At 40.9% G+C, this 54055-nt stretch carries 64 protein-coding genes and 1 pseudogene (1 of these 65 cut by a window edge); 15 read left to right on the top strand and 50 right to left on the bottom strand.

What is annotated here, in order from left to right; translation table 11 throughout:
* Positions 1 to 771 carry the 5' portion of an efflux RND transporter periplasmic adaptor subunit gene (locus DBR43_RS12250; protein WP_124581236.1) on the bottom strand. It extends 576 nt beyond the left edge of the window, so 771 of the gene's 1347 nt are visible here — the first part of the coding sequence; it begins with the start codon at positions 769 to 771; its stop codon lies off the left edge, out of view.
* 46 nt (positions 772 to 817) lie between these two features.
* The gene (locus tag DBR43_RS12255) at positions 818 to 2191 is read right to left on the bottom strand and encodes a TolC family protein (protein ID WP_124581238.1); all 1374 of its coding nucleotides are present in this window, start codon (positions 2189 to 2191) and stop codon (positions 818 to 820) included.
* Between the two features lie 85 nt (positions 2192 to 2276).
* Here DBR43_RS12255 and DBR43_RS12260 point away from each other — a divergent pair, with 85 nt between their 5' ends.
* Together DBR43_RS12260 and DBR43_RS12265 are read left to right on the top strand one after the other, a co-directional pair.
* Positions 2277 to 2894 carry a polysaccharide deacetylase family protein gene (locus DBR43_RS12260; RefSeq protein ID WP_124581240.1) on the top strand — a complete coding sequence of 206 codons (618 nt, stop codon included), beginning with the start codon at positions 2277 to 2279 and terminating at the stop codon, positions 2892 to 2894.
* Positions 2895 to 3186: 292 nt separating this feature from the next.
* The gene (locus tag DBR43_RS12265; protein WP_124581242.1) at positions 3187 to 5463 is read left to right on the top strand and encodes an aconitate hydratase; all 2277 of its coding nucleotides are present in this window, start codon (positions 3187 to 3189) and stop codon (positions 5461 to 5463) included.
* A gap of 76 nt (positions 5464 to 5539) precedes the next feature.
* Here the strand turns inward: DBR43_RS12265 and DBR43_RS12270 are convergent, their stop codons facing one another.
* From DBR43_RS12270 to DBR43_RS12280, 3 genes are read right to left on the bottom strand one after another with little or no spacing between them, the layout of a single operon-like run.
* A complete protein-coding gene (locus DBR43_RS12270) occupies positions 5540 to 6004 on the bottom strand; it encodes a DUF2007 domain-containing protein (RefSeq protein ID WP_124581244.1) in 465 nt (154 codons plus the stop codon).
* Positions 6005 to 6032: 28 nt separating this feature from the next.
* Positions 6033 to 7370: a GH1 family beta-glucosidase gene (locus tag DBR43_RS12275; protein ID WP_124581246.1), complete on the bottom strand. Its 1338-nt coding sequence runs from the start codon at positions 7368 to 7370 to the stop codon at positions 6033 to 6035.
* A 37-nt stretch (positions 7371 to 7407) separates the two neighbouring features.
* Positions 7408 to 9222 (bottom strand): MutS-related protein, encoded by a 1815-nt coding sequence (locus DBR43_RS12280; RefSeq protein WP_124581248.1) that lies wholly within the window; start codon positions 9220 to 9222, stop codon positions 7408 to 7410.
* Between the two features lie 138 nt (positions 9223 to 9360).
* Here DBR43_RS12280 and rlmH point away from each other — a divergent pair, with 138 nt between their 5' ends.
* On the top strand, positions 9361 to 9834 hold the full coding sequence (gene rlmH, locus DBR43_RS12285; protein ID WP_124581250.1) for a 23S rRNA (pseudouridine(1915)-N(3))-methyltransferase RlmH: 474 nt from the start codon (positions 9361 to 9363) through the stop codon (positions 9832 to 9834).
* A 59-nt stretch (positions 9835 to 9893) separates the two neighbouring features.
* Positions 9894 to 10022: a hypothetical protein gene (locus tag DBR43_RS33425; protein WP_255420965.1), complete on the top strand. Its 129-nt coding sequence runs from the start codon at positions 9894 to 9896 to the stop codon at positions 10020 to 10022.
* 55 nt (positions 10023 to 10077) lie between these two features.
* Here the strand turns inward: DBR43_RS33425 and DBR43_RS12290 are convergent, their stop codons facing one another.
* Both DBR43_RS12290 and DBR43_RS12295 read right to left on the bottom strand, forming a co-directional pair.
* Positions 10078 to 10617 carry a DUF5606 domain-containing protein gene (locus DBR43_RS12290; RefSeq protein ID WP_124581252.1) on the bottom strand — a complete coding sequence of 180 codons (540 nt, stop codon included), beginning with the start codon at positions 10615 to 10617 and terminating at the stop codon, positions 10078 to 10080.
* A gap of 29 nt (positions 10618 to 10646) precedes the next feature.
* Positions 10647 to 11108: a peptidylprolyl isomerase gene (locus DBR43_RS12295; RefSeq protein ID WP_124581254.1), complete on the bottom strand. Its 462-nt coding sequence runs from the start codon at positions 11106 to 11108 to the stop codon at positions 10647 to 10649.
* 166 nt (positions 11109 to 11274) lie between these two features.
* Between DBR43_RS12295 and DBR43_RS12300 the strand changes: the two genes are divergently transcribed.
* Positions 11275 to 12537 (top strand): asparagine synthetase B, encoded by a 1263-nt coding sequence (locus DBR43_RS12300; protein WP_124581256.1) that lies wholly within the window; start codon positions 11275 to 11277, stop codon positions 12535 to 12537.
* On the opposite strand, the gene DBR43_RS12305 is transcribed toward DBR43_RS12300, so the two are convergent.
* The 3 genes from DBR43_RS12305 to lpxK are packed head-to-tail and all read right to left on the bottom strand — an operon-like array spanning position 12534 to position 16439.
* Positions 12534 to 14591 (bottom strand): putative porin, encoded by a 2058-nt coding sequence (locus DBR43_RS12305; RefSeq protein ID WP_124581258.1) that lies wholly within the window; start codon positions 14589 to 14591, stop codon positions 12534 to 12536. The two genes, DBR43_RS12300 and DBR43_RS12305, sit on opposite strands and share 4 nt — an antisense overlap.
* The gene (locus DBR43_RS12310) at positions 14591 to 15406 is read right to left on the bottom strand and encodes a purine-nucleoside phosphorylase (protein WP_124581260.1); all 816 of its coding nucleotides are present in this window, start codon (positions 15404 to 15406) and stop codon (positions 14591 to 14593) included. The genes DBR43_RS12305 and DBR43_RS12310 overlap by 1 nt, the downstream gene beginning before the upstream one ends.
* Positions 15378 to 16439: a tetraacyldisaccharide 4'-kinase gene (gene lpxK / locus DBR43_RS12315; protein WP_124581262.1), complete on the bottom strand. Its 1062-nt coding sequence runs from the start codon at positions 16437 to 16439 to the stop codon at positions 15378 to 15380. Before lpxK ends, DBR43_RS12310 begins: the two co-directional genes overlap by 29 nt.
* A 112-nt stretch (positions 16440 to 16551) precedes the next feature.
* Here lpxK and pruA point away from each other — a divergent pair, with 112 nt between their 5' ends.
* A complete protein-coding gene (pruA, locus tag DBR43_RS12320) occupies positions 16552 to 18186 on the top strand; it encodes an L-glutamate gamma-semialdehyde dehydrogenase (RefSeq protein WP_124581264.1) in 1635 nt (544 codons plus the stop codon).
* Positions 18187 to 18274: 88 nt separating this feature from the next.
* Here pruA and can read toward each other — a convergent pair whose 3' ends face one another.
* The 3 genes from can to DBR43_RS12335 all read right to left on the bottom strand — a co-directional run bounded on the left by can (position 18275) and on the right by DBR43_RS12335 (position 20986).
* Complete coding sequence (can, locus tag DBR43_RS12325) at positions 18275 to 18955, bottom strand: carbonate dehydratase (RefSeq protein WP_124581266.1); 681 nt, start codon at positions 18953 to 18955, stop codon at positions 18275 to 18277.
* Between the two features lie 7 nt (positions 18956 to 18962).
* On the bottom strand, positions 18963 to 20567 hold the full coding sequence (locus DBR43_RS12330; RefSeq protein ID WP_124581268.1) for a SulP family inorganic anion transporter: 1605 nt from the start codon (positions 20565 to 20567) through the stop codon (positions 18963 to 18965).
* A 77-nt stretch (positions 20568 to 20644) separates the two neighbouring features.
* Positions 20645 to 20986 (bottom strand): hypothetical protein, encoded by a 342-nt coding sequence (locus DBR43_RS12335; RefSeq protein WP_074612125.1) that lies wholly within the window; start codon positions 20984 to 20986, stop codon positions 20645 to 20647.
* 198 nt (positions 20987 to 21184) lie between these two features.
* On the opposite strand from DBR43_RS12335, the gene DBR43_RS12340 reads away from it, so the two are divergent.
* The 7 genes from DBR43_RS12340 to DBR43_RS12370 all read left to right on the top strand — a co-directional run bounded on the left by DBR43_RS12340 (position 21185) and on the right by DBR43_RS12370 (position 29576).
* Complete coding sequence (locus tag DBR43_RS12340) at positions 21185 to 22423, top strand: porin (protein WP_124581270.1); 1239 nt, start codon at positions 21185 to 21187, stop codon at positions 22421 to 22423.
* A gap of 171 nt (positions 22424 to 22594) precedes the next feature.
* Positions 22595 to 24136: an acyl-CoA carboxylase subunit beta gene (locus DBR43_RS12345; protein ID WP_124581272.1), complete on the top strand. Its 1542-nt coding sequence runs from the start codon at positions 22595 to 22597 to the stop codon at positions 24134 to 24136.
* Positions 24137 to 24143: 7 nt separating this feature from the next.
* Positions 24144 to 25307 carry an MFS transporter gene (locus tag DBR43_RS12350; RefSeq protein ID WP_124581274.1) on the top strand — a complete coding sequence of 388 codons (1164 nt, stop codon included), beginning with the start codon at positions 24144 to 24146 and terminating at the stop codon, positions 25305 to 25307.
* A gap of 11 nt (positions 25308 to 25318) precedes the next feature.
* Positions 25319 to 25738 carry a GNAT family N-acetyltransferase gene (locus DBR43_RS12355; protein WP_124581276.1) on the top strand — a complete coding sequence of 140 codons (420 nt, stop codon included), beginning with the start codon at positions 25319 to 25321 and terminating at the stop codon, positions 25736 to 25738.
* An 83-nt stretch (positions 25739 to 25821) separates the two neighbouring features.
* Complete coding sequence (locus DBR43_RS12360) at positions 25822 to 26934, top strand: M42 family metallopeptidase (RefSeq protein WP_124581278.1); 1113 nt, start codon at positions 25822 to 25824, stop codon at positions 26932 to 26934.
* A gap of 111 nt (positions 26935 to 27045) precedes the next feature.
* Positions 27046 to 28587 (top strand): helicase HerA-like domain-containing protein, encoded by a 1542-nt coding sequence (locus DBR43_RS12365; protein WP_124581280.1) that lies wholly within the window; start codon positions 27046 to 27048, stop codon positions 28585 to 28587.
* Positions 28588 to 28676: 89 nt separating this feature from the next.
* Entirely contained in the window at positions 28677 to 29576 is a 900-nt protein-coding gene (locus DBR43_RS12370) for an NDP-sugar synthase (protein WP_124581282.1), read from the top strand.
* Between the two features lie 128 nt (positions 29577 to 29704).
* Here the strand turns inward: DBR43_RS12370 and dnaK are convergent, their stop codons facing one another.
* Both dnaK and DBR43_RS12380 read right to left on the bottom strand, forming a co-directional pair.
* On the bottom strand, positions 29705 to 31618 hold the full coding sequence (dnaK, locus tag DBR43_RS12375) for a molecular chaperone DnaK (RefSeq protein ID WP_124581284.1): 1914 nt from the start codon (positions 31616 to 31618) through the stop codon (positions 29705 to 29707).
* A 162-nt stretch (positions 31619 to 31780) separates the two neighbouring features.
* Positions 31781 to 32998 (bottom strand): class I SAM-dependent methyltransferase, encoded by a 1218-nt coding sequence (locus tag DBR43_RS12380; RefSeq protein ID WP_124581286.1) that lies wholly within the window; start codon positions 32996 to 32998, stop codon positions 31781 to 31783.
* A gap of 112 nt (positions 32999 to 33110) precedes the next feature.
* Between DBR43_RS12380 and DBR43_RS12385 the strand changes: the two genes are divergently transcribed.
* Positions 33111 to 33662 (top strand): 2'-5' RNA ligase family protein, encoded by a 552-nt coding sequence (locus tag DBR43_RS12385; protein ID WP_124581288.1) that lies wholly within the window; start codon positions 33111 to 33113, stop codon positions 33660 to 33662.
* Positions 33663 to 33746: 84 nt separating this feature from the next.
* Here the strand turns inward: DBR43_RS12385 and rplQ are convergent, their stop codons facing one another.
* The 31 genes from rplQ to DBR43_RS12540 form a co-directional block, all read right to left on the bottom strand.
* Positions 33747 to 34292: a 50S ribosomal protein L17 gene (rplQ, locus tag DBR43_RS12390; protein ID WP_073232287.1), complete on the bottom strand. Its 546-nt coding sequence runs from the start codon at positions 34290 to 34292 to the stop codon at positions 33747 to 33749.
* A gap of 92 nt (positions 34293 to 34384) precedes the next feature.
* Positions 34385 to 35377, bottom strand: coding sequence for a DNA-directed RNA polymerase subunit alpha (locus DBR43_RS12395; protein WP_062550419.1), 993 nt, complete (start codon positions 35375 to 35377; stop codon positions 34385 to 34387).
* 79 nt (positions 35378 to 35456) lie between these two features.
* Positions 35457 to 36065: a 30S ribosomal protein S4 gene (gene rpsD, locus DBR43_RS12400; RefSeq protein WP_069379645.1), complete on the bottom strand. Its 609-nt coding sequence runs from the start codon at positions 36063 to 36065 to the stop codon at positions 35457 to 35459.
* A 64-nt stretch (positions 36066 to 36129) separates the two neighbouring features.
* Positions 36130 to 36519 (bottom strand): 30S ribosomal protein S11, encoded by a 390-nt coding sequence (gene rpsK, locus DBR43_RS12405; RefSeq protein WP_041878538.1) that lies wholly within the window; start codon positions 36517 to 36519, stop codon positions 36130 to 36132.
* 21 nt (positions 36520 to 36540) lie between these two features.
* The gene (gene rpsM, locus DBR43_RS12410) at positions 36541 to 36918 is read right to left on the bottom strand and encodes a 30S ribosomal protein S13 (protein WP_062550421.1); all 378 of its coding nucleotides are present in this window, start codon (positions 36916 to 36918) and stop codon (positions 36541 to 36543) included.
* An 80-nt stretch (positions 36919 to 36998) separates the two neighbouring features.
* Positions 36999 to 37115 carry a 50S ribosomal protein L36 gene (rpmJ, locus tag DBR43_RS12415; RefSeq protein WP_073232286.1) on the bottom strand — a complete coding sequence of 39 codons (117 nt, stop codon included), beginning with the start codon at positions 37113 to 37115 and terminating at the stop codon, positions 36999 to 37001.
* A gap of 1 nt (position 37116) precedes the next feature.
* Positions 37117 to 37335 (bottom strand): translation initiation factor IF-1, encoded by a 219-nt coding sequence (gene infA, locus DBR43_RS12420; RefSeq protein ID WP_008244555.1) that lies wholly within the window; start codon positions 37333 to 37335, stop codon positions 37117 to 37119.
* Between the two features lie 71 nt (positions 37336 to 37406).
* A complete protein-coding gene (gene map / locus DBR43_RS12425; RefSeq protein ID WP_124581290.1) occupies positions 37407 to 38192 on the bottom strand; it encodes a type I methionyl aminopeptidase in 786 nt (261 codons plus the stop codon).
* An 8-nt stretch (positions 38193 to 38200) separates the two neighbouring features.
* Positions 38201 to 39535 carry a preprotein translocase subunit SecY gene (secY, locus tag DBR43_RS12430; protein ID WP_074612113.1) on the bottom strand — a complete coding sequence of 445 codons (1335 nt, stop codon included), beginning with the start codon at positions 39533 to 39535 and terminating at the stop codon, positions 38201 to 38203.
* A 3-nt stretch (positions 39536 to 39538) separates the two neighbouring features.
* Entirely contained in the window at positions 39539 to 39985 is a 447-nt protein-coding gene (gene rplO, locus DBR43_RS12435; RefSeq protein WP_073232283.1) for a 50S ribosomal protein L15, read from the bottom strand.
* Between the two features lie 108 nt (positions 39986 to 40093).
* The gene (gene rpmD / locus DBR43_RS12440) at positions 40094 to 40273 is read right to left on the bottom strand and encodes a 50S ribosomal protein L30 (protein ID WP_062550424.1); all 180 of its coding nucleotides are present in this window, start codon (positions 40271 to 40273) and stop codon (positions 40094 to 40096) included.
* Between the two features lie 4 nt (positions 40274 to 40277).
* The gene (gene rpsE / locus DBR43_RS12445) at positions 40278 to 40796 is read right to left on the bottom strand and encodes a 30S ribosomal protein S5 (protein WP_008244566.1); all 519 of its coding nucleotides are present in this window, start codon (positions 40794 to 40796) and stop codon (positions 40278 to 40280) included.
* A gap of 18 nt (positions 40797 to 40814) precedes the next feature.
* The gene (rplR, locus tag DBR43_RS12450; RefSeq protein WP_073232282.1) at positions 40815 to 41168 is read right to left on the bottom strand and encodes a 50S ribosomal protein L18; all 354 of its coding nucleotides are present in this window, start codon (positions 41166 to 41168) and stop codon (positions 40815 to 40817) included.
* Between the two features lie 5 nt (positions 41169 to 41173).
* Positions 41174 to 41731: a 50S ribosomal protein L6 gene (rplF, locus tag DBR43_RS12455; RefSeq protein ID WP_124581292.1), complete on the bottom strand. Its 558-nt coding sequence runs from the start codon at positions 41729 to 41731 to the stop codon at positions 41174 to 41176.
* An 18-nt stretch (positions 41732 to 41749) separates the two neighbouring features.
* On the bottom strand, positions 41750 to 42148 hold the full coding sequence (gene rpsH / locus DBR43_RS12460) for a 30S ribosomal protein S8 (protein WP_069379639.1): 399 nt from the start codon (positions 42146 to 42148) through the stop codon (positions 41750 to 41752).
* A gap of 114 nt (positions 42149 to 42262) precedes the next feature.
* Complete coding sequence (rpsN, locus tag DBR43_RS12465) at positions 42263 to 42532, bottom strand: 30S ribosomal protein S14 (RefSeq protein WP_055130472.1); 270 nt, start codon at positions 42530 to 42532, stop codon at positions 42263 to 42265.
* Positions 42532 to 43101, bottom strand: coding sequence for a 50S ribosomal protein L5 (rplE, locus tag DBR43_RS12470; protein ID WP_073232280.1), 570 nt, complete (start codon positions 43099 to 43101; stop codon positions 42532 to 42534). The genes rpsN and rplE overlap by 1 nt, the downstream gene beginning before the upstream one ends.
* The gene (gene rplX, locus DBR43_RS12475; RefSeq protein ID WP_074612110.1) at positions 43101 to 43439 is read right to left on the bottom strand and encodes a 50S ribosomal protein L24; all 339 of its coding nucleotides are present in this window, start codon (positions 43437 to 43439) and stop codon (positions 43101 to 43103) included. The genes rplE and rplX overlap by 1 nt, the downstream gene beginning before the upstream one ends.
* A 1-nt stretch (position 43440) precedes the next feature.
* On the bottom strand, positions 43441 to 43809 hold the full coding sequence (gene rplN, locus DBR43_RS12480) for a 50S ribosomal protein L14 (RefSeq protein WP_062550431.1): 369 nt from the start codon (positions 43807 to 43809) through the stop codon (positions 43441 to 43443).
* 1 nt (position 43810) lies between these two features.
* Positions 43811 to 44065 (bottom strand): 30S ribosomal protein S17, encoded by a 255-nt coding sequence (gene rpsQ, locus DBR43_RS12485; RefSeq protein WP_037442595.1) that lies wholly within the window; start codon positions 44063 to 44065, stop codon positions 43811 to 43813.
* Positions 44066 to 44078: 13 nt separating this feature from the next.
* Positions 44079 to 44288 carry a 50S ribosomal protein L29 gene (rpmC, locus tag DBR43_RS12490; RefSeq protein WP_069379636.1) on the bottom strand — a complete coding sequence of 70 codons (210 nt, stop codon included), beginning with the start codon at positions 44286 to 44288 and terminating at the stop codon, positions 44079 to 44081.
* A gap of 75 nt (positions 44289 to 44363) precedes the next feature.
* Positions 44364 to 44786 carry a 50S ribosomal protein L16 gene (gene rplP, locus DBR43_RS12495; protein ID WP_048907441.1) on the bottom strand — a complete coding sequence of 141 codons (423 nt, stop codon included), beginning with the start codon at positions 44784 to 44786 and terminating at the stop codon, positions 44364 to 44366.
* Positions 44787 to 44824: 38 nt separating this feature from the next.
* Positions 44825 to 45673: a 30S ribosomal protein S3 gene (rpsC, locus tag DBR43_RS12500; protein ID WP_069379635.1), complete on the bottom strand. Its 849-nt coding sequence runs from the start codon at positions 45671 to 45673 to the stop codon at positions 44825 to 44827.
* Positions 45674 to 45678: 5 nt separating this feature from the next.
* Complete coding sequence (gene rplV, locus DBR43_RS12505) at positions 45679 to 46041, bottom strand: 50S ribosomal protein L22 (RefSeq protein ID WP_055130479.1); 363 nt, start codon at positions 46039 to 46041, stop codon at positions 45679 to 45681.
* A gap of 7 nt (positions 46042 to 46048) precedes the next feature.
* Positions 46049 to 46315, bottom strand: coding sequence for a 30S ribosomal protein S19 (gene rpsS, locus DBR43_RS12510; RefSeq protein ID WP_069379634.1), 267 nt, complete (start codon positions 46313 to 46315; stop codon positions 46049 to 46051).
* Positions 46315 to 47139: a 50S ribosomal protein L2 gene (rplB, locus tag DBR43_RS12515; protein ID WP_074612108.1), complete on the bottom strand. Its 825-nt coding sequence runs from the start codon at positions 47137 to 47139 to the stop codon at positions 46315 to 46317. The genes rpsS and rplB overlap by 1 nt, the downstream gene beginning before the upstream one ends.
* A gap of 23 nt (positions 47140 to 47162) precedes the next feature.
* Positions 47163 to 47453 carry a 50S ribosomal protein L23 gene (gene rplW / locus DBR43_RS12520; RefSeq protein WP_073232278.1) on the bottom strand — a complete coding sequence of 97 codons (291 nt, stop codon included), beginning with the start codon at positions 47451 to 47453 and terminating at the stop codon, positions 47163 to 47165.
* 1 nt (position 47454) lies between these two features.
* The gene (gene rplD, locus DBR43_RS12525) at positions 47455 to 48084 is read right to left on the bottom strand and encodes a 50S ribosomal protein L4 (RefSeq protein ID WP_073232277.1); all 630 of its coding nucleotides are present in this window, start codon (positions 48082 to 48084) and stop codon (positions 47455 to 47457) included.
* Between the two features lie 4 nt (positions 48085 to 48088).
* Complete coding sequence (rplC, locus tag DBR43_RS12530) at positions 48089 to 48706, bottom strand: 50S ribosomal protein L3 (RefSeq protein WP_074612107.1); 618 nt, start codon at positions 48704 to 48706, stop codon at positions 48089 to 48091.
* Between the two features lie 181 nt (positions 48707 to 48887).
* Positions 48888 to 49283 (bottom strand): DUF1634 domain-containing protein, encoded by a 396-nt coding sequence (locus DBR43_RS12535; RefSeq protein ID WP_124581294.1) that lies wholly within the window; start codon positions 49281 to 49283, stop codon positions 48888 to 48890.
* The gene (locus tag DBR43_RS12540; RefSeq protein ID WP_124581296.1) at positions 49280 to 50116 is read right to left on the bottom strand and encodes a sulfite exporter TauE/SafE family protein; all 837 of its coding nucleotides are present in this window, start codon (positions 50114 to 50116) and stop codon (positions 49280 to 49282) included. Before DBR43_RS12540 ends, DBR43_RS12535 begins: the two co-directional genes overlap by 4 nt.
* A 154-nt stretch (positions 50117 to 50270) precedes the next feature.
* On the opposite strand from DBR43_RS12540, the gene DBR43_RS12545 reads away from it, so the two are divergent.
* Positions 50271 to 50882, top strand: a complete 612-nt coding sequence (locus DBR43_RS12545; protein ID WP_124581298.1) for a hypothetical protein — start codon at positions 50271 to 50273, stop codon at positions 50880 to 50882.
* Positions 50883 to 50949: 67 nt separating this feature from the next.
* Here the strand turns inward: DBR43_RS12545 and rpsJ are convergent, their stop codons facing one another.
* From rpsJ to DBR43_RS12565, 4 genes and pseudogenes are all read right to left on the bottom strand, one after another.
* Positions 50950 to 51255, bottom strand: a complete 306-nt coding sequence (gene rpsJ / locus DBR43_RS12550; protein ID WP_008244591.1) for a 30S ribosomal protein S10 — start codon at positions 51253 to 51255, stop codon at positions 50950 to 50952.
* A 59-nt stretch (positions 51256 to 51314) separates the two neighbouring features.
* Positions 51315 to 53429 carry an elongation factor G gene (gene fusA, locus DBR43_RS12555; RefSeq protein WP_124581300.1) on the bottom strand — a complete coding sequence of 705 codons (2115 nt, stop codon included), beginning with the start codon at positions 53427 to 53429 and terminating at the stop codon, positions 51315 to 51317.
* Between the two features lie 17 nt (positions 53430 to 53446).
* On the bottom strand, positions 53447 to 53914 hold the full coding sequence (gene rpsG / locus DBR43_RS12560; RefSeq protein WP_008244596.1) for a 30S ribosomal protein S7: 468 nt from the start codon (positions 53912 to 53914) through the stop codon (positions 53447 to 53449).
* Positions 53915 to 53930: 16 nt separating this feature from the next.
* Positions 53931 to 54055 (bottom strand): annotated as a pseudogene (locus tag DBR43_RS12565) (30S ribosomal protein S12); the annotation flags it as partial.

The following is a 54055-nucleotide window of genomic DNA, read 5'->3' on the forward strand; positions in this document are numbered from 1 at the left end:
TGCACTATCACCAACATTTACCCTGTTGATGTCATTCTCGTTTACGTCTACGTTTACTTCCATCGTCTTCAGGTTGGAAATTCTCATGATCTCGGTTCCTGCCATTTGTGCAGTACCCAGGATACGGTCACCCAGTTCAACAGACAATTTAGAGATCACACCGTCTACCGGCGCATAGATTGTTGCTTTAGCCAGATTCGCATTTGCTTCCTGAACATTCGCACCAGATTGCTCCAGCTGGAATTTTGCAGAGATGTAATCTTCTTTAGATTTAGCAACATTGGTTTTCGCCGTTAAAAAAGCAGCCTTTGCCGCATCAAACTCTGAGGCAGATATGACCTTTTTACCGAACAACTCCACATTACGTTTGTAAGTTGCTTCTGCGTTTACGAAGTTACCTTCACTTTGTTTCATCATTTGCAAAGCAGAAGCTACTCCTGCTTTCTGAGAGCTATAGGAGGCTACCGCCCTGTCATAACCCGACTTTAATACATCAGGACGAACTTTGATCAGCAACTGGCCTTTTTTAACCACATCGCCTTCTTTCACTAAAAGTTCAGTCACCTCTCCGGAAACCTCAGAGCTTAATTTCACTTCTGTTTCCGGTTGTACCTTTCCACTGGCAGTAACCGTTTCTATTACTTTTCTGTCTGCAGCTTTATCAATGGTTACTTTTTCAATTTTTTCACCACCAATAAGGCCCGTAAGCTTTGCTACAACCAGTAAAGCAATGACTACGCCTAATGTTATTAATATGGGTTTTAGTTTCATTTGTTGTTGTTTATTTATTTTATATCAAATCGAGCCTTATAATGCTTTAGAAGATGATTTGCTTGCCCAGGTAATAGTCAATGACTTTTGCCCTGAAGAGTAAATCGTATTTGGCCTGAATCATATCGACTTCAGCTTTATTCATGTTGGATTGGGAAGTACTGTAATCCAGGGAGTTTACCAATCCTACTGCATAACGTTGTTCAATCACGTTGAATGCATCTTTTTGCGCCTGAAAGGTATTTGTTGTAGATCTGTAACGGCTTTCTGCAGCTTTAAGATCGGCTACCGCCTGATAGATCACTTTATTCAGGTTATTCTTTGCCAGTTGTTCATCAGTTTGTGTTTGTAGCAGACTGATTTTAGCTTTTCTAACCCCACTTCTGGCCTGAAGTCCATTAAAGATCGGAATGCTCAGACTCAAACCAATGTTCTGACCAAAACGGTCGTTGAGCTGCTCTGAGAAAGTACGCTGAGGAATATTCGCATCATTATATCCGAAAATATAAGAATAAGAAGATCCTAATCCCGCATTAAAGCCCAATCTTGGATACAAAGCACCTTTAGCCACATCCACGCCTTTTTTTGCAGCTTCCGTACGAAGAGCTGCCAGCTTAATGTCTGGGAAAAGACCGATCGCATCCGCATAAACTTCATCAGGATTGTATCTTGTTTTTGGTGCACTAAAGCTTTCCAGTAAAGGGGCCTTAACTTCATATTTTGTAGAAGAAGGCACATCCATAAGCTGCGCAAGTGTCAGGTAAGAAATTGTAAGCGCATTGTCGGCATTGGTCACATTTAATTCTGCAGTAGCTAACTGTGATTTTGCCTGCGACAGATCTGCCAATGTTTTATTACCTACATCCAGCAATTGCTGCTCTCTGTTCAATTGCTGCTTAGCAACACCCAGCTGAACATTCGCTGCTTTCAAAAGGTCTATATTATACAGGATCTGCAGGTAGGAAGTCACCACCTGTAAGATCAGGTCATTTTTAACTTTATCAGTATTTGCCTTTCCTGCATCCAATAGTAATTTATTCTGTTTGATCTGGTTGATCTTGGACCATCCTTCGAAAACGGTAACTCCCGATGACAGTGATCCGGAAGATGTTAACAATTTCTGGGTAATGATCTTATAAGTGTTCTGATCCTGACTACGTCCAAAACTGATACCACTGCTGATGGATCCACTCAAAGTAGGTACCAATGCAAGTTTTGACTGTTTTAGGTTTTCGTCTGCCAAACTTTCACTAAACTGTGATTGTTTGATAGTGAGGTTATTATTTAGAGTCTTATCTATCGCATCCTGAATGGTGATTACTTCCTGTGCCGCGGAGTTCTGCACAAACCCTGTAATCAATGCTAATGACAAAACTAAGCTGAGCTTGGGTAACGCATTAAAACTGGTAAACTTTCTCATAATTTTAATTTCACAATAATAATATAAACAACTAACTGATTTTGTAAATTTTCAGGTACAACAAAGTATTTTATTACTTTTGGACATGTACCTGGTTAAATCTCCGCTTTTACTGAAATGGTATTATCCATCTCTCATCTGGAACAAAACCCGAGCTCAAAGAGTCATTTATTTAACCTTTGACGACGGACCCATACCGGATGTTACAGACTTCGTACTAAAAACTTTAAAAAGCTTTAATGCGAAAGCCACCTTTTTTTGCATTGGCGATAATATACAAAAGCATCCCGATATTTTCGGGAGGCTCAAAGCCGAAGGACACCGGATCGGAAACCATACTTTTAATCACTTAAAAGGCTGGAAAACGGAAGACCAGGTTTACCTTCAAAATTTCCGGCAATGCCAGGAACTGACCAACACTAATTTATTTCGTCCGCCTTACGGCAGAATTAAAAAATCACAGATTTCGAGTCTGCGCACTGAATTTCCTGACCTACAAATTGTCATGTGGGATGTGCTTAGCGGCGATTTTGACCTCAAACTCGCCCCACAAAAGTGCTATGATCAGGTGGTTAAACATGTCGAAAACGGTTCAATCATCGTTTTCCATGACAGCATTAAAGCTTTCGACAGGCTAAAATATACTTTACCAAGGGCTTTACAATATTTCAGTGAACAAGGATTCCGATTCGAAACCCTTTAACGTTCAGACCGGATTTAAGCGAAGCTCAGGCCAAGAATAGAAAAACACCACAAAAAACTATCTGTCAGCATTTTACAATTGAACAATCTTTTACAACTGTTCATAAACGAACAGCAATGTTCGCAAACGACCAGTGTTATTCTTTTCATTCAGTTTCCAGATCTCTTGCTTATATTATTTAGAATATTTATAAATAATATAATGATCTGCAGATGATGTCCTGTGCCTGTTTTTTTTCGTAAATTCGCTACAAATAATTAAGAATAACTTACCCTTTTAACACATATTATCAATGGCTTTTGATATAGAAATGATCAAAAAGGTGTATGCAAACTTTGGCCCCCGTGTAGAGGCGGCCCGTAAATTAGTAGGCAGACCTTTAACACTTTCAGAAAAAATTCTTTACACCCACCTTTGGGATGGAAATACAAATACTTCTTATGTAAGAGGTACTGATTACGTAGATTTTGCTCCTGACCGTGTGGCCATGCAAGATGCAACTGCACAAATGGCGCTCCTGCAATTTATGCAGGCCGGAAGACCTCAGGCAGCTGTTCCTTCAACGGTTCATTGTGATCACCTGATCACTGCAAAATATGGTGCTGAGATTGATTTACCGGCAGCAAACACCGAAAGTAAAGAAGTTTTCGACTTCCTTGCTTCAGTTTCAAACAAATATGGCATTGGTTTCTGGAAACCAGGTGCAGGTATCATTCACCAGGTAGTATTGGAAAACTATGCTTTCCCTGGTGGTATGATGATCGGAACCGATTCTCACACTGTAAACGCAGGTGGTTTAGGTATGGTTGCCATTGGAGTTGGTGGTGCTGATGCCTGTGATGTAATGGCAGGTTTGCCATGGGAGCTTAAATTCCCTAAACTGATCGGGATCAAATTAACCGGAAAATTAAACGGATGGACTTCTGCTAAAGACGTAATTCTTAAAGTTGCCGGTATCCTGACTGTAAAAGGTGGTACTGGTGCGATTGTGGAATACTTCGGTGAGGGTGCCAACAATATGAGCTGTACTGGTAAAGGAACCATTTGTAATATGGGTGCTGAAATCGGTGCAACTACTTCAACCTTCGGTTATGATGAGAGCATGGAGCGTTATTTACGTGCAACCAACAGAGCTGATGTGGCTGATGCAGCAAATGCAATTAAAGAACACTTAACAGGTGATGCAGAAGTATATGCAGAACCGGAAAAATATTTTGATCAGATCATTGAAATCAATCTTTCAGAGCTTGAGCCTTATTTGAACGGTCCTTTCACACCGGATTTGGCTACGCCAATCTCTAAAATGAAAGAAGTTGCCGCAGCAAACGGATGGCCAATGAAAATTGATGTTGGTTTGATCGGTTCATGTACCAACTCTTCTTATGAAGACATCTCCCGTGCGGTAAGTATCGCCAAACAGGTTTCGGAAAAAGGCTTAACAGCAAAATCTGAATACTGTATCAACCCGGGATCTGAGCAGATCCGTTTCACGATTCAACGTGATGGCTTCTTAGATGTATTCGAGAAAATTGGCGCTAAAGTATTCACCAATGCCTGCGGACCATGTATTGGTATGTGGGACAGGGTAGGTTCTGAAAAACAAGAGAAAAACACCATCGTTCACTCTTTCAACAGAAACTTCGCGAAACGTGCAGATGGAAACCCGAACACCTTTGCTTTTGTAGGTTCTCCGGAACTGGTAACTGCATTGGCAATCGCTGGTGACCTCAGCTTTAACCCACTTACAGATACACTGACAAATGCAAATGGCGAACAGGTAAAACTGGATGCACCATCAGGATTTGAATTGCCTCCAAAAGGTTTTGATGTAGATGATGCAGGATATCAGCAACCGGCTGCCGATGGTAGTGCTGTACAGGTATTGGTATCTCCTACCTCACACAGGCTGCAATTGCTGGATCCGTTTACACCTTGGGAAGGTACAGACCTTAAAGGTTTAAAATTACTGATCAAAGCAAAAGGAAAATGTACTACGGATCACATCTCTATGGCTGGTCCATGGTTGAAATTCCGTGGTCACCTGGACAACATCTCTAACAATATGTTGATTGGTGCAGTAAACTATTTCAATGATAAAACTGATAACGTTAAGAATGAATTAACAGGCGAATATGGTCCTGTTCCTGCAACTCAACGTGCTTATAAAGCAGAAGGAATCGGTTCTATTGTAGTTGGTGATGAAAACTATGGTGAAGGATCAAGTCGTGAGCATGCTGCGATGGAACCTCGTCACTTAGGTGTTCGCGCGGTGTTAGTAAAATCTTTTGCCCGTATCCACGAAACCAACCTGAAAAAACAAGGAATGCTTGGTTTAACATTTGTCAACAAAGATGACTATGAGAAAATCCAGGAAGACGATAACATCGACATCATTGGTTTAACTACCTTCACTCCTGATGTTCCATTGACATTGGTGTTAAACCACAAAGATGGCACTAAAGAAGAGATTTCTGTTAACCATAGCTACAATGCGCAGCAGATTGAATGGTTCAAAGCAGGTGGTGCACTAAACATCATCCGCAGAGAAGCAGCATTGAAAAACGCATAGTTCAGGCTAAAAATATAATGACCAAAAGCTGTTCCTTTCCGGAGCAGCTTTTTTTATGCATTATGTGCTGCAAGAATTATACATCAAACTCATGCCCGCAGTCGAAACAATGATGTGTCTGTCTGGCTTTAAAAGGATAAACCATTAACAGCAATGAAACGACCGTTGTCAAGATGTTGAACCGGTTTTTCGTAGCCTGGACATAGCCAACGTGACTGGAGCCACAGCTTGAACAAATAAAATCTGAGGCTGCCTGTTCAGTTACCGGGAACTCCCTTTCCACCTCAGCCAGCAATCCCTCTGTTCCTTCCTCAAAAGAATTTTCAAGTCCCCCTTCCCGGAGAATACTTTGCGCCAGGGGCACATCGCCCTCAAACACATGCAGTTTAACTCCTCCAAGAGCCTGTGTGTATAGTGGATTAATGGTCACTGAATTTTCATCAGACAGAAAACACTGTATGTCACTATCCAGCAATCTTGCTTTTACAATATTTGCTTCAATGGGGTTATAAAAAGTTTCCAGTACTACGATCTTATCCATACCTATAATATAGCAAAAATAGTTCCGTTTAACAAGTCAAAAATTGCTGCCACCAGTACCCTGAATCTTTGATCGTCCGTTTCTGGGTTTTAAAATCATTATGTACAAGGCCAAAGCGGGCATTAAATCCTTCTGCCCATTCAAAGTTATCCATCAGCGTCCAGGCCATGTATCCGGTGATGTTTAAACCTTCATTTTTCGCCTTTAACACAGCCGCAAGGTATTCTTCAAAGTAAGCAATTCTTTCTGCATCATGAACCTTTCCATCGCTCAGTTTATCATGGTAAGCCGCACCGTTCTCCGTGATCATTAAACTTTTGATCTTAGGGTAAGCGGCAAACTGTTTGATCACATTGTAAAAACTGTTCCCGTTGATTTCCCAACCCATGCTGGTATGTGGAACCTTCCGGCTTTTAGCTTTCACTTCCCATGCCTGAATCACGGGGATAAAGGCATTGTATTTAATCGTGAGCGGGAAATAGTTCTGAATCCCTATAAAGTCGAAATCAAAGGTTAAGCGTTCAGTATGGCGCCAGGTAGAATGTTGAATAGAGAACTTCTCCATCACTTCCCAATCCGTCCCCGGATAGCCCATTCCTAAGGTGGGTTCTATAAACAACCTGTTCATCAGGCAATCTACGCGTTGTGCCGCCAGCAAGTCGGATTCACTCTGTGTATAGGGAATGATTTCCGAGCAGGAAAAGCTGGTACCGATATTTGCCTGGCTGACTTCAGACCTCAAAATACGGCCACCATCTGCCTGTGCAATCGCCGCGTGATGCACTGCCGAAAAGAAATTTGTCAAACCCGTATTTCCCGGCGCATGGATGCCCAGCATATACCCCAGAGAGGTAAAGCCAAAAGGTTCATTCAGGACAATCCAGTTTTTTACTTTATCACCATAGGTTTTGGCACAGATCAAAACGAAAGCATTAAAGGCACTGTTAATGCCAAAAGCTGTCCAGCCTCCCTCCTGCTCCAATGCTTCGGGCAGGTCCCAATGGTATAAGGTAATGTAGGGAACCAATCCATTCTCCAGACATTCATCAATCACCTGATGGTAAAAGCGAATGCCCTCTTCATTTACCGTTCCCTCTCCATAAGGCATGATCCTTGGCCAGGAAATGGAAAAACGAAATACAGAAAAACCAAGCAGTCTGACTAAAGCAATATCTTCTTTATACTTATGATAAAAATCACAGGCGATGGTCGGATGGTGTCCTTTTTTAATCTTGCCCGATCTGTTGGCATAGGTATCCCAAATAGAAGGCCCCTTTCCGTAAAGATCTGCTGCCCCTTCAATCTGGGCTGCAGCAGTAGCCACTCCCCAGGAAAAATCAGGCCCAAAATCTGATGCTTTAATCATATCTGTTGAATATAACAGCCAAGATGGGAATAAGGTGTTAATTTAACGTTAAGCCAATCTCCTTTAAAAGTAAAGCGGCGTTAAAGGTGGTACAAGGGCCATGTTTCAATTTATAATCGAAGTTCATTTCTCCTTCATTGATCTGAATGTCAAAATGATAGTTCCTGACCTGCTCCGGATAATCGGCGATCATTTCAGATAACTGCAAATCGTGGGTAGCAAATAAAGCAGGAGTCTGCTGCTCGATCAGTTTCTCGATAAAGACTTTTGAGCCCAGGTATTTATCCCGGCTGTTGGTTCCCCTTAACATCTCGTCAATAAGGACAAGAGAATTAGAAGAGGTCCTGATCGCATCCAGGATCATTTTCAACCGGTTTAATTCGGCTTTAAAGGTCGAAGTCTGGTCGTTCAAAGAATCCTTGATCCGCATATAGGAAAGTACTTTAAAGATCGAAACAGACATTTCTTTGGCACAAACAGGAGCACCTGAAAAAGCCAGGACCATATTGATCCCCACAGTTCGCAGAAAAGTACTTTTTCCTGCCATATTAGAGCCTGTTACAATATCTACTGTAGGATGTGGGTTTAAAGTAAAATCGTTCAGCACACGCGTTCCCTGAGGAATCAGCGGATGTCCGAGTTCGGATGTCCGGAGATGGAATGCATCTTCAATGGATGGCAGATTCCAATCCGGCTGGTTATAGGTCAGGGTGGCGAAAGAAATCAGCTCTTCAAATTTGCAGATCCGGTCTAAGCCTTCCAGCACCTCATTTGCATATTTACTGTGCCAACCGGCAAGATTTACGGAACATTTCAGGTCCCACAATAAAAACAGGTTTAGGAAAGCACTCAGGATGATGTTTAGTCTGGCATCAAAGGCCTGAATGATCTTTGTCAGCTGTCTGATCTGATTGCTCACCTGAAGCCCTTCCTGTTGCGCAGGAAAGAGGTTTTTAATATAAGGGCTGCTCCATTTCACTTCTTCCGTCCAATTGATGGTGCCGGAGAAGGCATTTAAAAGATTGGAGCTGCCCGAAAAACCGTAATAAACCTGATTGATGTCCTTCAGGTTAAAAAAGGTAAACCCCATATTGAATACTGCCGCCAGGCCAAAGAGCTGCCATGCCACACCGCCAAAGATACTGGCCGCTGCCAGCAAAGCCAGCATCAAAAATGGCACTGCCTTTATATATAATTTCAAAAAACGTTTATTGGTAAACAACAGCTGTTCCGGCAACTGATATTTCAGTTTATTCTGAATAACTCTCAATTGTTCCGGTTTATGGTTTTGCAGCTCTGCACGGAAATGAAAGGTTTGGTCAATATGGGTATGCAGTTCCTGGATTGCTTCCTGTCTGTCCAGAATGGTCTTCTTATCGTTCGGCCGACTAAAATTATCAGCAAGTAAATCCATTCCTTTTTGTGTATTACAGCGGTTGGTAAAGGCATATAGAGAACCCGCACCAAAGATATCCAGGTCTGAAGTATAAGGATGCTGCTCATCCTGATAAGCCTCGCCATTGTGATAGCCGTTTTTACCAAAAAGCACCTGATCGGCTTCATTCTGATAAATCCACAATAACTGTCCGGTATAGGTCAATTCATTCTGCACCGCACTTTGTTTTTTTACCAGCAGCATGAACAGGAACAGAGGAACAACCAGTAAACCTGTAAGGATAGGATTAAAGCCAATATTGATGATGAGGGCAACGATCAGTATTTCAGCGATGAATAGCCCTAAACGCGAAAAGGAGATCTTGTTCAACTTCTTTTTAAGATCTATAATGCGGCTTTCCTGCGTTTTAATGTTATTTTGGTAGTCGTTTAAAATACTATCTCTTGTTTTTACCATTATCTTTGGATGTTCTCTAAATGGCTAAATATAGAAATTAGAATACATACTTAATGAAACCATCGTAAGCATATCGCTTAAAAACAATAATGATACACCTATGATCGCTTCATAACCATAATAAACGATATACACTTAATGAAAATTACATTACTGGTTGTTGGAAAAACCGAAGATAAATACCTGATTGAGGGGATTGATAAATATTTAAAACGGCTGAAGCATTATATCGGGTTTAACCTGCTGGTCATTCCGGATGTAAAGAACACCAAGAACCTGACGGAAGCCCAGCAGAAAACAAAGGAAGCGGAGCTAATTTTAAAGCAACTGAGCAACCTGGATACGGTTATCCTTATGGATGAAAAAGGAAAGAAATATACCTCCATCTTATTTTCCAATTACCTGAATAAACAAATGATCGGTAGTGTACAACACCTCGTCTTTATCATTGGTGGTCCTTATGGCTTTGATGAAACGGTATACCAAAGGGCTAATGGGAGCATGTCTTTGTCTGACATGACCTTTTCTCACCAAATGGTACGTTTATTCTTTGTAGAGCAGCTTTACCGGGCATTCAGTATTTTAAAAGGTGAGCCTTACCACCACGAATAAAATTTATTGGGTTTGTGGAAAACCAATACAAACATCATCATCAATAAAAAGGAGTTATTATGCAATTGCCAAGTGATTTTAAAAGAGAGTACAAATTCAAAAGCGACAAGAAACGGGACCGCCTGAGCTATATTATTGCCATAGTAGTATCCGTCATTGCCTTTATTCTGATCTGGTTTTTTCTCTAAATAAAAAGCCGGATCTCCTGAGATCCGGCTTTTATATACCTTGATGGAGTTTGTTCTAAACTCCTTTTTTGCTGGTCATATTGGCTTTCTTAGCCGGCTGAGCAGTTTTGCTTGGCGCTTTTGCATTAGATGGCTTTGGAGTAGCTTTAGGCTTCTTCTCTACCTTATCTTCTGTTTTCACACCTTCGTGGTCTACCGCTTCTTTAGGAGCCTCTTCACTGAAAAGTGGCATATCCTTTAACAAGTGGTACCATGAAACGATTTTCTTCATATCCGAAGTGTATACTTTCTCCTGGTCGTGACCCGGAGCAACTTCAAGGAAAAAAGCTTTCAATTCTTTTACATCAGCTTTTGCATCAGGAACGTTTCCTTTAGCCGCAACGATATTAGCTAAAACATCCAATAGCTTCAAATCGTCGTCCTCGCCATATACGGTAATATCTTCTAATGACGCAAGTTTAGTTGTAGTAATATTAGCTACAATTTTAACCTTTTGAGCATCCAGACTTTCTAAAACGTATCCGCCTTTGTTTTGCCCTACAAGCTTAAATAGACCTGGTCTTCCAGATACTGCAACGATTCCTCTTAAATTCATATAAATTGTCTTTTTTTGAGAAGTAAGAACTAGTCTTCAATTACTTCTATCCCTATAATCTTATCTCCTTGTTTGATATCGTCAACAATATCAACATTTTCTATTACTTTTCCGAAACAAGTATGATTCCTGTCTAAATGAGCAGTATTGTCTCTGCTGTGGCATACAAAGAATTGTGAACCACCAGTATTTCTGCCAGCATGTGCCATAGACAATACACCACGATCATGGTATTGGTTTTCACCGCTCAATTCGCAATCAATTTTGTATCCCGGACCACCGGTACCTGCCAAATGTGCTTTAGACGGATCTTTAGAGTTCGGACATCCACCCTGAATAACGAAGTTAGGAATTACCCTGTGGAAAGTAATGCCATCATAAAATCCTTCTGAAGCTAATTTCTTAAAGTTAGCAACGGTATTTGGCGCATCCTGATCATAGAACTGAACGGTCATATTGCCTTTATCTGTTTTTATTATTGCTTTGCTCATGATAATTTTTTGTAAATGCCAAATTTAGTAAATTGAAATGATTACTGAATAGTAAATTAATAGTAAAAAAACATAGATACTGAATATCGTGTATAAACGTTTATTAAGCACAATAATTTTATTATAGGTTTATAAAAAATTACATTCGCATATACCCGATTAAAGTATGGCCCTTAAAAAAACCTACCTCCTGTTTTTTCTGTTGATTTTCAGCCTTGGCCTGAAGGCCTCTTCCATCCTGATTTTTATGGATGAAAGCCAGAAGAACCACTTAAAAGCATATGGCATCGCCTATTGGAGCATCAAGCAAAAGGCCGATGTAAGCTGGCTTTTAAACTATAGAGGCGGCAGTTTTTTAATCCAGTACAACAAGGGTATTGAAGAAGAATGTAAAACCAGGGGTGTTTCTTATCAGGTCCTGGCGGATGGAAAGGTCACAGCCATATTAAATGAGATCAGTGATCCGGAAGTGAATATGGAAGTGGTGAAACTGGAAAAATCGCCCAAAATTGCCGTCTACTCTCCAAAAAGCAAACTCCCATGGGATGATGCTGTAACCATGGTGCTGACCTATGCGGAGATTCCTTACGATGTGGTTTATGACGATGAGGTCCTGAAAGACAAACTTTCCGGTTACGACTGGCTGCACCTGCACCATGAGGATTTTACCGGACAATACGGACGTTTCTGGAGTGCTTTCAGAAATGCGACCTGGTATCGGGAAGATGTAAAAAATCAGGAAGCAACGGCAAAGAGAAACGGATTTAATAAAGTCTCTGAGATGAAACTCGCGGTAGCGAAAAGAATCAAAGAATTCTGTGCCGGTGGAGGCTTCCTCTTCGCCATGTGCTCCGGAACAGATAGTTTTGACATCGCCCTGAGTGCCGATGGCGTAGACATCTGCGAAAGCATGTTCGATGGAGACAGTGCTGATCCGCAGGCACAGGCGAAACTGAATTTCAATAAAACCTTTGCATTCAAAGATTTCAGGCTTGATGTAAATCCTAATAACTATGAATTTTCTGATATCGATGTGACCCAGACCAGGTCATTAACACAGGCCAATGATTACTTTACGCTGTTTGATTTCTCTGCAAAATGGGACCTTGTACCTACCATGCTTACCCAAAACCATGAGAAAGTGATCAAAGGTTTTATGGGACAGACTACTGCTTTTAAGAAGTCGCTGGTAAAACCAAACATTACCGTATTGGGAGAAAATAAAGGGGCTGAAGAAGTGCGGTACCTGAACGGAGAAATCGGAAAGGGACAGTTTACCTTTTATGGTGGTCATGATCCGGAAGATTATCAGCATGCTGTAGGGGATCCGCCAACGGACCTGAACCTGCATCCCAACTCTCCCGGCTACAGGCTCATCTTAAATAATGTGTTATTTCCTGCGGCCAAAAAGAAACCGCAGAAAACTTAATCGTAGAAACTCCAGCTCACACCGAACTTAAACAGCACACGGTCCATCATTGGATAACGGTTCACAGAATAATAACCTTTGGACAGCAATCCCTGGTTGGCATAATCTGTTTTCACAAACAGATTCGCTTTTCTCAGGCTTGCTTTCACCCAAACATCCACAATTGGATAAGAATCAAAGGTCCTTCCCTCCCCAACATAAAACTGTCCTGCCGGAGCAGAATAAGAATAGTTTTTATAAGGGGTATTGTACCTGACGTCAAGCCCCACATTTGTTTTCAGGGTCTTGAAGAAAGTATGATCCAGATAAATGCTGGCAAAAGCATACACTTCAGGAGTTCTCAGGATATTTGGATTGTCTGTTTTTTGATAAACCAGGTAACTGTCTACATTAAACTTACCAAAGTTGAGTTTCTTACCCAGTGTGATTTTTAACAGGTTTAAACTTCCCAGTTGTGCAGGAACAATATTATTTGCATTCTTTTTATAAAAATCTTCTTCCGACATCGTTGGAACACCATCCTTAACCGGAATTGCAGGCATGGTAAAATACAGATAATCGTTGATCAGGTAATATTCAGCAGCAGCTTCAAACTTCAGCTTATCATGGTAATATTTAAAAGACAGATTAATGGTCTTTGTTCTGTTAAAAGTGGCCTCCCAATCATAATGATTTCCAAAATACCGGGTAAAAACTTCTTCAGGAGATTTATTCTGAAAATATCCACCCAGCACAATACGGCCAACTGACTTACTGAGCATCACATTACTGCGGCCCTCATAAAGAAAATCACCGCTATTTCTTCCCTGAAAGATCTGCTGTACATCTACGTTCAGGTCAATACGGCTGCTAAACCTGTAACCTGCCGAGCCCAATAAGGTAACATTCTGAAAAGTGGACCTGAAGTCGTAATAAGGACTTTTCCTGTCAGAATAATATACCCCCTGGTTATACTTATAAAAATCATGTCTAATCCCGGCATCCAGTTTCAGCTCATTCTTAATGATTGAATTTCCCTTTGCCCGCAGAAAAAAGCTATACATAAATTCATTCTGTACGTTCATATAACGGGTACTGTCGTAGGTAAAAGAGACATTTGCAATACCTGCAGGAATTGCCGTACCATTATCTGCATTCCCTTTATGGAAAGTATAGGAGTTTTGACTGTATTTAAAAGTATAGGCAATTTTATTGGTGGGCAGGATCTTCTGGCTGATTTCCTGTGCAAGGCTATCAATACGCCCCACAAAATAAGTTTGCTTGATTAAGAAACTGTTTTCCCTGTAAATGTGCCCTGCATCCGACAAACGGACACTCTCAGACATGTGGTCCAGGCCTAAAGTCTGCGATTTATTGGTATAAATCTCATCATTGAATACAGAACCATTTTCACGCGCTTTGAGGGTATTAAAAATGGCACTCACCCATAGATTATACCGCTTATTTGGACTTTGATACCAGTTAAAAAGATCCGCATTTAAGTGATCTCCACGCTGGCGGGTATAGTATCCGTTCGCACCGATTCGATTGAAATTTGCACCAATGTTCCAGTTCGGTTTAATGTTTTGGGAGTGCGTCACCTTAAACACTGCTTCAGTTTCTCCCGCCGAAACGAAATACAGATTAGTAAAGGGGGTCCTTGCCTTGTAATATTTAATATCGTCGTGTCCGATGGCATAAAAATCCAGGGAGTGGAAGCCGGCATCAAACCCAATGGTTTTCGAAGGTTCGAAAAGCATAGGCCTTGCTGCCAGTCCGAGGTTACCCGTTCCAATAGTAGGCCTTCTTGGCTGTGCTATCATACTGAAATTCTGAAAACCGTTTAAACTGGTATCCAGTGCCAAAGTCTGAATGCTGTCTTTGGTCAGCTTCAGTGTCGTGTAACGAATAAAACGGGAAGTAAAAATAACAGAGTCTAATCCATTTTCTTCTTTCTTTCTCAAAGAGTCCAATAGTTTATTATCGTTCACCTTGGTCTTTAGATCCTGTGCAAACAAAGCCCCTGTCCCCAAAAGGAGAAAGCAAAAAACAAATAAAGCAATGCTTTTATACATTATAAAGTTGAGATTAATTGGCTCAGTATTTTAGTCATTTTAGGTTCCGCGATTCTTGCGGTTTCAATAATCTCTTCCAGGCTTACCGGTTGTAATACTTCAGTAAATCCTTCATCAGTCAGCACAGAAATGGCAAACACAGGAATTCCCATATGGTTGGCTACAATAACTTCCGGAACAGTGCTCATACCTACCGCATCGCCACCTATGATTCTCAGGTAATTGTATTCTGCTTTAGTTTCCAGGTTTGGCCCGGTCACCGCAATGTATACGCCCTGGTGACAGGTAATCTCATTTTCTTTAGCAATTTCCAATGCCTGTTTCACCAAAGAGCGCTGATAAGGCTGACTCATATCCGGAAAACGTGGTCCCATATCGGCATCATTTCTGCCACGTAATGGACTTTCCGGCTGCAGATTGATGTGGTCATTGATCACCATCAGGTCGCCTTTTTTAAAATCTTTATTCAGGGAACCCGCAGCATTGGACACAAAGAGATGGGCGATTCCCAAAGCTTTCATCACACGGATCGGAAAGGTGATCTGCTGCATGCTATATCCTTCGTAATAATGTAAGCGGCCCTGCATGGCCACTACACGTTTTCCATTCAGGATTCCAAAGATCAGTTTACCGGAATGAAATTCCAGTGTAGAAATCGGAAAATTAGGAATATTGGAATACATCAGCTGATGTTTAACCTCTATTTCGCTAACCAGTCCGCCAAGACCTGTTCCTAAGACAATGCCGATCTCCGGTTGGAAATCTTCTGTTTTACGCTTTAAATATTCAACGGTTTCGTGTATGATTTGAAACATAATCTAAAATCTTTTGATCAAATGTAGTTTTATCTTTTGCTCTTATCCCTATCTGAATAGGTAAATAAAAGAGCGGTAAATTTAACAGTAATTCTTTTAAAGTATCACCTAATAAACGTTGCGCATCCTTTTCTGTTGTGATGATGATTTTTTCTGTGGAAGGATCTTGCTCAAAGGCATGGATCAGGTCCATGATATCCTTTCGTTTGAAGTCATAATGATCCGGAAAATCATGGTGACGAATCTCGGCAGTATACTGCTTTAAATGCATCAAAAGTGGCTTTGGATTGGCAATACCGGTTAACAGAAAGACGGTGGTTTGCGCTGACACAGAAGAACAGCTGCGCTTTTCCCCGGCAATCAAAGGTAAAAGGTCCTGATAAACGAGTGCAGAAAATACAGTCTGGGCTTTCCATTCTCTGTTAAACCTGGACAGACATTTTGCTTCCTGCGCCGGGCTGATCGTTTCCGGTGTCTTGGTGATCAGGATAGAATCTGCCCTTTTATATCCGGAAAAGATTTCTCTAAGGTTCCCTGCGGGGAGCAGAAATTGCGGATGAAGTAACTTTTCAAACTCAAATAACAGGATGCTAAACCCGGGACGGATGGCCCGGTGCTGATAGGCATCATCCAGAATAATCAAATCGTGCTGAGCCTCTAAAAGCCGGACTCCCTTTACCCGGTCTTCGCACACCGCCACGGTGACTTCGGGAAACTTCCGGTAAAACTGCATGGGCTCATCGCCAATCCTTTCGGCCGTTGCCTTTTCATCCGCCAGGATAAATCCTTTCGTTTTACGGCCATAACCCCTGCTCAGAATCGCAATGCGATGACCTGGAAAAAGACGAACAAGATATTCTGTCACAGGACTTTTACCGGAACCTCCAACAACGAGATTCCCCACACAAATGACTGGAATATCAAAACCTTCGGACGAAAAAATCCGGGCATCATATAGCTTATTTCTCACAAAAACCACAATCCCATAAAGGATGGAAAAAGGAAATAACAGTAACCGTAGGTATTTAATCATGCTGAGCTTCAAAAATAAGAATTATAGCGCGCATTGTATGAAGTTAATACATATTCAGGGCTACCAGCCAACAAAATAAAAGGCTATCTTTGTACAAACAATATTTTATATCATGCTTAAAGGATTTTTTAACGTACCCACTCCGATCAATGAGCCGATTTTAGGCTATGCTCCCGGAAGTAAAGAACGTGAACTTTTGAAGGCTGCAATAGCCGATGCCCGCTCTAAAAAAATTGACATCCCAATGTACATTGACGGGAAGGAAGTGCATACGGAAAATAAAGGAAAAGCAACTCCTCCACACGACCATCAGCACATTCTTGCTGAGTACAGTAAGGGGAATAAAGACCATGTAAAACAAGCTATTGATGCCGCTCTGGCCGCAAAAGCAAACTGGGAAAATCTGGCATGGGAACATCGTGCAGCGATCTTCTTAAAAGCAGCCGATCTTATTGCCGGACCATACCGTTATAAACTGAATGCAGCAACCATGTTGGGACAGTCAAAAAATGCCTATCAGGCAGAGATTGATTCGGCATGTGAGCTGATCGACTTCCTTCGTTTTAACGTAAGTTATATGTCGGAAATCTATAAACAACAACCTCCGGTTTCCCCTAAAGGATCATGGAACAGGGTTGAACAACGTCCTTTAGAAGGATTTGTATTCGCCTTAACGCCATTCAACTTTACGGCAATCGCAGGAAACCTGCCAACATCTGCAGCAATGATGGGAAATGTGGTAGTCTGGAAACCGGCAAATACACAAATCTATTCTGCAAATGTATTGATGCAGATCTTCAGAGAAGCAGGATTACCTGATGGTGTAATCAACCTGGTTTATGTTTCAGGACCGGAAGCAGGTGAAGTGATCTTCAACCACCCTGACTTTGCAGGTATTCACTTTACAGGATCTACAGGGGTATTCCAGGACATCTGGAAAACCATTGGAAATAACATTCACAAATTTAAAACATACCCACGCATCGTTGGTGAAACAGGTGGTAAAGATTTTATCCTTGTTCATGGTTCAGCAGAAGCAGAATCATCCAGCACGGCGATCATCCGTGGTGCATTTGAATACCAGGGGCAGAAATGTTCTGCAGCTTCACGCGTTTATGTAGCAAAAAGCATCTGGCCTAAGGTCAAAGAATTTATGCAGCGCGATTTAGCGACCTTCAAAATGGGCGGTACAGAAGATTTTGGCAATTTCATCAATGCAGTAATCGACGGAAACTCTTTCGATAAACTGACAAAATATATCGATGAGGCTAAAAACGATAAATCTGTAGAGATCATCGCTGGTGGTAACTACGATAAATCTAAAGGATACTTCATTGAGCCTACTGTATTGGTGGTTCAGGATCCTAAATACGTGACGATGTGCGAAGAGTTATTCGGCCCGGTATTGACGTTATATGTTTATGATGACGAAGAATTCGATCAGATCCTGGATATCGTAGACAGCACTTCTATCTATGCCTTAACCGGTGCAGTGATTGCTCAGGATCGTTATGCGATTGAAAAAGCAACACACCGTTTGAGAAATGCAGCAGGTAACTTCTACATCAATGATAAATGTACAGGTGCCGTTGTTGGTCAGCAGCCATTTGGCGGTGCCAGAGGTTCAGGTACCAACGATAAAGCAGGATCAATGATCAACCTTTTACGTTGGGTTTCTCCACGTACGATCAAAGAAACTTTCGATCCGCCAAAAGATTACCGTTACCCGTTCTTGTCTAACGACTAGAATTTTTAAGCATAAAAAAAGGAGGATTCTTTTATAGAATCCTCCTTTTTTTATGGAAGGCTGAATCTGAGATTCAGCCTTTTTTATGTTATTTTGCTTTTTCTATGCCATCCATACGAAATACAGATTTCATGTGGGTGTTGTTCTCGCAGGTAACGCCAAGATCTGTAATCAAACCAGTTGCAAGGCTGTAAGCCCATCCATGTAAACTTAGTTTTTTACCATTAGACCATCTGTTCTGAACGATAGATGTTTTGCTCAAATTGAAAACACCTTCTACTACGTTCAGCTCTACCAATCTCGCTGCTCTCTTTTTATGATCAGAAATCATATCCAGCTCATGATAATGTAACCTGTAAGTATCTTTAATGTTTCTCAACCAGTTGTCGATGATGCCCACCTGTTTGTTGCCCATCGCAGCTTCTACCCCACCGCAACCATAATGACCACATACGATCACATGCTCTACTTCCAATACATTTACTGCATAATCCAGTACACTTAACATGTTCATATCGGTATGCACCACCACATTGGCAATGTTACGGTGAACAAAGATATCGCCTGGAGCAGTATTTGTGATCTGGTTTGCCGGAACACGGCTGTCAGAACAACCAATCCACAAGATCGGTGGTTTTTGTCCCGCAGATAAACGATCAAAGAAGGTAGGATCTTCTGCCAAGGTTGCAGCAACCCAGTCTTTATTTCCCTGCAATAATCCCTCGTATGTAATTTGTTTTGTTTCTGTTGTTTCTAATTTTGCGCACATAATAATTCTAATTATTAATTTCTTCTATGATTTTACTATTCAACTTTGGAACAGTGTATTGTGTTTTAATGTTCTCTAAACTTACGATAATCCCCTTAGTATAAGCGTTGTGCTTATAATTAAAGATGGTTTCTAAAACATCGGGATCTATATATCTGGAATTTGTTCCGTCAATGATCACATTTGTTTCTTTAGGGATATTTGTCAGCATCACCTGAATGGCGGCCTTATTTAAAAATGATACCTCTTCGGCAAGTTTTATCCGCAGGTTTTTCTTGTTGCCTTCTTCCTGGATTTTGTAGAAGAACGGGTTCCGCATATTGGTACGCAGCAGGTAGAAGATGGAGAATAACATCCCTATAGCCACACCTTTTAACAAGTCGGTTAACAACACGGCGATAATCGTGATGACAAACGGTACAAACTGGTCCCAACCTTTATGATACATATGTTTGAACAATGCTACACGTGTCAATTTATAACCAGTTACCAATAGAATCGCTGCCAGACAGGCCAGAGGAATCATATTGATGATACCCGGAATAAATAATAAGGATAAAAGTAACCAAACTCCGTGAAATATTGCGGACATTTTAGTTCTTCCGCCGGCATTTACGTTGGCGGAACTCCTTACAATTACTGAAGTCATTGGCAAACCACCCAACATACCACTCACCATATTTCCCGCACCCTGAGCCATCAACTCTCTGTTGGTTGGGGAGACCCTTTTGATCGGGTCAATTTTATCTACTGCTTCAATACTTAACAATGTCTCCAGACTGGCTACCACTGCAATTGTCGCAGCCACTACCCATACTTTCGAATCTGTAATTGCCGAGAACTTCGGAACAGCAAACAGGGCCGTAAATTCCGACCATCCGCTCACCACCGGAATCTCTACCATTTGTTTGGCTTGCAAAGCATATCCTGTATTCTGGAATACAATAGTTAAGGCAATTCCCAATACCACCACAATTAATGGTGCAGGGATAACCGCCAGTTTCTTGAATTTAGGCCATAAAAGCAAAACCGCAATAGACAATCCGCTAATCACAATTGCTGCTAAGCTAAAATGACTAAAGGCATTTCCAATGGCAGAGAAGGTATTTTCATTGTCTTTCTGAAAGAAGCTTTCATCACCAAAAAAATCTGAATCTATGCCCAAAGCATGAGGAAGCTGTTTAAGGATCAGCGTTAAACCAATAGCGGCAAGCATTCCTTCAATTACACTTGAAGGGAAATAATTACCGATTGTACCTCCTTTTAATAAACCAAGGATCAGCTGCATTACCCCGGCAAGCACAACAGCCAATAAAAAGATGTCATAGGCACCTAACTGAGCTATTGCTCCTAAAACGATGGCCGTTAAACCGGCAGCCGGACCACTGACACTCAATTGAGATCCACTTAGCGTGGATACTACGATTCCTCCAACAATACCAGTCACAAGACCGGCAAATAATGGCGCACCTGAGGCTAAGGCGATACCTAAACACAAAGGCAGGGCCACCAGGAACACGACAATACTCGAAGGTAAATCGTGTTTTAAATTCTTTTTTAATATATACTTTTTCACGTCCAATCTTGAAAAGACTGAGTTACCATTCTGCATAAAACTACGTTTTAATTCTAATAAACTAATTCAAAAAAATGCATAGCTATCCCATCAGGGTTAGTTATACGAATAAATTAGCACCAGTTTGGCGGCGGAGTAGGTACGGAGGGATGGAAGGGATCGACATGCCGCTTAAAGTGATCGATATAGCTATTGCTGATACCAAAGTGGCTAAGTATGGCCATAAAACTTACGGCATAATGAACGTCGATCATTTTAGAATCACATAGGTTCACTTTTACTTTACCACTGTCACCATCAGCACTATGCTCTACTTCGATCTGCATGATCACAGAGTTGATGCTATCTTTATGGAAATTGCTAAAAAACACTGGAGCACCGGAAATCACCATCTTTACGCAAAAGATGCCCAAAAAGGTAATGATGATTAAAAGACGGTACTTCCTTAGGAACATGCTGATCTATAATTTTTTCTTCAACTCTTCAAAAATAGCTCCAAAACAGTCTTTTTACCAAATTGTCATGTAAAAAAAATGTAATTTAGTGATGACAGTCACAAAAAACAACTGCTGTTTTTTAAAATCCCCTTGCTTTCCATCGAAAAACGAAGCATTAACTGTAATTTAGGCGACTCAAAACACTGTTTACCATTCATGAGAAAATTATTACTATTCCTTGCCATTTTAAGCCCTTTTTCGCTATTGGCACAAAGCAATAACGCCCCCTCTTCTTATGACCCGCATGAAATCGCCATCACCGGGTATCTTCAAACTCAATATCAACATGCACAATCCGGCGGAATCAATTCTTTTTCCGGGGGAGATTTTGCAAAAAACTCTAAAGACCGCTTTATGATCCGCAGGGGAAGGTTAAAAATAGATAGGGCAGATAAATACTCCAGCATTGTTTTCCAGATAGACGCAACACAAAATGGTGTTCAGCTGATGGATGCTTTTATTCAGCTTCATCAGCCAAACTCGAAACAACTGATGTTTACCGCCGGACTTTTCAACCGTCCTTTTGGGCACTCCATTGTGTATTCTTCAGGATACCGGGACTTTCCTGAACGCGCAAGGGTTTTTCAGACGCTGATGCCGAGAGAACGTGACCTTGGTGCCATGATCACTTTCAGACCTGACAACAAGGCATTTCACTTCCTGACAGCCGAAATTGCCGTAATTAATGGCAGCGGACACAGTGCCAGGGATTATGATTCTAAAAAAGACATCGTAGGAAACCTGGGATTTAAATTTGACAGTCTGGCTAACGGCAAATTACACCTTGGTTTTGGAGGCTCCATTTATAAAGGATATGTACGCAGCAATACGGATACCCTGTTGAGACGCAGCGGAAATGCTTTCATTAAAGACGTGAGTACCAGCTATACAGATTCCTACGCCAAACGCGATTATTATGGTGCCAACCTGCAATTGCAATATGACAACCCGCTGGGCACGACCCTGTTTAAAGCTGAATATATTGGCGGTAAACAACCTGGCGTTGCAGGTTCTTCCAAAGTTACCGGCCCATTGGCCAGCACAAGTTTCTCTGTACAACCGGAAACGAATCTATACTTACGCGAATTTTCAGGTTATTACCTATGGCTGAGCCATCGAATTGCAAAATCCAAGTTTACCGCACTGGCGGCTTACGATGTCTATGATCCCAACGACCAGATCAAAGAAAGTGAAATCGGAGCGCCAAACAGCAATACCACTTCCGGCGACATCAAGTTCAGCACATTGGGCTACGGGATGACCTATCTGATCAACGGCCGCTTAAAACTAACCCTTTACAATGAGCATGTGGTAAACGACAAAACACAATTGCCACAATACCTGGACGACATTAAAGATGATGTATTTACTGCCAGACTACAATACCGCTGGTAATGCCATCGTTTCAATAACAATTGCTATTTTACAAAACTCATCCGGTATGATCCACAATTTGCAAAAAACCGGATGTTTAACCTTGAACCAAATATATTCGAATGAAACCATCATCAGCATACCGCTTAAAAATGAAGATGGCTTCAGAACCGCTAAAAAAAACATATTCCAATGAAAACCAAAATAGATTTACTTCAGGATAAAGTTAAACAAGCTCAAACCGGTGGTGGAGCAGCAAGGATCGAAAGTCAGCATAAAAAAGGAAAACTGACCGCAAGGGAAAGAATTCATTTCCTGATGGATGAAAATACTTTTGAAGAGATTGGAATGATGGTAACCCACAGAAGTACCGATTTCGGAATGGAAAGGGAGAAGTATTTAGGTGACGGCGTAGTAACCGGATATGGAAACATCAATGGCCGCCTGGTCTATGTGTTTTCACAGGATTTCACCGTTTTCGGTGGATCTTTATCAGAAACCCATGCCGAGAAAATCTGTAAGATCATGGATATGGCCATGAAAAACGGCGCTCCTGTGATTGGATTAAATGACAGTGGTGGTGCGAGGATCCAGGAAGGTGTAGTTTCCCTTGGCGGCTATGCAGATATCTTTTACAGGAATGTACAGGCTTCGGGAGTGATCCCACAGTTGTCGGCCATCATGGGCCCTTGTGCCGGTGGCGCAGTATACTCTCCTGCAATTACCGACTTTATACTGATGGTGGAAAACACCTCTTATATGTTTGTAACAGGACCTAATGTGGTCAAAACGGTAACCCATGAAGAGGTAACCTCTGAGGAACTGGGCGGGGCATCAACACATGCGACCAAGTCTGGTGTGACCCATTTTGCCTGTGCCAATGAACTGGATGCCATCAATCATGTGAAAAGGTTGCTGAGTTATATGCCTCAGAACTGTGAGGAAACACCAGCGGCTTTAGCCTACACTGCCGCAGAGGAAAGTCGCCCGGCATTAAATACCCTGATGCCTGTCAATAACAATCAGCCTTACGACATCAGGTCTGTTGTTTCTGAAGTGATGGATGCAGACAGCTTTCTGGAAGTACACCGTGAATATGCGGAAAACATCGTGGTTGGTTTTGCACGCCTTGCCGGCAGAAGCATCGGTATCGTGGCCAATCAGCCGGCCTACCTTGCCGGAGTACTGGACAACCATGCCTCAACCAAAGCCGCACGTTTTGTACGTTTCTGTGATTGTTTCAATATTCCGCTATTGGTATTTGAAGATGTTCCGGGATTCCTTCCGGGTACAGATCAGGAATGGAATGGCATTATCAACAATGGTGCAAAACTATTGTATGCTTTCAGTGAAGCGACTGTTCCCCGCATTACGGTCATCACCCGAAAAGCTTATGGTGGTGCTTACGATGTGATGAACTCTAAACACATTGGTGCAGATATGAACTATGCCTGGCCAACTGCGGAAATCGCAGTAATGGGTGCTAAGGGAGCTGCCGAGATCATCTTCAAAAAAGAGATCAGCACTGCTGAAAACCCGGAAGAAAAATGGCTGGAAAAAGAGAAATTATACTCTGATACCTTTGCTAATCCTTATCGTGCGGCAGAACGTGGCTTTGTGGATGAAGTGATCGAGCCCAGCCAAACGAGAATTAAATTAATCAAGGCATTTAAGATGCTGGAAAATAAAGTTGTCAACCGTCCCCGCAGAAAACACGGGAACATCCCATTATAGAAAATAAATGAAGCTTAGTCGTACTGACGTTTTGCTGATGGCCTTTTGCACGGGTCTTATCGTAGCTAATATCTATTATTGCCAGCCATTGGTGATCCTTGTAGCCCAGGAGTTCGGGCTCAGCGAAAGTCACGCTGGCAAAATCACTTACCTTACCCAGGCCGGTTACGCCCTGGGTTTGTTTTTAATTGTTCCGCTGGGCGATATGTTCGAACGCCGCAAGCAGATCTTAATGATTACGGGTGTCGCAGTAGCGGCCTTATTGCTTGCCGCACTCTCCCACTCGTTCCTTTTGCTGCAAATTGCCAGCGTATTGATCGGGGCCAGTTCTATCGTGCCACAGCTCATCTTACCGATGGCTGCCAACCTGAGTTCCGATGAAAAAAGAGGAGAAACCATTGGCATCATCATGAGTGGCCTGCTGGTAGGCATCCTCGCATCAAGGGCGATTAGCGGAAGTATTGGTTTCCTCTGGGGCTGGAGAACAATGTATTTTATCGCTGCCGGAATCTGTTCTTTGTTATTGGTTCTGATGGCCAAACGTTTTCCATTAAGTATGCCTTCTTTTAAAGGCAGCTATAAGGAGTTGATGTCTTCTATGTGGCATTATGTGAAAACGCAACCGGTATTAAGGGAAGCTTCAATTATCAATTTCCTTGCTTTCTCTATCCTGAGTGCCTTCTGGACCACTATGGTTTTGTTCCTGGCCAACCCTCCTTTCAGCTTTCAGACCTTACAGATAGGTTTATTTGGAATTGCCGGAGCTGCCGGAGCTTTAGCGGCCCCATTGGTGGGCAGGCTGAGTAGTGGCAGCAATCCACGTAGAAACCTGCTGACAGGCCTCATTTTACAACTGCTGAGTATCGCTGCTTTTTACTTTACCGGAACCCATCTGTACCTCTTTATCGCAGGAATTATTCTGATCGACATTGGTCAGCAAGCGATCCATGTGACCAACCAAACGCGGATTTACGCTTTGCTCCCTGAGGCACGCAACCGCCTCAATACGGTATTTATGTCCGTAAGTTTTGTCGGCGCCTCCTTTGGCTCTGCCCTGGGCTTATGGTTGTGGGATAAAGGTCAATGGCCCTTATTTTGCATGGGAACTACCGCAGTCATCCTGCTGAACATTTGTATCTATAAATTTTACAGCGGAAAGCTGAAAACCTAATTCTCCGGCTAATGGAAAAAATACAGATTGAACAAATCAGACCTGACCTTACCTGGCGCATCAGACATGAAGCAATGTATCCGGATGAGCCATATGATGCCATAAAACTGGAAGACGATCCCAATGGGATTCACTTCGGACTGTTCGCCGATGATCAGCTTGTCACGGTCATCTCTGTCTTTGAATATGGTACAGTTTACCAGTTCCGCAAATTTGCAACCCTTCCTGCTGCACAGGGAAAAGGATATGGAAGCCGGATGCTCCGGCACATCATGACCTATGTGGAGCACATGGGGGCCACGAGACTCTGGTGCAATGCCAGGACATCGGCCTCGCCTTTCTACCTGAAATTTGGCTTTTCGGAGACCGATCAGCGCTTCAGCAAATCCGGACTGGAATTTGTCATCATGCAGTTACAACTCAACAATTAACTTGTTGCTTAAACCCTAGTTTATATATTTGTTCAGCTTAAGCATAAATCCGCTTAAAAACACGTTTTAAAGAAAACATCATAATGGCAAAAAAGAAAGACGATAAACAGAAACATGTTTCTGTAGTTACTAAGAAATCACTCCAATTTTTTGAAGAATATATCAACAACCCATCTCCTACAGGTTTTGAATACCCCGGGCAGAAGTTATGGCTGGACTATTTAAAACCTTATATCGATGAAAGCTTTATCGATAACTATGGTACGGCAGTAGGGGTCATCAACCCAAAAGCAGAATACAGGGTGGTGATTGAGGCACATGCCGATGAAATCTCCTGGTTTGTGAATTACATTACTTCTGATGGTTTAATTTACGTAATCCGCAATGGTGGTTCAGATCATCAGATTGCCCCTTCAAAACGCGTAAATATCCACACCGACAAAGGCATGGTGAAAGCTGTTTTCGGATGGCCGGCCATTCATACCAGAAGCGGTGAAAAAGAAGAAGCCCCTGCCTTAAAAAATATTTTCCTTGACTGTGGATGTACCAGCAAAGAAGAAGTGGAAAAACTGGGGATCCATGTAGGTTGTGTGATCACTTATGAAGATGAATTCATGGTGCTGAACGACCGTTATTATGTTGGCCGTGCATTAGACAACAGAGCCGGTGGTTTCATGATTGCTGAAGTAGCGCGTTTACTTAAAGAAAACAAACAAAAACTTCCTTTTGCCTTATACATCGTAAACTCTGTACAGGAAGAAATCGGTCTGCGTGGTGCAGAAATGATTGCCGACAGGATTAAGCCCCATGTAGCGATTGTGACCGATGTGACTCACGATACCAGTACCCCAATGATCAACAAAATCACACAGGGTGATTTGGCATGTGGTAAAGGCCCGGTAGTTTCTTATGCTCCTGCGGTACAAACAAACCTGAATAAATTATTGATTGAAACGGCAGAAAAGAATGACATTCCATTCCAGCGTCAGGCTTCGTCAAGGTCTACAGGTACAGATACCGATGCTTTTGCTTACTCTAACGGTGGTGTTCCTTCTGCTTTGATCTCTCTTCCGTTACGCTATATGCACACTACGGTAGAAATGATCCATAAAGAAGATGTAGACAACGTGATCAGCCTAATTTATCACTCTTTATTGAACATCAAAAAAGACCACGATTTCAAATATTCTAAATAAAAGACCTGTCATCAGGTATTGATAAAAGCGTGTCTGGCGAAAGCCATTCACGCTTTTATTTTTTATTCCCTATTTTTAGAAAAGCATGTCAATGAAAAAACATACCCTCCTATGAGTGATCAAACCCAACAGTTTATAGAAAAAGTTAAAGCAGCTTATCAACCTAAAGGCTCCTATATCTATCTAGGTGCAGGAATTTTAGAAGGCGAAGTCCTGGCAGAAGCAGAGGTAAATCTCTATTTACATATGATGAACCGTCATGGCCTCGTTGCCGGTGCTACCGGTACGGGAAAAACCAGAACCCTGCAACTGCTTGCCGAACAGCTTTCCGATGCGGGTGTTCCCGTATTTATGCTCGATGTCAAAGGAGACCTTTCCGGTTTGTACCAGGCAGGCGAAAGCAACCCTAAAATTGAGGAAAGGGCAACGCAGCTGAAAAAACCATTTACGCCTTCCGGATATCCGATAGAACCTTATTCCCTTTCCGGGAAATTAGGTGCACAGATGAGGGCAACCATTCTGGAATTCGGACCAACCTTGCTGGCCAAGATTCTGGACCTTAACGATACGCAAACCGGGGTACTTTCTGTCATCTTTAAATATGCGGACGACAGTAAGCTTCCGTTAATTGACCTGAACGACCTTAAAAAACTCGTTTCCTACCTTTCAGACGGACCTGGAAAAGAAGAAATAAAAAGTGACTACGGTTCTATTTCCCCTGCCACCTCAGGAACCATTCTCAGAAAAATCATTACGATTGAACAACAGGGTCTGGGCGCGATGTTCGGGGAACGCTCTTTTGATATCGAAGACCTCTTTGTCAGAACTGATGGTAAAGGGACCATCTCTTTGCTGAACATCTCAGATGTTCAAAACCAACCGAAACTCTATTCCACCTATCTGCTGAGTTTACTGGCAGAACTGTATTATAATTTACCCGAAGTCGGAGATCTCGACAAACCTAAACTGGTCTTCTTCTTTGATGAGGCACACCTGCTGTTTAAAGACTCCTCCAAAGCTTTTATGGAGCAGATTGAAACGATCATCCGGCTCATCAGATCCAAGGGCATAGGCGTCTTCTTTTGCACGCAATCGCCTACAGATGTTCCGGAGAGCGTACTCTCTCAATTGGGCAACAGGATTCAACATGCACTAAGGGTATTTACGCCCAACGATGCCGATGCTTTAAAGAAAACGGTCAATACCTATCCCACCTCTGCTTTCTATAAGATCGATAAGGTGCTGACTTCACTGGGAACCGGTCAGGCACTCATCACGGTTCTAAACGATAAAGGCATCCCAACAGAAGTCACTGCAACAATGCTTACACCTCCAAAATCAGTGATGGGCCCCATGAATGCCTCAGACTATGGAAAATTAGTCCAATCCAGCCCCATGAACCAAAAGTATCAGGAAAGCATTGATCCGGAAAGTGCCTATGAAATCCTGACCAAACGAATTAACGATAAACTGGCCGCAGAAAGCACAGAAGAAGAACCTGCCCCCAAAAAGGAGGGCAAAAGCATCATAGAACAGGTCATGGGAGCCACCATTACCCGGCAGATTGGCAAGGAAATTGTACGTGGGCTGTTCGGAATGTTAACCGGCAAAAAAACGCGCAGCAGCGGGGGGAAAGGGATCTTTGGTTTTTAAATCAGCGAATCACTCCCTATTAGTGGTTAAATTATAAATAAACCCGTATTTTTTACCTTGAATTTAAACTTAATAATTATTTTAGTCCCATGAAACCAACCTTATTAATACTAGCAGCTGGGATGGCAAGTCGCTACGGCAGCATGAAACAAATTGACGGATTCGGCCCGAACAACGAGACCATTATTGATTACTCTATATATGATGCGATTAAAGCCGGATTCGGTAAGGTTGTCTTTATTATTAAAGAGGAGTTTTTAAACGATTTCAAAGAGATTTTTGAAGCGAAACTAAACGGAAAAATCGAAACTGATTACGTATTCCAAAACTTTGACATCAAACAATTTGGTGTGGATATCGACATTGAAAGAGCAAAACCATGGGGTACTGCACACGCGATCCTTTCCGGAAGAACGGCCATCAATGAGCCTTTCTGCGTGATCAATGCAGATGACTTCTACGGATTGGATGCTTACCAGAAAATGGTAAAATTCCTGACTACTGAAGTGAGCGACAGCAACTACTCAATGATCGGATATGAAATTGGCAAAACTTTGTCAGACTATGGTTCTGTATCAAGAGGTGTTTGCAAAGTGGACGAGAACGGTACTCTTGAAGATATCAATGAGCGTACAAAGGTATTAAGAGACGGTGAGACGATCGTTTTCGAAGAAGACGACAAACAATACCCATTGGCAGTAGATACGCGCGTATCGATGAATTTCTGGGGCTTTACACCTGCTGTTTTCCAAATCACGGAAGAGCTGTTCAGAGATTTCGCTGTACAGAACAAAGAAAACCCTAAAGCAGAGTTTTTCATTCCATTGGTAGCAGAATACCTGGTAAAATCAAGAAAAGCAGATTTCAAAGTAGTTCCTACTGACAGTCAGTGGTTCGGCGTAACTTATAAAGAAGATAAACCAATCGTTAAAGCAAGTATTGATCAGTTGATCAAAGACGGAGCTTATCCGGATAACCTTTGGAACTAATCTCTACACCAGCAGATAAAAAAAGGGATTCACAAATGTGAATCCCTTTTTTGTTTTATCGCAATAATACATAAAAAAAGGGTGCTCTGAATTCTCAGAACACCCTTTTTATGTTATCGTATGAACGACTATTTTTTATCGTCTTTTACTTCTTCAAAATCTACATCGGTAACGTCGTCACCACCTGCAGGCTGACCTTCCTGTTGAGCACCTGCAGCACCTTCTGGTTGTGCACCATCTTGTCCTGCTTTGTACATCTCTTCAGAAGCTGCATTCCATGCATTCTGTAATTCTTCCTGAGCAGCATCGATATCAGCAAAGTTTCTAGCAGCATGCGCATCTTTCAGTTTTTTCAAACCTTCTTCGATAGGTGCTTTTTTATCTGCAGAGATTTTCTCGCCAAATTCTTTCAGTTGTTTCTCAGTAGAGAAGATTAAAGCATCAGCGCTGTTGATTTTTTCAGCTTCTTCTTTAGCTGCTTTATCTGCATCAGCATTTTGCTCTGCTTCTTCTTTCATCCTTTTGATCTCTTCGTCAGTTAAGCCTGAAGAAGCTTCAATACGGATTTTTTGCTCTTTACCAGTAGCTTTATCTTTAGCACTTACATGTAAGATACCGTTTGCATCAATATCAAATGCTACTTCTACCTGAGGAACTCCACGTGGAGCCGGTGGAATACCATCTAAGATGAAACGACCAATTGTACGGTTCTGAGCTGCCATTGGACGCTCTCCCTGTAAGATGTGGATTTCTACTGAAGGCTGGTTGTCAGCTGCTGTAGAGAAAGTTTCTGCTTTTTTAGAAGGAATAGTAGTGTTTGATTCAATTAGTTTTGTCATTACACCACCCATAGTCTCGATACCTAATGAAAGAGGGGTAACATCTAATAACAATACATCTTTAACTTCACCTGTCAATACACCACCTTGAATTGCAGCACCGATAGCTACAACCTCATCAGGGTTAACACCTTTAGAAGGCTCTTTACCGAAGAAAGCTTTAACAGCATCCTGGATTGCAGGGATACGTGTAGAACCACCAACTAAGATGATCTCATCAATATCACTTGTTTTTAAACCTGCATTTTTCAATGCTGATTTACAAGGATCAATTGTACGTTTGATTAAATCAGCTGCCAATTGCTCAAATTTAGCACGGCTTAAAGTTCTAACCAAGTGTTTAGGACCTGTTGCATCAGCAGTGATGTAAGGAAGGTTGATCTCAGTAGAAGTAGTGCTTGAAAGCTCAATTTTAGCTTTCTCAGCTGCTTCTTTCAAACGTTGTAATGCCATTGGATCCTGGTTAAGGTCCATACCATATTCGTTTTTGAATTCAGCTGCCAACCATTCGATAATGATATGGTCAAAGTCATCACCACCTAAGTGTGTATCACCATCAGTAGATTTTACTTCAAATACACCGTCACCTAATTCTAATACGGAAACGTCATGAGTACCACCACCACAGTCAAACACAACAATTTTCATGTCTTTGTGTGCTTTATCCAAACCGTAAGCTAAAGCAGCTGCAGTTGGCTCGTTGATGATACGTTTCACTGTTAAACCAGCGATTTCACCAGCTTCTTTAGTTGCCTGACGTTGTGCATCGTTAAAGTAAGCAGGAACAGTAATAACTGCTTCAGTTACCTCATGACCCAAAAAGTCTTCAGCTGTTTTTTTCATTTTCTGCAAGATCATTGCAGAAAGCTCTTGAGGCGTATATTTACGGTCGTCAATTTCTACACGTGGTGTATTGTTGTCGCCTTTAACTACTTTATAAGGTACACGACCAGCTTCTTTAGTCACCTCAGCAAAGCTGCTGCCCATAAAGCGTTTGATCGAAGAAATTGTTTTTGTTGGGTTAGTAATCGCCTGGCGTTTTGCCGGCTCACCTACTTTACGTTCTCCATTTTCTGCAAAAGCAACAATGGATGGCGTAGTACGTTTACCCTCACTGTTGGCTATAACTACAGGTTCGTTACCTTCCATTACGGCTACGCAAGAGTTTGTTGTTCCTAAGTCTATACCAATAATTTTTGACATGCTATTTATCTCTGTTTATGTTATGAAATCTTTTTATTTACATCTGTTTAACAAGCAATGTGCCAATTGAGTTTTGGCAGAAAATCTTCGGAATATCCAATCATTAAAGAATTTTATGTCCGAAACCTGTTACAAATATGTGACAGGATGACAGAATTTTACTTAAACCTGTTTATCCAGGCCGAGAATTCGTTCCAAATGATGGTAACCAATTCCGAAATAAGCCTTCGATTCTGCGATCTTTTGTTTGATCTCTGCCCTTTTTTCTTCCTGTGCCTTATCAGCCTGTCCGGGACCGGTAGTTTTGATGCCGACTACCAAGACATTTTTAGGGGTATGGGCATCAGAAATGAATTCAAAAACCTTCGTCTTATAGCCACAGTACTCCAGGATCAAAGCCCTGATACCATCTGTCACCATCTCCGCCTGACGTTCCATGAAAATTCCGTGTCTGGTTAAAAAGGCCAGTTCATTTTTTGCTTTATTTTTCTCCATCTCTCTCCTGATCTGCTTATGGCAGCAAGGTGCCACCACAATCAGCCCGGCATTTGCCATGATCCCTTTATAGATCGCATCGTCAGTAGCCGTATCGCAGGCATGAAGGGCAATCAGCAGGTCGATCGATTCCACAGCATAGTTCTCGATCGTTCCCGGCACAAAATCAAGTTTGTCAAATCCGGAATTTCCCGCAATGCCGTTACACAGCGTAACGAGGTCTTCCCGGTACTCTACTCCCGTTACTTTTGTATCCAGCTTTAATACATTGTGCAAATAATCGTAGAGTGCAAAAGTCAGGTATCCTTTACCCGAACCCATATCCACTACACTATTGATTTTCCCGGCCGGAAGTTCTTTAATCAAAGCACTCAGGATCTCCACGTACTGATTGATCTGACGGTATTTATCCTGCGCATTTTTGAATACATTTCCTTCAGCATCACTAATCTTCAATTCCTGCAGATATGTCTTTCCTGTAGGCTGGATGATGCGTTTCTTCTCTTTATTATGGCTGAGTGTTGGCTGGACAGCCGCTTTCACGATATTTTCCCTTACAGAGATCAGTTGCTTTTTACTATGCTCCAGGATCACTTCTTTTAAAGTCGTAAAAAGGGTACAAACCTTGAAATCATTGCTGATGAAATTAGCCACCAGACGAATGCCTTCCGGGATTGGCAGATTCTTGATAATGTCCCTGGTTTTATAGCGGTAAGTAAAAGAAAGCATATCTGTTCTTTTGATCTTTACCCTGCGGGCGTAAACATTCTTTAGTTCCTTTTCATTTCCCTGATAATTGCCAAGGGAAATTTTCAAAAAGGTATTCGATGAAATACTTTCAGCGATCTGCTGCTGGAACTGTTGTAAATGGAGTTGATTGGACATGAAATTGGATTACCTTACAAAGGTAACCTTTTGAAAAGGAAATTTAAGCGCCTCCATGAGACAGAAAATACAAAGGCTTTGTATTTACTAATATTTTTAGTAATTTAGTCTTATGGAAGATTTATACTTTATAGCCATCCTTCCTCCGGAGGAACTGAGGCAAAGGATCGATGAGATCAGGAAAGCGGTTTCTCTTGAACATGGAGTGTTCAGTGCGTTGAAGCCTCCGGTACACATCACGCTGGTCCCTCCTTTTAAACTGAAAACGGCAATGGAAAAACAGCTCATCCAAAAGCTGAAATCCCTTTGTCATTTTGATCCCTTCATTCAAAAGCTGGAAGATTTTGATGGTTTCCCGGAACATACTGTTTTTATCAGGGCCTTAAAAAGCACCGGTATCTCCACACTTTATAAAAAGCTGAAGGCGGGATTGAAACCTTACGTTGAAGGTTCCAGAAATCCATTCCATCCGCACCTCACGATTGCTTACCGGGATGCCAAAGAAGCCTATCCACAAATCATGGAACAATATCAAAACAGGAGGTTCAGGGAAGAATTTTTAGCAGCTCATTTCACACTGTTAAAGCATGATGGAAAACGTTGGAACATCCATAGTGAGTATTATGCTCAACCTGCGATTACGCAATTGGAAATGGGCCTGTAAAAAAGGTGATCTGCCAAAAACCTATAAACACAAAAAACCCTGTCCGAATCGAACAGGGTTTCCTTATGTTGATGAGGGAATAAATTATTCGCCTTTATCTTCAGATTTTGCTTCAGCTGCAGGTGCTTCTGGTGCTGCTTCTTCAGTAGCCGGAGCTTCTTCTGCAACAACTTCAGCTTTCTCAGCTTTAGGAGCATCAGCTTTTTTAGCTTTGGTTCTACCACGACGTGTAGTTTTCTTCTCAGCAGATTCAGCTTCTTTACCGTAAACTTCATTGTAATCAACCAATTCAATTAAAGCCATCTCCGCGTTATCACCAAGACGGTTGTTTAATTTAATGATCCTTGTGTAACCACCCGGACGGTTAGCAATTTTAGCTGCAACGTCACGGAACAATTCAGTAACAGTTTCTTTATCTTGTAAGTAACCGAAAACGATACGACGAGAGTGAGTAGTATCAGTTTTAGATTTTGTCAAAAGAGGCTCAACATACATACGTAAAGCTTTTGCTTTAGCTAAAGTAGTTGAAATTCTTTTGTGTTTAATTAACGATGAAGCCATGTTAGCCAACATCGCTTTACGATGTGAATCTGTTCTTCCTAAGTGGTTTACTTTTTTACCGTGTCTCATTTTTGATTTTATTCAGTGTATACCGTCTCTTTGATGTTTATCTGAGGGAATTATACACTATTAACAATATTGTTATTTAATGTTTGGTCTGATTACTCTTCGTCTAATTTAAATTTCGATAAGTTCATACCGAAAGATAAGCTTTTAGATTTCACCAGTTCCTGAATCTCTGTCAATGATTTTTTACCGAAGTTTCTGAATTTTAACATGTCAGCAACATCGTAAGAAACCAGGTCAGCTAAAGTACGGATATCAGCTGCTTTTAAGCAGTTTAACGCACGTACAGAAAGATCTAAATCAACCAGTTCAGTTTTAAGGATCTTACGCATATGCAGGATTTCCTCATCTACTTCTTTAGTTTCTTCTTTAGCTTGAGATTCCAATACTAAATTCTCATCAGAGAACAACATAAAGTGCTGGATTAAGATTTTCGCAGCTTCTTTTAGTGCTTCTTCAGGATGGATTGAACCATCTGTAGAGATATCTAATATTAATTTTTCATAATCTGTCTTTTGTTCAACACGATAATTTTCAATCGAGTATTTTACATTTTTCATTGGTGTAAAGATCGAATCGATAGCGATCACACCAACTACAGCATCATTAATTTTATTTTCTTCAGCTGGAACATAACCGCGTCCTTTATTGATAGTCAATTCTACCTCTAAAGTCACTGTTTTTTCCATGTTACAAATAACGAAATCAGGGTTAAGAACCTCGAAGTTGTTAGAGAATTTTGTAATATCTCCAGCAGTAAACTGATCTTGACCGTTTACTAAAATGAAAACTTTTTCAGAATCACCAGAATCACCAACTTTTTTAAAACGTACTTGTTTTAAGTTAAGGATGATTTCCGTCAAATCTTCTACAACACCTTTCATTGTAGAAAACTCGTGAGATACGCCAGAAAAACGAATACTTGTAATGGCATAACCTTCTAATGAAGAAAGTAAAATTCTTCTTAGGGCGTTACCAATTGTTACACCGAAACCGGGCTCTAAAGGACGAAATTCAAATATACCATCGAAATCTGTTGATTTCTGCATGATTACCTTATCGGGTTTCTGAAATGCTAAAATTGCCATTTATAATGTTTTTAGATCGTTATTAAAATTATGTAATGAAATAAAGTGAATTGCCCAAAAAGGCAATTCACTAAATATATTACTTAGAGTATAACTCTACTATAAGGTTCTCTTTGATATTTTCTGGGATCTCGTCACGGTTAGGATAAGTTAAGAACTTACCTGTCAATTCACTTGCATTCCAGTCTAACCAATTGAATTTATTGATTACTCTGCCTGCTACTGAATTTGTAATCGCTTCTAAAGTCTTAGACTTTTCGCGAACTGCAACAACATCACCAGCTTTTAATTGATATGAAGGGATATTTACTACTTCACCGTTAACTGTTACGTGTTTATGGCTAACTAACTGACGGGCAGCTGAACGTGTTGTAGCAATACCTAATCTGTATACTGTGTTATCTAAACGAGCTTCTAATAATTGCAATAAGTTGTCACCAGTGATACCTTCACGTGAAGATGCTTTTGTGAACAAATTACGGAACTGACGTTCTAATACACCATAAGTATATTTAACTTTCTGTTTTTCCATTAACTGTACTGCGTACTCGGATTGTTTTCCTCTTCTTTTGGAAGCACCGTGCTGTCCAGGAGGATAATTTTTTCTATCTAAAACCTTATCAGGGCCGAAAATTGGCTCTCTGAATTTACGGGCTATTTTGGACTTTGGTCCTGTATATCTTGCCATTGCTTTTTGTTTTAAAGTATCATACAGCCTTAAACTGCAGACTCTTAGCTTTAAAAGTTAATTATTAAACTCTTCTCTTCTTAGGAGGACGACATCCGTTGTGCGGAAGCGGGGTGATATCTTTGATAGAGGTTACTTCGATACCTGAGATTTGCAATGTTCTAATTGCAGACTCACGACCTGAACCTGGACCTTTAACAAAAACTTCTACTTTACGCAGACCTAAATCAAATGCTACTTTACCGCAATCTGATGCAGCCTGACCTGCTGCATAAGGAGTGTTCTTTTTAGAACCCTTGAATCCCATTTTACCTGCAGAAGACCATGAAATAGTTTGACCGTTGTTATTTGTTAAAGTAACAATGATATTGTTAAAAGTAGCATTGATGTGCGCCTGACCAACAGGCTCAATAACAACAATACGCTTTTTGGTAACTTTTTTACTCTTAGCCATAATTCTTATTCAGTACTAATTTTATTTAGTAGCTTTTTTCTTGTTAGCAACTGTTTTTCTCTTGCCTTTACGTGTACGAGAGTTGTTCTTAGTACGTTGTCCACGTACCGGCAAACCTTTTCTGTGACGTAATCCACGGTAACAACCGATATCCATTAAACGTTTAATGTTCAACTGAACTTCTGAACGTAAAGCACCTTCTACTTTTACGCCGTCGTTGATGATGGTACGGATCGCTGATAACTCATCATCAGACCAGTCCTGTACTTTCTTGTTAAAATCGATACCTGCTTCCGTTAAAATACGTTGAGCAGTTGATCTTCCTACTCCGAAGATGTAAGTAAGACCAATTTCGCCTCTTTTGTTTCTTGGTAAATCAATACCTGATATCCTTGCCATATTTGTACTAATGTTTGATTAACTGAATGAACGAGATTGAGTATCTTGTACATTCAATCTACATCAAATTCAATAATTTCTTAACCTTGACGTTGCTTGTATTTTGGATTTTTCTTGTTAATCACGAAAAGTTTACCTTTACGACGAATAATCTTGCAATCAGCGCTACGTTTTTTAATTGATGACCTAACTTTCATTTTATTTATATCTATAAGTAATCCTGCCCTTTGATAAATCGTAAGGCGACATCTCTAATTTGACTTTGTCTCCAGGAAGAATCTTGATGTAGTGCATCCTCATCTTACCTGAAATATGAGCTATTATCTCATGACCATTCTCTAGTTCCACCCGGAACATGGCATTGGATAATGCTTCCCTTATTACACCGTCTTGCTCAATTGAGGCTTGTTTAGCCATATAATATTGATTTTTACTTAATTAGCTGTTACTAAACAGGGTTGCAAAATTAAATAAAAAAATTTAATTATTTACTTTTTTTTATTTAAAACTTCTTCAATTACTGAAAAGGTCGATAAAACGTCTGCATTACCCTTTTTAACTGCCACTGTATGCTCAAAATGAGCAGATGGCCTATTGTCCTTACTGGTTACTGTCCAGCCGTCAGACCAGAACTTTACACCAGCTGTACCTGCATTGATCATTGGCTCAATAGCGATCACCATTCCTTCCTCCAGTTTGATTCCACTCCCGCGTTTACCATAATTTGGTACCTCAGGTTTTTCATGTAACTGGACTCCGACTCCGTGACCCACTAATTCTTTCACCACACCAAATCCATTCGCCTCCGCATGCGCCTGTACAGCATAGCCTACGTCTCCGATCCTTGAACCTACAACGGCCTTCTCAATCGCAAGCCTTAAGCATTCTTTCGTCACGTCAACCAGTTTCTGTTTCTCCGCAGATATCTCTCCGATGGAGAACGTATATGCGGAGTCACCGAAGAACTTGTTTAGAATGACCCCACAGTCTACAGAGATTAAATCTCCTTCCTGTATCACATACTCACCGGGAAAGCCATGAACAACCTGCTCATTAGGCGAAATACACAGTGAATACGGGAAGCCGTTATAGTTTAAAAAAGCAGGGATTGCTCCGTGGTCTTTAATAAACGTTTCAGCCAGGTCATTCAGTTTTTTTGTCGTGATGCCCGGACCAATTACTTTAGCTACTTCAGCTAAGGTTTTAGATACGAGTAAAGAACTCTCTCTGATTAACTCGATCTCCTCCGGAGATTTGTAATAGATCTTAGACATGCAATATATTAGATCACCGCATTGCTACCACTTGCTGCAGCAGGAATTCCTGTGCGGCCGGTAACCCTGCCTGTTTTCATTAAACCATCATAATGACGCATTAACAAATAACTTTCGATTTGTTGCAAAGTATCCAATACTACACCTACCAGGATCAACAGGGAAGTTCCACCATAGAAATGGGCAAATTCCGACTTGATACCGAACTTAACCGCTATAGAAGGAAGGATCGCAATGATGGCAAGGAAAACAGCACCCGGGAAGGTGATCTTCGAAATTACATCATCTATGAAGCTTGAGGTAGCAAGACCCGGTTTGATACCAGGAATGAAACCACCATTCTTCTTCATGTCGTCCGACATCTGAGTAGGGTTAACAGTAATTGCAGTATAAAAGAATGTAAATGCAATAATTAAAAAGCCAAATGTTAAGCTATACGCTAATGAAGTATAGTCACTGAACTGAACCAACCAGGTATTTTGCAGGGAAGGAAAGAACTGAGGAATAAACCCTGGAATAAACATCAATGCCTGAGCAAAGATGATCGGCATTACACCGGCAGCATTCACCTTTAAAGGGATGTACTGTCTTACTCCACCAAACTGTCTGTTACCAACAATCCTTTTCGCATACTGAACAGGTACTTTACGTACACCCTGAACAATCATGATGGTAAACATCACTACTGCAAATAAGGCAACAATTTCCACGACAAGGGCTATTAAGCCTGCGCCAACAAATCTCGAAGTAATCTCCTGGTATAAAGCGATTGGCAATCTGGCGATAATACCGACCATGATGATCAGTGAAATACCATTTCCAATACCTTTATCGGTGATTTTCTCACCCAACCACATCACAAACAATGTTCCTGCTGCCAACACGAATGTTGCCATTACATAGAACAAAGCATGATCAATAACGATTGCTTCTGCTGGAACCTGTGTTTTAACGTAACCTACAGCCTGAACAGCTGTAATGGCTACCGTCAGGTAACGCGTAATTTGATTTAGTTTCTTCCTGCCACTTTCACCCTCCTTTTGCATTTTCTGGAAGGAAGGAACAGCAATACCTAATAGCTGAACTACAATTGAGGCAGAAATATAAGGCATAACACCCAAGGCAAGGATAGATACCCGTGAAAACGAACCTCCGGCAAACATATCCAAGAGACCCAAAAGTCCAGACTTCTCATTATTGCCTAAAAGAGTTGCATCAACACCTGGAAGAACCACGTGGGATACAAACCTATAAACCAAAAGAATCATGAGCGTAAATACTATACGCTCTTTCAATTCTTGAATTTTCCAAATATTACTTAAAGTAGTAAACAGCTTCTTCATTAATTACAATTTTTCGATTGAGCCTCCAACAGCCTCAATAGCTTTTTGTGCGGTTGCAGAAAAAGCATGTGCTTTAACTTCTAACTTAGTTTTAACTTCACCACGACCAAGAATTTTAACAAGGTCATTTTTATGAGCTAAACCATGATCCTGCAATGTAGCAAAATCAATTGTAGTTAAGCTAAATTTCTCTGCTAATCCTTGTAATACGTCTAAGTTAACACTTACGTATTCAACGCGGTTAATAGGTTTGAAACCTACCTTAGGTACACGACGTTGCAATGGCATTTGTCCACCCTCAAAACCAATTTTGGTTTTGTGACCTGAACGTGATCCAGCACCTTTGTGTCCACGTGTAGATGTACCACCGCGTCCGGAACCGGTACCACGACCAATTCTCTTGTTGTTTTTTGTTGAACCTGCTGCAGGTTTAAGATTACTTAAGTTCATTTTTTGAAACTTGTGCTGCCCTTCGCTTTCACTAATCAGGGCAACGGTTAAACATATTTAAAGGTTGCAAATGTAATTATATAAACCACATTTACAACCTTTAAAAATTTATATACTCTCTATAGCAACTAAGTGATTCACTTTTCTCACCATTCCGATGATGGCAGCGTTAGCTTCCACTTCTACACTTTGGTTCATTTTAGTTAAACCTAATGCTTTCATCGTTCTTTTTTGGCGTTCGCTTCTATCGATAATGCTTTTTACCTGGGTTATTTTGATCTTAGCCATAATATTATCCGTTAAAAACTTTATTTAAATCGACACCACGTTGCTGAGCGACAGTATAAGCATCGCGCATTTTAGTTAAAGCATCAACAGTTGCTTTTACCACGTTGTGAGGATTTGATGAACCTTTAGACTTTGCAAGTACGTTATGTACTCCTGCACTCTCTAATACCGCACGCATTGCACCACCGGCAATAACACCTGTACCTACTGCTGCTGGTTTGATTAATACAAAACCACCAGAGAATTTACCGATTTGCTCATGAGGAACAGTACCGTTTAACAGAGGAACTTTTACCAAGTTCTTTTTAGCATCATCGATACCTTTAGCGATCGCTTCAGTTACCTCTTTTGCTTTACCTAAACCGTAACCTACGATTCCGTTTTCATCTCCAACAACCACGATGGCTGAGAAGCTGAAAGTACGTCCACCTTTAGTTACTTTGGCAACACGTTGTATGCTAACTAAACGATCTTTCAATTCGATCTCGCTAGTCTTAACTCTTTTTATATTGATAGTTGACATTCTTATCCTATTTTCAGATTAAAATACTAAACCAGCTTCGCGAGCACCTTCTGCCAACGATTTAACACGTCCATGGTACAAATAGCCATTTCTATCGAAAACTACTTCTTTAACACCAGCTGCAAGTGCTTTTTCAGCTACTAACTTACCCACTGCTACTGATTGTTCAGATTTGTTTCCAGTTCCAGAAAAGTCTTTTGATAAAGACGAAGCTGATACAATTGTATTACCGGTTACGTCGTTAATGATTTGAGCATAAATTCCTTTATTGCTTCTATATACCGATAGACGTGGACGGCTTTCAGAACCTGTTAATCTTTTTCTGATTCCTTTTTTTATACGATCTCTACGAGATAATTTTTTTCCTGCCATTTTGATTATTTTTTAGAAGCTGATTTACCTGCTTTTCTTCTTAACACTTCACCTACAAACTTGATACCTTTACCTTTATATGGCTCAGGAGTACGTAACGAACGGATTTTCGCTGCTACTTGTCCGATCAATTGTTTGTCAATACTTTCTAAAATGATTTTAGGAGTCTGACCTTTTTCAGATGTTGTTGTTACTTTAATTTCTTCCGGCAATTGGAATACATAGTGGTGAGAATAACCCAGAACTAAGTCTAATGTGTTTCCTGTGTTTGTAGCACGGTAACCAACACCTACTAATTCCTGAGAAATTTTATATCCTTCTGTTACACCAACAACCATATTGTTTAACAATGAACGGTATAAACCGTGCAATGCTTTGTGTCTTTTCTGCTCTGAGGGACGGGTTACAGTTAGTACTCCGTCTTCCTGACTTACAGTGATATCAGAATCAACTGCTTGAGTCAATTCTCCTTTAGGTCCTTTTACAGTCACTACGTTATCTTTAGCTACTGTAATCGTTACACCTGCAGGTACATTAATTGGGGCTTTTCCTATTCTTGACATTTTGCTATCCTCCTTTAATTAATAAACGTGACACAAAACCTCGCCACCAATGTTCAGTTTGGCTGCTTCTTTATCTGTCATAACACCTTTAGATGTAGACAAGATGGCGATACCTAAACCGTTTAATACTCTTGGCATATTTTCTACGCCGGCATATTGCCTTAAACCTGGTTTGCTGATACGGGTCAATGTACGGATTGCAGGGATCTTAGTGATCGCATTGTATTTCAAAGCGATTTTGATCGTTCCTTGAGCCGTAGTGTCCTCAAACTTGTAATTAGCAATGTAACCTTTGTCAAAAAGAACTTTAGTGATTTCTTTTTTAAGGTTTGATGCAGGAATTTCTACAATTCTGTGATTTGCCTTGATGGCATTTCTTACTCTTGTAAGATAATCTGCTATTGGATCTGTATTCATTTTTATATAATTGTGACGGTGGTTTCCTTCCTATCCTATTCGGGACGACCTTCCATCGGTTAATATTCGTTGTTCTCTGCCTTGGGAAAATCCCTTAGCATAAAGAAAGCTGTTTTACCAGCTTGCTTTTCTTACTCCAGGGATTTTACCTGCTAAAGCCATATCACGGAACAATACCCTTGATATACCGAAAGTACGCATGTAACCACGAGGACGTCCAGTTAATTTACAACGGTTGTGTAAACGTACTGCAGATGAGTTTTTTGGTAACTTATCTAATCCTTCATAATCACCAGCAGCTTTAAGTTCTGCACGTTTATCAGCATATTTAGCCACCAATTTTTGGCGCTTAATTTCGCGAGCTTTTACACCTTCTTTTGCCATTATGAATTTGTGTTATTTTGGTTTTTAAATGGTAATCCAAATTGTTTTAATAATTCCAATGCTTCAACATCAGTAGTAGCGCTGGTTACAAACGTAATATCCATACCTAAAATCTTGCTGATTTTGTCGATGTTGATCTCAGGGAAGATGATTTGCTCAGTAACTCCTAATGTGTAGTTACCTTTTCCATCAAATCCTTTATCATTGATACCTTTGAAATCACGGATACGAGGTAAAGCTACGGAAATTAAACGATCTAAAAACTCATACATGTTGTTATCACGCAAAGTTACACGTACACCAACCGGCATACCTTTACGTAATTTAAAGTTTGAGATATCTTTTTTAGATTTTGCTCCAACTGCCTGCTGACCTGCGATAGTAGTCATCTCTAAAATAGAGCTGTCCATAATCTTTTTGTCAGTTACAGAGAAACGACCAACACCCTGGTTGATTGAGATTTTCTCTAACTTAGGAACCTGCATAACGCTTTTGTAATTGAACTTATCTTTAAGTGCAGTTACAATTTCCTCTTTATATTTACTTTTTAATCTTGGTACGTAAGTCATTATTTGATCTCCTCTCCTGATTTTTTACTAACCCTAACTAATTTCCCATCAGCATTAAGCTTTCTGCCAACGCGAGTAGTTGCACCTGTTTTAGGGTCAACTAATGCTACGTTAGAAATATGAAGAGCAGCCTCTTTTTTAATGATACCTCCGTTTGGAGTAGCAGCATTAGGTTTTGTATGTTTTGATACAAGGTTAACACCTTCTACAAGGATTCTGCTTTTTGTAATTAATACAGAAAGAACTGTTCCTTGTTGGCCTTTTGAATCGCCAGCGATTACCTTAACTAAATCTCCTTTACGGATTTTTATCTTTGGTGTAGTTACTTTATTTTTCATTTTATAATACCTCCGGTGCTAATGATACAATTTTCATGAATTGTTTTTCACGCAGTTCTCTTGCTACCGGGCCGAAAATACGTGTACCACGCGGCTCATCTTGTGCATTTAATAATACTGCTGCATTGTCGTCGAAACGAATGTAAGAACCATCTTTACGTCTGATTTCTTTTCTTGTTCTTACAACCACTGCTTTAGAAACGGTTCCTTTTTTAATGTTACCTGAAGGCAATGCACTTTTAACGGTAACAACGATTTTGTCACCAATAGAAGCATATCTCTTTCCGGTACCACCAAGTACACGGATAACCAATACTTCTTTTGCGCCGCTATTGTCGGCTACGTTTAATCTTGATTCCTGTTGTACCATGTTATTTAGCCCTTTCTAAAATTTCAACTAATCTCCAGTTCTTGTTTTTACTCAGCGGACGAGTCTCCATGATCAGTACTGTATCACCAATACCGCAATCGTTTTTCTCGTCATGAGCCATAAATTTGGTAGTTTTCTTAACAAACTTACCATAGATCGGGTGTTTCACTTTACGTTCTACCGCTACAACAACAGACTTATCCATTTTGTTGCTTACTACCAACCCGGTTCTTGTTTTTCTTAATTGTCTTTCCATTTCGACTCTAAAGTTATTTAGTTTCAGTAGCAGACTGAGCTTTACGCTTAGTCACTTCAGTGTTTAATCGGGCAATATCCCTTCTTACCTTTTTGATACGGGTAGGATTCTCAATAGCCGAAATTGTATGTGCAAATCTTAACTTTACTAAGTTTTCAGTTTCTTCTGCAATCCTGGCTACTAGTTCTTCTTGTGAAAGCCCTGTGATTTCTGAGTTCTTCATTTTATTAATTTTTATGCCTTGGGTCTAGCGGTTATAATAACAAGTTACTTACAACATTCAACCCAAGAGCTTTTTTTATGCTTCTACGTAATCTCTACGTACTACAAATTTTGTTTGGATCGGCAATTTTTGGGCCGCTAATCTCATTGCTTCTTTAGCAACTTCTAAAGGAACACCTTCGGCTTCAAAAATAATACGTCCGGGTCTAACAACGGCAACCCAGTATTCTGGAGCACCCTTACCTTTACCCATACGTACCTCAGCTGGTTTCTTAGTTACCGGTTTGTCCGGGAATATTCTAATCCACACCTGGCCTTCACGTTTCATGAAACGAGTTACCGCAATACGGGCTGCCTCTATCTGACGACTTGTGATCCAAGTCGACTCTAAAGACTTGATCCCGAAGGATCCGAATGATAATTCAGCACCACGAGTTGCTAAACCTTTCATTCTGCCTTTTTGCATCTTTCTGAACTTCGTTCTTTTTGGCTGTAACATCTTATTCTAATATTATCGTTAAACGATCTGTTAACTAATTATTTACGAGGACCTCTGTTAGGAGTATTTCCGCCTCTATTATCTCTTCCTGCACCAGGACCGCCTTGACCTGGACCTCTTCCGCCACGACCTTTATTGTCGTTTCTTCTGTCGCCACCGCCACGGTTATCTCTGTCTCTTCCACCACCGAAAGCACCTTCTGGTCTGCCACCTTTACCTGGAGCATTGCTCACTGCACCGATGTTAGGAGAAAGATCACGTTTACCGTAAACTTCACCTTTACAGATCCATACTTTAACACCTATTTTACCATAAGTAGTTAAAGCTTCTGCTAAAGCATAGTCAATGTCAGCACGGAAAGTATGCAAAGGAATTCTTCCTTCTTTATACTGTTCGCTACGAGCCATCTCAGCACCACCTAAACGACCAGAGGTCATAATTTTGATACCTTCAGCACCCATACGCATTGTTGATGCGATAGTAGATTTCATTGCTCTACGGAATGAGATCCTTGCTTCTAATTGTTTTGCAACACCTTCTGCAACTAATTGTGCATCAAGCTCAGGACGTTTGATCTCAAAAATGTTGATTTGAATTTCCTTTTTAGTCAATTTCTTCAACTCTTCTTTGATCTTATCCACCTCAGCTCCTGCTTTACCGATCACAATACCCGGACGAGCTGTGTGGATAGTTACCGTGATACGTTTTAACGTACGCTCGATTACCACTTTAGCTACACCGCCTTTTGCGATACGTGCAGAAAGGTATTTTCTTATTTTTTCGTCCTCAACTAATTTATCAGCATAGTTGTTGCCACCGAACCAGTTAGAATCCCAACCTTTGATGATCCCTAACCTGTTTCCTATTGGATGTGCTTTTTGTCCCATTTCTGTTAATTAGTTTGAGTTTCAACGTTTTTACTATCTACTACCAAAGTTACATGGTTTGAACGCTTACGGATTCTGTAACCACGTCCTTGAGGTGCTGGTCTAAGTCTTTTTAACTGACGACCACCGCCTACCATTATCGTTTTCACGTATAACTGGTTTTCTTCAGGGCGAGAACCTTCATTTTTAGTTTCCCAGTTTTTGATCGCTGATAATAATAGTTTCTCAACTCTTATTGCTGCATCTTTATTGGTAAACTTTAAAATATGTAAAGCTTTCTCAACACGCTCACCTCTGATAAGATCTACAACCAAACGCATTTTACGTGGTGAGGTTGGACAATTGTTTAATTTCGCTACTGCTTCCATCTCTTAATTATTTTTTCTTTTCAGAGTGACCCCTAAATGTTCTGGTTGGAGCAAACTCTCCCAGCTTGTGACCAACCATGTTTTCTGTTACGTATACCGGTATAAATTTATTACCGTTATGCACTGCAAATGTATGACCCACAAAATCTGGTGAAATCATTGATCTGCGAGACCAAGTTTTAATTACAGACCTTTTGCCTGAATCATTCATAGATACTACTTTCTTCTCTACGTTATGGTCAATATAAGGTCCTTTTTTTATCGAACGAGCCATTATTTCTTCCTTTTCTCTATGATGAAACGATTTGAGTATTTTTTAAGTGAACGGGTTTTGAAACCTTTAGAGTACATACCGTTTCTTGAGCGAGGCTGACCTCCTGATGAGCGACCCTCACCACCACCCATTGGGTGATCGACTGGGTTCATCGCTACCGGACGAGTTCTAGGACGACGTCCTAACCAACGTTTACGACCTGCTTTACCTAATACTTCATTTGCATGATCCGAGTTAGAAACTGCACCGATAGTTGCTAAACAGGTAACTAAGATAGATCTTACTTCACCTGATGGCATTTTAACAGTTGCATACTTTCCGTCACGTGCTGCCAATTGAGCATAAGCACCAGCACTACGTGCCATTTGTGCTCCACGTCCTGGTTGGATTTCAATGTTATGTACAATTGAACCCAATGGAATGTTAGCTAATTTCAATGTATTTCCTACTTCTGGAGTAGCTGTATCACCCGAAACTACTGTTTGTCCTACTTGCAATCCTTCCGGTGCAATAATGTAACGCTTCTCACCATCTACGTAATGCAATAAAGCAATACGAGCTGTACGGTTTGGATCGTACTCAACAGTAGCTACTGTTGCAGGAATATCAAACTTATCACGTTTAAAGTCAATTAAACGGTAAGATTTTTTGTGACCACCACCCATGTAGCGCATAGTCATCTTTCCTGTATTGTTACGTCCTCCCGATTTTTTAGAAGATACAACCAATGATTTTTCGGGCTTGGTTGCTGTAATCTCCGTAAAGCTGGCACCTACTCTAAAGCGGGTTCCCGGAGTGACTGGTTTAAATTTTCTTAAGCCCATAGTTATAAATTATTCAATTCTTATTAAATATTCGCGTAATAATCAATTGTCTCGCCTGCTGCCAGTGTAACAATCGCTTTCTTGTATTTTGGGCTACGACCCGTAACTAAACCACCTTTAGTGTTTCTGGACTTCATTTTACCGTTAACAATCATGGTATTGATTGCTAAGATGTTCACGTTGTACATTTTCTCTATGGCTTGCTTAATCTGCAATTTATTTGCTTTGTGTTCTACTCTAAAAGTAAAGCGGTTAGACTTTTCTGTTAATGCAGAAGCTTTTTCTGTTAATATTGGTTTCCTTAAAAATTCCATATTACTTGGCAAATGCCTCCTCCAATGTTTTAAGAGAATCAGCCGTTAACAAAAGCTTGCCACAGTTTAATACATCATATGTATTCAACTGATCTGCAGTAATCACTTTCGCTTTCTGGATGTTTCTGCTTGATAAATAGATATTGTTATTTTGTGAAGGTAAAACCAACAATGTCTTTTCGCCAGCTAAATTTAAAGCGCTAACTAAATTGATGTAGTTTTTAGTTTTGATTGAATCAAAAGCAAAGTCTTCTAAAACAACAACGTTGTTATCCTGAGCTTTGTAAGTCAATGCTGATCTACGAGCCAGTTGCTTTAATTTTTTATTCAATTTGAAACTATAATCACGTGGCTGAGGACCAAACACGCGACCACCACCATTGAACAATGGAGATTTAATACTTCCGGCACGAGCACCACCAGTACCTTTTTGTTTGTATAGTTTACGGGTTGAACCAGCAATTTCGTTACGTTGTTTAGACTTGTGAGTACCTTGACGTTGATTAGCCAAATACTGTTTTACATCTAAATAGATTGCGTGGTCAACAGGCGTAATGCCAAATACTGACTCAGGAAGTTGCACCTTGGCACCTGTCTCTTTTCCTGAAATGTTTAATACTTTAACTTCCATCTGCTTACTTATCTAAGATTACGTAAGAACCCTTAGCTCCTGGAATGGAACCACTAACTACAACAAGGTTTTGATCAGCATAAACTTTCAAAACCTGTAAGTTTTGAACTTTTACTCTGTCACCACCCATTCTACCCGCCATACGCATACCTTTAAATACACGTGCAGGATAAGATGCAGCACCTAATGAACCTGGCGCACGCATTCTGTTATGCTGTCCGTGAGTTTGTCCACCAACACCGGCGAAACCATGGCGTTTTACAACACCCTGGAAACCTTTACCTTTAGAAGTACCAACAACATCCACAAAATCGCCTTCATTGAAAATACTTACCGTTACCGTATCACCTAAGTTCAACGATTCTTCAAACGGCTCAAATTCAACCAATTTACGTTTTGGGGTAGTGTTTGCTTTCGCAAAGTGGCCTTTAAGAGGCATGGTAGTGTTCTTTTCTTTGGCTTCATCGAAACCTAACTGAACTGAAACGTAACCGTCTTTCTCTTCGGTCTTTACCTGTGTTACTACACAAGGCCCAGCTTCGATCACCGTACATGGAATGTTTCTTCCATCGGCGTCGAAAATGCTGGTCATTCCTACTTTTTTTCCAATAATACCTGACATTTTCTTTTTTTAAATTAACACCCATCGAAGCAGTAGGGCTTCGTTCAAGGTGGATACAATTCCCGTTAAGGGAGGGCAAAAATACGAAAGAAATCTTAATTTTCAAATAGTTAGCTAATTATTTTTTCAAATAAGCCCTATTTTTTTTCGCGAAGGGGAATCCGTTGAGATAAGTAAGTTTTTAACCAACCAACTTGTCACTCAGGCTGTACAAGATTATTGATAAAACGAACAAACCGATCAAAACGTATAAATAATCACGCTCAATCAGGAAACTAAATATAGAAAAAACGACCCTTGCAACAGGGGTAAAAATCAGCAGCAAGGTCCCAAACTGGATGATCGCTTTGGCATCCAGGTCTTTCAGTCCGATCAGAATCGCCGGAATAGAAGAGAAGCCCGACTTATTCGGGTTGAAATTGCGGTAATCGATCAGTCTGGCATGGTCGGAAAAGAGGTAAAGCAGCCCTCCTATCAGTACCACAGACATAGAAGCGATCACGCCTACCCGCAATAAAGTACCGAGAATGACCTGAATATCACGGTCTGCAAAGAAATTTTTCTTTTCCGAACTCATAATTTACCTGATAAACCATTATAAATCATCTGCAATGCCAGGAAGGTCACGACTACTGCAAATACCACTTTCAACTTATCTGTTTTGGTCTTCACCAGGATCTTTGAACCCAAAGTTGCCCCGCAAAGCACCCCAATCGTTACCGGCATGGCAATTCCCGGGTCTATTTGTCCGCGGTGAAGGTATACCAGTGCACTTGCAGCTGCCGTAACCCCCATCATGAAATTGCTTGTCGTAGTAGACACTTTAAAAGGGATCCTCATGATATTATCCATCGCAATCACCTTTAAGGCACCGGAACCTATCCCCAGCAAGCCCGAAATGATCCCTGCAAAGAACATCATTACAAATCCGCCAAGCACCCGGTGAACCGCATATTTCTTCATGCCCCCATCTGTAGGATACGTGCCGTTCAGCTTCAAAAAAACCGCCAGTTTTCCGGAAGTATCATTGTCTGAGCGATCTACCTTCTTCACTATCATCATTGCAGCAGAGAACAGGAGGATCAAACCAAAGATCACCGCAATATATCCCGGGTCCAGATAAACGGTCACCACCGCGCCTATAATGGCACTGATCGTTGTAGCCATTTCCAGAAACATGCCAATCCTGATGTTCGTAATTCCTTCTTTCACATAAGCCGCGGCAGATCCGGAAGAAGTGGCAATCACAGACACAATAGAAGCTCCGATGGCATAGTGAATATCGACACCAAGAACCAATGTCAGCAGCGGAATAATCACTACCCCACCCCCTAAACCGGTCAGAGAACCGACCAATCCAGCTAAAAAAGCTCCAGCTAAAACTATAATTGTAAATAGTAATACCGACATTGCTGCAAATATACTATCTACAGTCAGAACACAATAAAATTACAATATGAATGTTAAATTAAATATCATGCCGCCATCATGAGCCTTCAAACACCACAAATTTCCGATCAATGACCCTTAAAAACAGAAACATCCTATTAAAAAAACAGCAACTATGAAAAAACTGATATTCGCAATTATAGCCGTTCTCCTCTTAAATTTAAATGCACAATCACAAATTCCAGCAGACAGTGCACAAGCTGCCCCTGGTCTTCGGGGCCAATACGAATTCATGTTGTCGAAATCTAAAACCATTAATGGCTATAAACTCATCAATCCAGCCAGGCTTGCCGGACTTTGGAAAAGTGTAGCAGATTCACTCAATACCAGTCGCAGGCAACTTGGCGCAGTAAAACTGAAACTTGCAGAACAGGAAAAAACAATTGCGACATTGAAGGGACAAATTTCCGGAACAGAAAGCTCTCTGGCGACTTCCAATGCCAGATTAAATGAAATCAGCTTCCTTGGGATCTCGTTTACCAAAAGCAATTACAATGTGATTGTATGGAGCCTGATCCTGGTATTGGCCGCTGCTTTAGCGATTGTGATCCTGAGATCAGCGAAGCACATTCATGAAGCGAAATACAGAAGCTCCTTATATGAAGAGATCTCACAGGAGTATCAAAGTTATAAAACGAAAGCCAATGACAAAGAGAAGAAACTGGCAAGGGAACTGCAGGACGAGCGCAACAAACTTGATGAATTAAAAAACAGGGGCAGACAATAATTCCCCTGATACAAAAAAAAGCCTTCCTGAAATTCAGGAAGGCTTTTTTTGTTAACCGTCTATATAGTTAAACTTTGATTTCAACTTCAACACCGCTAGGCAATTCAAGTTTCATTAAAGCATCAACTGTTTTAGAGTTAGAGCTGTAAATGTCTAACAAACGTTTGTAAGCACATAATTGAAACTGCTCACGTGCTTTTTTGTTCACGTGTGGTGAACGTAAAACAGTGAAGATTTTCTTTTCTGTAGGCAATGGAATTGGTCCACTAACTACTGCACCCGTAGGTTTAACAGTCTTAACGATTTTCTCAGCAGATTTATCTACCAGGTTATAATCGTAAGATTTTAATTTGATTCTGATTCTTTGGCTCATCTTATTTATGTATTAAGGCTGCCGGTTAGAGCTATTAATAACCGGCTGCCGATTTTTTATTATTCTGCGGATTTAATTCTGCCTTTTGATTTAGCAACTACTTCATCCTGAACGTTTCTTGGTGCTGGTTCGTAGTGATCAAACTCCATAGTTGAAGTTGCACGACCAGAAGTAATGGTACGTAACTGAGTTACATAACCAAACATTTCAGAAAGAGGTACAGTTGCTTTAATTACCTGAGCACCATTACGGGTGTCCATACCTAAAAGCTGACCACGACGACGGTTCATGTCACCGATAACATCACCCATGTTTTCTTCAGGGGTTAAGATTTCGATTTTCATAATTGGCTCCATCAATACAGGGCTACATTTAGGCAATGCCTCACGGTAAGCCATTTTAGCAGCAAGCTCGAATGACAAAGCATCTGAATCGACTGCGTGGAATGAACCATCAATTAAGCGAACTTTCATGTCTGGAAGTGGATATCCAGCCAATACTCCGTTAGCCATCGATGCTGCGAATCCTTTCTCTACAGAAGGGATAAACTCACGAGGGATTGAACCACCTGTAATTTCGTTTACAAATTGTAATCCACCTTTTTCAAAGTCCGCATCGATTGGAGAAATCACAACCTGGATATCCGCGAATTTACCACGACCACCTGATTGTTTTTTGTAAGTCTCACGATGTTGAACAGATCCGTGAATTGCCTCTTTATAAGCAACTTGTGGCGCTCCTTGATTAACCTCTACTTTAAACTCACGTCTTAAGCGGTCAATCAGGATGTCTAAGTGAAGCTCACCCATACCAGAGATCACAGTCTGACCAGTTTCCTCGTCAGTTTGAACTCTAAATGTAGGATCTTCTTCAGCTAATTTAGATAAACCGATACCTAATTTATCGATATCAGCTTGAGTTTTAGGCTCGATAGCTAAACCAATAACCGGCTCAGGGAAATCCATAGACTCCAGAATGATCGGGTGTTTCTCATCACAAAGTGTATCACCTGTTTTGATATCTTTAAATCCTACTACTGCAGCAATATCACCAGCACCTACATTAGGGATTGGGTTTTGCTTGTTCGCATGCATCTGGAAGATACGGGAGATACGCTCTTTGTTCTCAGAACGTGCGTTATAAACGTAAGAACCAGCTTCTAAGTTACCTGAGTAAACACGGATAAAGCACAAACGACCTACGAAAGGATCGGTTGCAATTTTAAACGCTAAAGCTGCAAATGGCTCTTTTACATCTGGTTGACGGGTTACTTCTTCACCTGTGTCCGGGTTGGTACCAGTGATACCATCCACATCCATTGGCGAAGGCAATAATTCCATTACCAGATCCAACATGGTCTGAACACCTTTGTTTTTGAAAGATGAACCACAAACCATAGGAACGATTTTAGCATCTAAAGTTGCTTTACGCAATGCGTCAAGAATCTCACGCTCAGTGATTGAGTTAGGATCATCAAAGAATTTCTCCATTAATGACTCATCATAATCAGCAACAGCTTCTAATAAGTTCTCTCTCCATTCTGCAACTTCATCAACCATGTCAGCAGGAATTGGCACTTCAGTAAAGGTCATCCCTTTATCATGCTCATTCCAAACAATACCACGGTTATTGATTAAATCAACAACACCAGTAAAGCTATCTTCTGCACCAATTGGCAATTGCAAAGGAACTGCATGGCTACCCAGCATGTCTCTTACCTGCTTAACAACTTTTAAGAAGTCAGCTCCGGAACGGTCCATTTTGTTAACGAAACCAATACGTGGAACTGCATAGTTGTTAGCTAAACGCCAGTTAGTTTCAGATTGAGGCTCAACACCATCAACAGCTGAAAATAAGAATACCAATCCATCCAAAACACGAAGTGAACGGTTTACCTCTACGGTAAAATCCACGTGTCCTGGAGTATCGATAACGTTTACCTGATATTTTTCACCACGGTAAGGCCAGAAAACTGTTGTAGCAGCAGAGGTGATTGTTATCCCACGTTCCGCTTCCTGTACCATCCAGTCCATCGTAGACGCACCTTCGTGTACCTCACCAATTTTGTGATTTACTCCGGCGTAATAAAGGATACGCTCAGTTGTTGTGGTTTTACCCGCATCAATGTGAGCCGCGATTCCAATATTTCTTGTAAATTTTAAATCTCTTGACATTTTATGATTCTGTATAATTAGAAACGGAAATGAGAGAACGCTTTGTTAGCCTCAGCCATTTTATGCGTATCTTCTTTTTTCTTCACTGCTGCACCTTCACCTTTAGCTGCTGAAACGATTTCACCTGCTAATTTCTCTTTCATTGTTTTTTCTCCACGTTTACGAGCGTAAGAAATTAACCATTTCATGCCTAAAGCAATCTTACGGTCAGGTCTTACCTCTGTAGGTACCTGGAAGTTTGCACCACCTACACGACGAGATTTAACCTCTACTGCAGGCATTACATTTGTTAAAGCACGTTTCCATACTTCTAATCCGTTCTCACCAGCTTTTTTCTCAGCTAGTTCTACAGCATCATAAAAAATATCATATGCAATGGATTTTTTTCCATCATACATCATATTGTTTACAAACCTTGTCACCTGAACATCGTTAAATTTTGGATCAGGAAGGATAATTCTCTTTTTTGGTTTTGACTTTCTCATTTGTTTTTCCTCCTAATTATTTCTTTTTACCTTTTGTTGGTGCCGCAGCTACTTGTCCTGGCTTAGGACGTTTAGTACCATATTTTGAACGACGTTGGTTACGACCAGCAACTCCTGAAGTATCTAGTGCTCCACGGATGA

The sequence above is a fragment of the Pedobacter sp. KBW06 genome (assembly GCF_003852525.1).
Taxonomy (GTDB): Bacteria; Bacteroidota; Bacteroidia; order Sphingobacteriales; family Sphingobacteriaceae; genus Pedobacter.

What these genes read in the sequence shown, in the direction of transcription:
- DBR43_RS12255 (WP_124581238.1), bottom strand. Translation starts at nt 2,191, where the DNA reads ATGAGAAAGTTTACCAGTTTTAATGCGTTACCCAAGCTCAGCTTAGTT.
- DBR43_RS12260 (WP_124581240.1), top strand. Translation starts at nt 2,277, where the DNA reads ATGTACCTGGTTAAATCTCCGCTTTTACTGAAATGGTATTATCCATCT.
- DBR43_RS12265 (WP_124581242.1), top strand. Translation starts at nt 3,187, where the DNA reads ATGGCTTTTGATATAGAAATGATCAAAAAGGTGTATGCAAACTTTGGC.
- DBR43_RS12270 (WP_124581244.1), bottom strand. Translation starts at nt 6,004, where the DNA reads ATGGATAAGATCGTAGTACTGGAAACTTTTTATAACCCCATTGAAGCA.
- DBR43_RS12275 (WP_124581246.1), bottom strand. Translation starts at nt 7,370, where the DNA reads ATGATTAAAGCATCAGATTTTGGGCCTGATTTTTCCTGGGGAGTGGCT.
- DBR43_RS12280 (WP_124581248.1), bottom strand. Translation starts at nt 9,222, where the DNA reads ATGGTAAAAACAAGAGATAGTATTTTAAACGACTACCAAAATAACATT.
- rlmH (WP_124581250.1), top strand. Translation starts at nt 9,361, where the DNA reads ATGAAAATTACATTACTGGTTGTTGGAAAAACCGAAGATAAATACCTG.
- DBR43_RS33425 (WP_255420965.1), top strand. Translation starts at nt 9,894, where the DNA reads ATGCAATTGCCAAGTGATTTTAAAAGAGAGTACAAATTCAAAAGCGAC.
- DBR43_RS12290 (WP_124581252.1), bottom strand. Translation starts at nt 10,617, where the DNA reads ATGAATTTAAGAGGAATCGTTGCAGTATCTGGAAGACCAGGTCTATTT.
- DBR43_RS12295 (WP_124581254.1), bottom strand. Translation starts at nt 11,108, where the DNA reads ATGAGCAAAGCAATAATAAAAACAGATAAAGGCAATATGACCGTTCAG.
- DBR43_RS12300 (WP_124581256.1), top strand. Translation starts at nt 11,275, where the DNA reads ATGGCCCTTAAAAAAACCTACCTCCTGTTTTTTCTGTTGATTTTCAGC.
- DBR43_RS12305 (WP_124581258.1), bottom strand. Translation starts at nt 14,591, where the DNA reads ATGTATAAAAGCATTGCTTTATTTGTTTTTTGCTTTCTCCTTTTGGGG.
- DBR43_RS12310 (WP_124581260.1), bottom strand. Translation starts at nt 15,406, where the DNA reads ATGTTTCAAATCATACACGAAACCGTTGAATATTTAAAGCGTAAAACA.
- lpxK (WP_124581262.1), bottom strand. Translation starts at nt 16,439, where the DNA reads ATGATTAAATACCTACGGTTACTGTTATTTCCTTTTTCCATCCTTTAT.
- pruA (WP_124581264.1), top strand. Translation starts at nt 16,552, where the DNA reads ATGCTTAAAGGATTTTTTAACGTACCCACTCCGATCAATGAGCCGATT.
- can (WP_124581266.1), bottom strand. Translation starts at nt 18,955, where the DNA reads ATGTGCGCAAAATTAGAAACAACAGAAACAAAACAAATTACATACGAG.
- DBR43_RS12330 (WP_124581268.1), bottom strand. Translation starts at nt 20,567, where the DNA reads ATGCAGAATGGTAACTCAGTCTTTTCAAGATTGGACGTGAAAAAGTAT.
- DBR43_RS12335 (WP_074612125.1), bottom strand. Translation starts at nt 20,986, where the DNA reads ATGTTCCTAAGGAAGTACCGTCTTTTAATCATCATTACCTTTTTGGGC.
- DBR43_RS12340 (WP_124581270.1), top strand. Translation starts at nt 21,185, where the DNA reads ATGAGAAAATTATTACTATTCCTTGCCATTTTAAGCCCTTTTTCGCTA.
- DBR43_RS12345 (WP_124581272.1), top strand. Translation starts at nt 22,595, where the DNA reads ATGAAAACCAAAATAGATTTACTTCAGGATAAAGTTAAACAAGCTCAA.
- DBR43_RS12350 (WP_124581274.1), top strand. Translation starts at nt 24,144, where the DNA reads ATGAAGCTTAGTCGTACTGACGTTTTGCTGATGGCCTTTTGCACGGGT.
- DBR43_RS12355 (WP_124581276.1), top strand. Translation starts at nt 25,319, where the DNA reads ATGGAAAAAATACAGATTGAACAAATCAGACCTGACCTTACCTGGCGC.
- DBR43_RS12360 (WP_124581278.1), top strand. Translation starts at nt 25,822, where the DNA reads ATGGCAAAAAAGAAAGACGATAAACAGAAACATGTTTCTGTAGTTACT.
- DBR43_RS12365 (WP_124581280.1), top strand. Translation starts at nt 27,046, where the DNA reads ATGAGTGATCAAACCCAACAGTTTATAGAAAAAGTTAAAGCAGCTTAT.
- DBR43_RS12370 (WP_124581282.1), top strand. Translation starts at nt 28,677, where the DNA reads ATGAAACCAACCTTATTAATACTAGCAGCTGGGATGGCAAGTCGCTAC.
- dnaK (WP_124581284.1), bottom strand. Translation starts at nt 31,618, where the DNA reads ATGTCAAAAATTATTGGTATAGACTTAGGAACAACAAACTCTTGCGTA.
- DBR43_RS12380 (WP_124581286.1), bottom strand. Translation starts at nt 32,998, where the DNA reads ATGTCCAATCAACTCCATTTACAACAGTTCCAGCAGCAGATCGCTGAA.
- DBR43_RS12385 (WP_124581288.1), top strand. Translation starts at nt 33,111, where the DNA reads ATGGAAGATTTATACTTTATAGCCATCCTTCCTCCGGAGGAACTGAGG.
- rplQ (WP_073232287.1), bottom strand. Translation starts at nt 34,292, where the DNA reads ATGAGACACGGTAAAAAAGTAAACCACTTAGGAAGAACAGATTCACAT.
- DBR43_RS12395 (WP_062550419.1), bottom strand. Translation starts at nt 35,377, where the DNA reads ATGGCAATTTTAGCATTTCAGAAACCCGATAAGGTAATCATGCAGAAA.
- rpsD (WP_069379645.1), bottom strand. Translation starts at nt 36,065, where the DNA reads ATGGCAAGATATACAGGACCAAAGTCCAAAATAGCCCGTAAATTCAGA.
- rpsK (WP_041878538.1), bottom strand. Translation starts at nt 36,519, where the DNA reads ATGGCTAAGAGTAAAAAAGTTACCAAAAAGCGTATTGTTGTTATTGAG.
- rpsM (WP_062550421.1), bottom strand. Translation starts at nt 36,918, where the DNA reads ATGGCAAGGATATCAGGTATTGATTTACCAAGAAACAAAAGAGGCGAA.
- rpmJ (WP_073232286.1), bottom strand. Translation starts at nt 37,115, where the DNA reads ATGAAAGTTAGGTCATCAATTAAAAAACGTAGCGCTGATTGCAAGATT.
- infA (WP_008244555.1), bottom strand. Translation starts at nt 37,335, where the DNA reads ATGGCTAAACAAGCCTCAATTGAGCAAGACGGTGTAATAAGGGAAGCA.
- map (WP_124581290.1), bottom strand. Translation starts at nt 38,192, where the DNA reads ATGTCTAAGATCTATTACAAATCTCCGGAGGAGATCGAGTTAATCAGA.
- secY (WP_074612113.1), bottom strand. Translation starts at nt 39,535, where the DNA reads ATGAAGAAGCTGTTTACTACTTTAAGTAATATTTGGAAAATTCAAGAA.
- rplO (WP_073232283.1), bottom strand. Translation starts at nt 39,985, where the DNA reads ATGAACTTAAGTAATCTTAAACCTGCAGCAGGTTCAACAAAAAACAAC.
- rpmD (WP_062550424.1), bottom strand. Translation starts at nt 40,273, where the DNA reads ATGGCTAAGATCAAAATAACCCAGGTAAAAAGCATTATCGATAGAAGC.
- rpsE (WP_008244566.1), bottom strand. Translation starts at nt 40,796, where the DNA reads ATGTCAACTATCAATATAAAAAGAGTTAAGACTAGCGAGATCGAATTG.
- rplR (WP_073232282.1), bottom strand. Translation starts at nt 41,168, where the DNA reads ATGGCAGGAAAAAAATTATCTCGTAGAGATCGTATAAAAAAAGGAATC.
- rplF (WP_124581292.1), bottom strand. Translation starts at nt 41,731, where the DNA reads ATGTCAAGAATAGGAAAAGCCCCAATTAATGTACCTGCAGGTGTAACG.
- rpsH (WP_069379639.1), bottom strand. Translation starts at nt 42,148, where the DNA reads ATGAATACAGATCCAATAGCAGATTATCTTACAAGAGTAAGAAATGCC.
- rpsN (WP_055130472.1), bottom strand. Translation starts at nt 42,532, where the DNA reads ATGGCAAAAGAAGGTGTAAAAGCTCGCGAAATTAAGCGCCAAAAATTG.
- rplE (WP_073232280.1), bottom strand. Translation starts at nt 43,101, where the DNA reads ATGACTTACGTACCAAGATTAAAAAGTAAATATAAAGAGGAAATTGTA.
- rplX (WP_074612110.1), bottom strand. Translation starts at nt 43,439, where the DNA reads ATGAAAAATAAAGTAACTACACCAAAGATAAAAATCCGTAAAGGAGAT.
- rplN (WP_062550431.1), bottom strand. Translation starts at nt 43,809, where the DNA reads ATGGTACAACAGGAATCAAGATTAAACGTAGCCGACAATAGCGGCGCA.
- rpsQ (WP_037442595.1), bottom strand. Translation starts at nt 44,065, where the DNA reads ATGGAAAGACAATTAAGAAAAACAAGAACCGGGTTGGTAGTAAGCAAC.
- rpmC (WP_069379636.1), bottom strand. Translation starts at nt 44,288, where the DNA reads ATGAAGAACTCAGAAATCACAGGGCTTTCACAAGAAGAACTAGTAGCC.
- rplP (WP_048907441.1), bottom strand. Translation starts at nt 44,786, where the DNA reads ATGTTACAGCCAAAAAGAACGAAGTTCAGAAAGATGCAAAAAGGCAGA.
- rpsC (WP_069379635.1), bottom strand. Translation starts at nt 45,673, where the DNA reads ATGGGACAAAAAGCACATCCAATAGGAAACAGGTTAGGGATCATCAAA.
- rplV (WP_055130479.1), bottom strand. Translation starts at nt 46,041, where the DNA reads ATGGAAGCAGTAGCGAAATTAAACAATTGTCCAACCTCACCACGTAAA.
- rpsS (WP_069379634.1), bottom strand. Translation starts at nt 46,315, where the DNA reads ATGGCTCGTTCGATAAAAAAAGGACCTTATATTGACCATAACGTAGAG.
- rplB (WP_074612108.1), bottom strand. Translation starts at nt 47,139, where the DNA reads ATGGGCTTAAGAAAATTTAAACCAGTCACTCCGGGAACCCGCTTTAGA.
- rplW (WP_073232278.1), bottom strand. Translation starts at nt 47,453, where the DNA reads ATGGAATTTTTAAGGAAACCAATATTAACAGAAAAAGCTTCTGCATTA.
- rplD (WP_073232277.1), bottom strand. Translation starts at nt 48,084, where the DNA reads ATGGAAGTTAAAGTATTAAACATTTCAGGAAAAGAGACAGGTGCCAAG.
- rplC (WP_074612107.1), bottom strand. Translation starts at nt 48,706, where the DNA reads ATGTCAGGTATTATTGGAAAAAAAGTAGGAATGACCAGCATTTTCGAC.
- DBR43_RS12535 (WP_124581294.1), bottom strand. Translation starts at nt 49,283, where the DNA reads ATGAGTTCGGAAAAGAAAAATTTCTTTGCAGACCGTGATATTCAGGTC.
- DBR43_RS12540 (WP_124581296.1), bottom strand. Translation starts at nt 50,116, where the DNA reads ATGTCGGTATTACTATTTACAATTATAGTTTTAGCTGGAGCTTTTTTA.
- DBR43_RS12545 (WP_124581298.1), top strand. Translation starts at nt 50,271, where the DNA reads ATGAAAAAACTGATATTCGCAATTATAGCCGTTCTCCTCTTAAATTTA.
- rpsJ (WP_008244591.1), bottom strand. Translation starts at nt 51,255, where the DNA reads ATGAGCCAAAGAATCAGAATCAAATTAAAATCTTACGATTATAACCTG.
- fusA (WP_124581300.1), bottom strand. Translation starts at nt 53,429, where the DNA reads ATGTCAAGAGATTTAAAATTTACAAGAAATATTGGAATCGCGGCTCAC.
- rpsG (WP_008244596.1), bottom strand. Translation starts at nt 53,914, where the DNA reads ATGAGAAAGTCAAAACCAAAAAAGAGAATTATCCTTCCTGATCCAAAA.